General features: G+C 70.7%; 52 protein-coding genes and 1 tRNA gene (2 of these 53 cut by a window edge). 40 read left to right on the top strand and 13 right to left on the bottom strand.

Annotated features, from left to right (window positions below):
• The 3 genes from Dac01nite_RS04080 to Dac01nite_RS04070 all read left to right on the top strand — a co-directional run.
• Positions 1–307, top strand: the 3' end of a protein-coding gene (locus Dac01nite_RS04080; RefSeq protein WP_203653546.1) for an SDR family oxidoreductase. 380 nt of this gene lie to the left of the window's left edge; the window shows 307 of its 687 coding nt (coding positions 381–687); the start codon falls outside the window, past its left edge; it ends in the stop codon at positions 305–307.
• 84 nt (positions 308–391) lie between these two features.
• Positions 392–964 (top strand): RNA polymerase sigma factor, encoded by a 573-nt coding sequence (locus Dac01nite_RS04075; RefSeq protein WP_203653545.1) that lies wholly within the window; start codon positions 392–394, stop codon positions 962–964.
• Positions 961–2,109: a hypothetical protein gene (locus tag Dac01nite_RS04070; RefSeq protein ID WP_203653544.1), complete on the top strand. Its 1,149-nt coding sequence runs from the start codon at positions 961–963 to the stop codon at positions 2,107–2,109. The genes Dac01nite_RS04075 and Dac01nite_RS04070 overlap by 4 nt, the downstream gene beginning before the upstream one ends.
• A gap of 97 nt (positions 2,110–2,206) precedes the next feature.
• Here Dac01nite_RS04070 and Dac01nite_RS04065 read toward each other — a convergent pair whose 3' ends face one another.
• Positions 2,207–3,298 (bottom strand): inositol-3-phosphate synthase, encoded by a 1,092-nt coding sequence (locus Dac01nite_RS04065; RefSeq protein WP_203653542.1) that lies wholly within the window; start codon positions 3,296–3,298, stop codon positions 2,207–2,209.
• 12 nt (positions 3,299–3,310) lie between these two features.
• On the bottom strand, positions 3,311–3,901 hold the full coding sequence (locus Dac01nite_RS04060) for a PadR family transcriptional regulator (RefSeq protein ID WP_239066490.1): 591 nt from the start codon (positions 3,899–3,901) through the stop codon (positions 3,311–3,313).
• Positions 3,902–4,158: 257 nt separating this feature from the next.
• Here Dac01nite_RS04060 and Dac01nite_RS04055 point away from each other — a divergent pair, with 257 nt between their 5' ends.
• Entirely contained in the window at positions 4,159–6,579 is a 2,421-nt protein-coding gene (locus Dac01nite_RS04055; protein ID WP_203653541.1) for a transglycosylase domain-containing protein, read from the top strand.
• A 167-nt stretch (positions 6,580–6,746) separates the two neighbouring features.
• On the opposite strand, the gene Dac01nite_RS04050 is transcribed toward Dac01nite_RS04055, so the two are convergent.
• Positions 6,747–7,781, bottom strand: a complete 1,035-nt coding sequence (locus Dac01nite_RS04050) for a lipid II:glycine glycyltransferase FemX (RefSeq protein ID WP_203653539.1) — start codon at positions 7,779–7,781, stop codon at positions 6,747–6,749.
• 160 nt (positions 7,782–7,941) lie between these two features.
• Here Dac01nite_RS04050 and rpsF point away from each other — a divergent pair, with 160 nt between their 5' ends.
• The 7 genes from rpsF to Dac01nite_RS04015 all read left to right on the top strand — a co-directional run bounded on the left by rpsF (position 7,942) and on the right by Dac01nite_RS04015 (position 12,727).
• Positions 7,942–8,232 (top strand): 30S ribosomal protein S6, encoded by a 291-nt coding sequence (gene rpsF / locus Dac01nite_RS04045; RefSeq protein WP_203653534.1) that lies wholly within the window; start codon positions 7,942–7,944, stop codon positions 8,230–8,232.
• A gap of 53 nt (positions 8,233–8,285) precedes the next feature.
• Positions 8,286–8,762, top strand: coding sequence for a single-stranded DNA-binding protein (locus Dac01nite_RS04040; RefSeq protein WP_203653533.1), 477 nt, complete (start codon positions 8,286–8,288; stop codon positions 8,760–8,762).
• 27 nt (positions 8,763–8,789) lie between these two features.
• Complete coding sequence (gene rpsR, locus Dac01nite_RS04035; RefSeq protein ID WP_084038993.1) at positions 8,790–9,026, top strand: 30S ribosomal protein S18; 237 nt, start codon at positions 8,790–8,792, stop codon at positions 9,024–9,026.
• 13 nt (positions 9,027–9,039) lie between these two features.
• Positions 9,040–9,486: a 50S ribosomal protein L9 gene (gene rplI, locus Dac01nite_RS04030; protein WP_203653532.1), complete on the top strand. Its 447-nt coding sequence runs from the start codon at positions 9,040–9,042 to the stop codon at positions 9,484–9,486.
• Positions 9,487–10,047: 561 nt separating this feature from the next.
• Entirely contained in the window at positions 10,048–11,415 is a 1,368-nt protein-coding gene (dnaB, locus tag Dac01nite_RS04025) for a replicative DNA helicase (RefSeq protein ID WP_203653531.1), read from the top strand.
• Between the two features lie 45 nt (positions 11,416–11,460).
• Entirely contained in the window at positions 11,461–12,093 is a 633-nt protein-coding gene (locus Dac01nite_RS04020) for a redoxin domain-containing protein (protein ID WP_203653530.1), read from the top strand.
• Positions 12,094–12,166: 73 nt separating this feature from the next.
• Positions 12,167–12,727: a redoxin family protein gene (locus tag Dac01nite_RS04015; RefSeq protein WP_203653529.1), complete on the top strand. Its 561-nt coding sequence runs from the start codon at positions 12,167–12,169 to the stop codon at positions 12,725–12,727.
• On the opposite strand, the gene Dac01nite_RS04010 is transcribed toward Dac01nite_RS04015, so the two are convergent.
• The gene (locus tag Dac01nite_RS04010; RefSeq protein WP_203653528.1) at positions 12,724–13,713 is read right to left on the bottom strand and encodes a cytochrome c biogenesis CcdA family protein; all 990 of its coding nucleotides are present in this window, start codon (positions 13,711–13,713) and stop codon (positions 12,724–12,726) included. The genes Dac01nite_RS04015 and Dac01nite_RS04010 overlap by 4 nt on opposite strands.
• Before the next feature lie 210 nt (positions 13,714–13,923).
• Between Dac01nite_RS04010 and Dac01nite_RS04005 the strand changes: the two genes are divergently transcribed.
• The 3 genes from Dac01nite_RS04005 to Dac01nite_RS03995 all read left to right on the top strand — a co-directional run bounded on the left by Dac01nite_RS04005 (position 13,924) and on the right by Dac01nite_RS03995 (position 17,045).
• Entirely contained in the window at positions 13,924–15,240 is a 1,317-nt protein-coding gene (locus Dac01nite_RS04005; RefSeq protein ID WP_203653526.1) for a YncE family protein, read from the top strand.
• Positions 15,241–15,345: 105 nt separating this feature from the next.
• Positions 15,346–16,248 carry an aldose 1-epimerase family protein gene (locus Dac01nite_RS04000; RefSeq protein ID WP_203653524.1) on the top strand — a complete coding sequence of 301 codons (903 nt, stop codon included), beginning with the start codon at positions 15,346–15,348 and terminating at the stop codon, positions 16,246–16,248.
• Positions 16,245–17,045 (top strand): Rossmann-fold NAD(P)-binding domain-containing protein, encoded by an 801-nt coding sequence (locus Dac01nite_RS03995; RefSeq protein WP_239066489.1) that lies wholly within the window; start codon positions 16,245–16,247, stop codon positions 17,043–17,045. The genes Dac01nite_RS04000 and Dac01nite_RS03995 overlap by 4 nt, the downstream gene beginning before the upstream one ends.
• Before the next feature lie 57 nt (positions 17,046–17,102).
• Here the strand turns inward: Dac01nite_RS03995 and Dac01nite_RS03990 are convergent, their stop codons facing one another.
• Together Dac01nite_RS03990 and Dac01nite_RS03985 are read right to left on the bottom strand one after the other, a co-directional pair.
• On the bottom strand, positions 17,103–19,580 hold the full coding sequence (locus Dac01nite_RS03990; protein ID WP_203653521.1) for a lysylphosphatidylglycerol synthase transmembrane domain-containing protein: 2,478 nt from the start codon (positions 19,578–19,580) through the stop codon (positions 17,103–17,105).
• A gap of 74 nt (positions 19,581–19,654) precedes the next feature.
• Positions 19,655–20,476, bottom strand: coding sequence for a CPBP family intramembrane glutamic endopeptidase (locus Dac01nite_RS03985; protein ID WP_203653520.1), 822 nt, complete (start codon positions 20,474–20,476; stop codon positions 19,655–19,657).
• Positions 20,477–20,607: 131 nt separating this feature from the next.
• On the opposite strand from Dac01nite_RS03985, the gene Dac01nite_RS03980 reads away from it, so the two are divergent.
• Genes Dac01nite_RS03980 through Dac01nite_RS03970 form a run of 3 tightly spaced genes read left to right on the top strand, consistent with a single transcriptional unit; the run spans position 20,608 to position 23,633 of the window.
• On the top strand, positions 20,608–21,156 hold the full coding sequence (locus tag Dac01nite_RS03980) for an RNA polymerase sigma factor (protein ID WP_239066488.1): 549 nt from the start codon (positions 20,608–20,610) through the stop codon (positions 21,154–21,156).
• Positions 21,153–22,943: a hypothetical protein gene (locus Dac01nite_RS03975; protein WP_203653518.1), complete on the top strand. Its 1,791-nt coding sequence runs from the start codon at positions 21,153–21,155 to the stop codon at positions 22,941–22,943. Before Dac01nite_RS03980 ends, Dac01nite_RS03975 begins: the two co-directional genes overlap by 4 nt.
• Positions 22,944–22,952: 9 nt before the next feature.
• Positions 22,953–23,633, top strand: coding sequence for an MOSC domain-containing protein (locus Dac01nite_RS03970; protein WP_203653517.1), 681 nt, complete (start codon positions 22,953–22,955; stop codon positions 23,631–23,633).
• A 186-nt stretch (positions 23,634–23,819) separates the two neighbouring features.
• On the opposite strand, the gene purB is transcribed toward Dac01nite_RS03970, so the two are convergent.
• Complete coding sequence (gene purB, locus Dac01nite_RS03965) at positions 23,820–25,253, bottom strand: adenylosuccinate lyase (RefSeq protein ID WP_203653515.1); 1,434 nt, start codon at positions 25,251–25,253, stop codon at positions 23,820–23,822.
• Between the two features lie 92 nt (positions 25,254–25,345).
• Here purB and Dac01nite_RS03960 point away from each other — a divergent pair, with 92 nt between their 5' ends.
• Both Dac01nite_RS03960 and Dac01nite_RS03955 read left to right on the top strand, forming a co-directional pair.
• Positions 25,346–25,609: a hypothetical protein gene (locus Dac01nite_RS03960; RefSeq protein WP_203653514.1), complete on the top strand. Its 264-nt coding sequence runs from the start codon at positions 25,346–25,348 to the stop codon at positions 25,607–25,609.
• Entirely contained in the window at positions 25,606–27,135 is a 1,530-nt protein-coding gene (locus Dac01nite_RS03955) for a PGAP1-like alpha/beta domain-containing protein (RefSeq protein ID WP_203653513.1), read from the top strand. Before Dac01nite_RS03960 ends, Dac01nite_RS03955 begins: the two co-directional genes overlap by 4 nt.
• On the opposite strand, the gene Dac01nite_RS03950 is transcribed toward Dac01nite_RS03955, so the two are convergent.
• On the bottom strand, positions 27,101–27,487 hold the full coding sequence (locus Dac01nite_RS03950; protein WP_203653512.1) for a phage holin family protein: 387 nt from the start codon (positions 27,485–27,487) through the stop codon (positions 27,101–27,103). The genes Dac01nite_RS03955 and Dac01nite_RS03950 overlap by 35 nt on opposite strands.
• A gap of 35 nt (positions 27,488–27,522) precedes the next feature.
• On the opposite strand from Dac01nite_RS03950, the gene Dac01nite_RS03945 reads away from it, so the two are divergent.
• The 8 genes from Dac01nite_RS03945 (at position 27,523) to Dac01nite_RS03910 (ending at position 35,781) form a co-directional block, all read left to right on the top strand.
• On the top strand, positions 27,523–28,593 hold the full coding sequence (locus Dac01nite_RS03945; RefSeq protein WP_203653511.1) for a histidinol-phosphate transaminase: 1,071 nt from the start codon (positions 27,523–27,525) through the stop codon (positions 28,591–28,593).
• A gap of 111 nt (positions 28,594–28,704) precedes the next feature.
• A complete protein-coding gene (locus Dac01nite_RS03940; protein WP_203653510.1) occupies positions 28,705–29,562 on the top strand; it encodes an ABC transporter permease in 858 nt (285 codons plus the stop codon).
• Complete coding sequence (locus Dac01nite_RS03935; protein ID WP_239066486.1) at positions 29,555–30,307, top strand: ABC transporter ATP-binding protein; 753 nt, start codon at positions 29,555–29,557, stop codon at positions 30,305–30,307. Before Dac01nite_RS03940 ends, Dac01nite_RS03935 begins: the two co-directional genes overlap by 8 nt.
• 91 nt (positions 30,308–30,398) lie before the next feature.
• Positions 30,399–31,529 (top strand): thiamine pyrophosphate-dependent dehydrogenase E1 component subunit alpha, encoded by a 1,131-nt coding sequence (locus tag Dac01nite_RS03930; protein WP_203653509.1) that lies wholly within the window; start codon positions 30,399–30,401, stop codon positions 31,527–31,529.
• Positions 31,526–32,542: an alpha-ketoacid dehydrogenase subunit beta gene (locus Dac01nite_RS03925; protein WP_203653508.1), complete on the top strand. Its 1,017-nt coding sequence runs from the start codon at positions 31,526–31,528 to the stop codon at positions 32,540–32,542. The genes Dac01nite_RS03930 and Dac01nite_RS03925 overlap by 4 nt, the downstream gene beginning before the upstream one ends.
• 10 nt (positions 32,543–32,552) lie before the next feature.
• A complete protein-coding gene (locus Dac01nite_RS03920) occupies positions 32,553–33,968 on the top strand; it encodes a dihydrolipoamide acetyltransferase family protein (RefSeq protein ID WP_203653506.1) in 1,416 nt (471 codons plus the stop codon).
• Complete coding sequence (locus Dac01nite_RS03915; RefSeq protein WP_203653504.1) at positions 33,965–35,218, top strand: MFS transporter; 1,254 nt, start codon at positions 33,965–33,967, stop codon at positions 35,216–35,218. Before Dac01nite_RS03920 ends, Dac01nite_RS03915 begins: the two co-directional genes overlap by 4 nt.
• Before the next feature lie 56 nt (positions 35,219–35,274).
• The gene (locus tag Dac01nite_RS03910) at positions 35,275–35,781 is read left to right on the top strand and encodes a DUF4190 domain-containing protein (protein WP_203653503.1); all 507 of its coding nucleotides are present in this window, start codon (positions 35,275–35,277) and stop codon (positions 35,779–35,781) included.
• Here Dac01nite_RS03910 and Dac01nite_RS03905 read toward each other — a convergent pair.
• Entirely contained in the window at positions 35,765–36,883 is a 1,119-nt protein-coding gene (locus tag Dac01nite_RS03905; RefSeq protein WP_203653502.1) for a winged helix DNA-binding domain-containing protein, read from the bottom strand. The genes Dac01nite_RS03910 and Dac01nite_RS03905 overlap by 17 nt on opposite strands.
• Positions 36,884–36,989: 106 nt before the next feature.
• Between Dac01nite_RS03905 and Dac01nite_RS03900 the strand changes: the two genes are divergently transcribed.
• Positions 36,990–38,015: a DUF2332 domain-containing protein gene (locus Dac01nite_RS03900; RefSeq protein WP_203653501.1), complete on the top strand. Its 1,026-nt coding sequence runs from the start codon at positions 36,990–36,992 to the stop codon at positions 38,013–38,015.
• Positions 38,016–38,031: 16 nt separating this feature from the next.
• Here the strand turns inward: Dac01nite_RS03900 and pgm are convergent, their stop codons facing one another.
• Positions 38,032–39,711: a phosphoglucomutase (alpha-D-glucose-1,6-bisphosphate-dependent) gene (pgm, locus tag Dac01nite_RS03895; protein WP_203653500.1), complete on the bottom strand. Its 1,680-nt coding sequence runs from the start codon at positions 39,709–39,711 to the stop codon at positions 38,032–38,034.
• A gap of 118 nt (positions 39,712–39,829) precedes the next feature.
• Between pgm and Dac01nite_RS03890 the strand changes: the two genes are divergently transcribed.
• The 3 genes from Dac01nite_RS03890 to Dac01nite_RS03880 all read left to right on the top strand — a co-directional run bounded on the left by Dac01nite_RS03890 (position 39,830) and on the right by Dac01nite_RS03880 (position 42,871).
• Positions 39,830–40,849: a glycosyltransferase family 2 protein gene (locus Dac01nite_RS03890; RefSeq protein WP_203653499.1), complete on the top strand. Its 1,020-nt coding sequence runs from the start codon at positions 39,830–39,832 to the stop codon at positions 40,847–40,849.
• Positions 40,846–41,796, top strand: a complete 951-nt coding sequence (pheA, locus tag Dac01nite_RS03885; RefSeq protein WP_203653498.1) for a prephenate dehydratase — start codon at positions 40,846–40,848, stop codon at positions 41,794–41,796. The genes Dac01nite_RS03890 and pheA overlap by 4 nt, the downstream gene beginning before the upstream one ends.
• Positions 41,797–41,953: 157 nt before the next feature.
• Entirely contained in the window at positions 41,954–42,871 is a 918-nt protein-coding gene (locus Dac01nite_RS03880) for a DUF559 domain-containing protein (protein ID WP_203653496.1), read from the top strand.
• Positions 42,872–42,980: 109 nt separating this feature from the next.
• Here Dac01nite_RS03880 and Dac01nite_RS03875 read toward each other — a convergent pair whose 3' ends face one another.
• Complete coding sequence (locus Dac01nite_RS03875) at positions 42,981–44,123, bottom strand: diacylglycerol/lipid kinase family protein (RefSeq protein WP_203653495.1); 1,143 nt, start codon at positions 44,121–44,123, stop codon at positions 42,981–42,983.
• Positions 44,124–44,157: 34 nt separating this feature from the next.
• On the opposite strand from Dac01nite_RS03875, the gene serS reads away from it, so the two are divergent.
• The 3 genes from serS (at position 44,158) to Dac01nite_RS03860 (ending at position 47,616) form a co-directional block, all read left to right on the top strand.
• Positions 44,158–45,429 (top strand): serine--tRNA ligase, encoded by a 1,272-nt coding sequence (gene serS, locus Dac01nite_RS03870; RefSeq protein WP_203653494.1) that lies wholly within the window; start codon positions 44,158–44,160, stop codon positions 45,427–45,429.
• Between the two features lie 69 nt (positions 45,430–45,498).
• Complete coding sequence (locus Dac01nite_RS03865; protein WP_239066485.1) at positions 45,499–46,359, top strand: HAD family hydrolase; 861 nt, start codon at positions 45,499–45,501, stop codon at positions 46,357–46,359.
• 24 nt (positions 46,360–46,383) lie between these two features.
• Positions 46,384–47,616, top strand: coding sequence for an AGE family epimerase/isomerase (locus tag Dac01nite_RS03860; protein ID WP_203653493.1), 1,233 nt, complete (start codon positions 46,384–46,386; stop codon positions 47,614–47,616).
• A 68-nt stretch (positions 47,617–47,684) separates the two neighbouring features.
• Here the strand turns inward: Dac01nite_RS03860 and Dac01nite_RS03855 are convergent, their stop codons facing one another.
• Entirely contained in the window at positions 47,685–48,656 is a 972-nt protein-coding gene (locus Dac01nite_RS03855) for an NAD(P)H-quinone oxidoreductase (RefSeq protein ID WP_203653492.1), read from the bottom strand.
• 179 nt (positions 48,657–48,835) lie between these two features.
• Here Dac01nite_RS03855 and Dac01nite_RS03850 point away from each other — a divergent pair, with 179 nt between their 5' ends.
• The 6 genes from Dac01nite_RS03850 to Dac01nite_RS03825 all read left to right on the top strand — a co-directional run bounded on the left by Dac01nite_RS03850 (position 48,836) and on the right by Dac01nite_RS03825 (position 55,936).
• Positions 48,836–53,833 carry a sensor histidine kinase gene (locus Dac01nite_RS03850; RefSeq protein ID WP_203653491.1) on the top strand — a complete coding sequence of 1,666 codons (4,998 nt, stop codon included), beginning with the start codon at positions 48,836–48,838 and terminating at the stop codon, positions 53,831–53,833.
• Positions 53,834–53,906: 73 nt separating this feature from the next.
• Complete coding sequence (locus Dac01nite_RS03845; RefSeq protein WP_203653490.1) at positions 53,907–54,347, top strand: roadblock/LC7 domain-containing protein; 441 nt, start codon at positions 53,907–53,909, stop codon at positions 54,345–54,347.
• Positions 54,348–54,359: 12 nt separating this feature from the next.
• Positions 54,360–54,755 (top strand): DUF742 domain-containing protein, encoded by a 396-nt coding sequence (locus tag Dac01nite_RS03840; protein WP_203653489.1) that lies wholly within the window; start codon positions 54,360–54,362, stop codon positions 54,753–54,755.
• Positions 54,736–55,335, top strand: a complete 600-nt coding sequence (locus Dac01nite_RS03835; RefSeq protein ID WP_203653487.1) for a GTP-binding protein — start codon at positions 54,736–54,738, stop codon at positions 55,333–55,335. Before Dac01nite_RS03840 ends, Dac01nite_RS03835 begins: the two co-directional genes overlap by 20 nt.
• Positions 55,336–55,407: 72 nt before the next feature.
• Positions 55,408–55,836 carry a PIN domain-containing protein gene (locus Dac01nite_RS03830; protein WP_203653485.1) on the top strand — a complete coding sequence of 143 codons (429 nt, stop codon included), beginning with the start codon at positions 55,408–55,410 and terminating at the stop codon, positions 55,834–55,836.
• An 11-nt stretch (positions 55,837–55,847) separates the two neighbouring features.
• Positions 55,848–55,936, top strand: a tRNA-Ser gene (locus tag Dac01nite_RS03825).
• Between the two features lie 62 nt (positions 55,937–55,998).
• Here Dac01nite_RS03825 and Dac01nite_RS03820 read toward each other — a convergent pair.
• Positions 55,999–56,109, bottom strand: the final stretch of a protein-coding gene (locus Dac01nite_RS03820; protein WP_203653484.1) for an ArsR/SmtB family transcription factor. Its footprint extends 261 nt past the window's final position; only the last 111 of its 372 coding nucleotides appear in the window; its start codon lies off the right edge, out of view; its stop codon occupies positions 55,999–56,001.

Genomic DNA, 56,109 nt, shown 5'->3' with positions numbered 1-56,109 from the left:
CAGCGAGCTGCCCGATGACGTCGAGCCCGTGTGGAAGGCGTATGTCGAGGCCAAGCGCGATGCCGATGCGGCGCTGCGAGAGTCGGGCCTGGACTGGACCATCATTCGGCCGGGTGGGCTGACCGACGAGCCCGCGAGCGGGCGGGTGTCCCTGGCTCCGGAGGTCGAGCGCGGCCAGATCTCGCGCGCGGACGTCGCTCACGTGCTGGCGGACTGCCTGGACCGCCCGGACACTGCGGGTGCGCAGTGGGAGGTCGTCGGTGGTGAGACGCCCATCCCGATGGCGCTGGAGGGCGCCTCGCGCTGAGTTCGCTGTGACCTGAAGCGCCGCGCGGCGAGATTCTCGCGCCACCACCCCAACCGATCGGGCCTGTGCGAGGGTTCTACGAGTATGGAAGGCACCACCGGTCGATCCCCTGCGTGGGAGCAGGTCGCCTCGACCCTCGCGAGCGAGCGCTACCCCGCGCTCTTTGCCCGAGCGCGCATGCTGACGCACTCGGATGCGGATGCGGAGGACGTGGTTCAGGACGCGCTCGTGAAGACGTTCTCCCGCCGGCGCCACTTCGAGTCGATGGCCGCGGCCGAGGCGTACGTGCGTCGCGCGATCACGACGGTGTTCTTGGACCGGGCGTCGCGGACCACCCGCGATCGGGTGAAGTGGCGGCGGGAGTCGGCGCTGCGGTCGCCGTCCACCGGCGATCCCGCCGAGGGCGTGGGATCGCAGCTGGACGTCGAGGCCGCGCTGCTGTCGCTGAGTCCCCGGGTGCGGGCCTGCGTGGTGCTGCGCTATGTCGAGGACCTCTCGACGGACGAGACCGCGCACCAGCTCGGCCTCTCCGCGGGTGCGGTGAAACGGTACCTGTCCGACGGGCGCGCACAGCTGCGCGCACTCTTGGGCGACGATGCGCTGGGTGAGGCCGATGACAGCGTCCCGGTCATCTCGAACGAAGGGGGCCGGTCATGAGCCTCGAGCGAAACCTGGTCGCCGCGCGAGAGGCGCGGCTGAGGGACGGCGCGCACGGCCGTGCGCTCGACCCAGAGGTGCTTGACTCCGTGGTGATGCGTGCTCGGCGTGCGCGGCGTGGCCGGGCTGCGGGCCTGTCGGCAGCCGCAGCGGTCGCCCTGGTCCTGGTGGGGGCGGCCGCGTGGGCGGCGCCGGCGTGGCTGGTCGATCCGGACCCGGCGATGCCGATCACGACGCCCTCGGTCGACGAGTCCTCGTCACCGTCGCCGAGCCCGTCGCCGAGCCCCGACGTGACGCCGACCTCGAGCCCGTCGCCGACCGCGATGAGCCCCGCGGAGATCGCCCAGGAGAACGCGCGGATCCTCGAGGCCATGGAACTGTCCGATCTCGTCATCACCACTCCGGAGAACCTCGACTGGGAGGGGTGGTTCCGCACCACGCTCGACATGGACACGTTCGACTCCGCGCGGGAGGGGACGCCGCCGCCCTTCACTCCCGACGGCGAGTACCCGGGTGCGGTCACCACCACCATGCCGGAGGGCCTCCTCATCTCCGAGTACAGCGACCTCGCCCCGCCGTGGTTCGACTCCGTGCGGCCCTTCACGCTGGATCCCGAGGCTCCGGTCAGTGCCGGAACCGCAGGGGTCCAGGCGGACTACACGGCCATCACGGATGCGCCCGTCACCTATCAGGTGGACGGTCTGACCGCGGGCGCGTGGGTGATGGCGGCGGTCGAGACGGACGAGCTCTCGCAGCAGCCGCGCTGGGCGGTGTGCCGCTATCACGTGGCGGTGCAGGACTCCACACCCACCGTGACGGGCGTCTACTGCGATGCCGCGGACAGCGGCCGCGTGGCAGACACGTTCGAGATCCTGGGCTTCGCATGGGGCGTCGAGGGCTCGTCGCTCGTCGAGATGATCGGCCCCCTGAACACGGACAACGTCGCCACGCGCGTGTTCGACGCCGTCGAGGGCGAAGGAGTCCTCGCGTACGCCATCGCGCCGGAGGCGTACCGCCCGGACCCCGAGGTCGCCTCGTGGTCGCTGGCGGACGAGGGCTACCGCTCCCCCTCCGAGGCGGAGATCCGCGAAGCAGACGGATGCGAACGCAACGATGCGGGGCTGTGGGTGTGCCCGGACATCTAGGCGCGGGCTCGAAGGCCGATGCGCCGCTGCCCGGACAGCGCGAAGGCCGGGTCACCGTGTGGTGACCCGGCCCTCGTCGCTCAGCTGAGCGTGGGGATCAGCGCTCGATGTCTCCGGCGATGAACGCCTCGAGCTGCGCGCGGCCCTTGGTGTCCTCCATCTGGACCGGCGGCGACTTCATGAAGTAGGTCGAGGCCGAGAGGATGGGGCCGCCCACGCCGCGGTCCTTGGCGATCTTCGCGGCGCGGATCGCGTCGATGATGATGCCGGCGGAGTTGGGGGAGTCCCACACCTCGAGCTTGTACTCCAGGTTGAGGGGCACCTCGCCGAACGCGCGGCCCTCGAGGCGGACGTACGCCCACTTGCGGTCGTCGAGCCAGGCGACGTAGTCCGACGGGCCGATGTGCACGTCGCGCGAGTCCTTCAGTCCCTTGAGCGAGCCCTCGAGGTTCGAGGTCACGGCCTGGGTCTTCGAGATCTTCTTGGACTCGAGGCGGTCGCGCTCGAGCATGTTCTTGAAGTCCATGTTGCCGCCCACGTTCAGCTGGTACGTGCGGTCCAGCGCGACGCCGCGGTCCTCGAACAGCTTCGCCATCACGCGGTGGGTGATGGTGGCGCCCACCTGCGACTTGATGTCGTCGCCCACGATGGGGATCCCGGCGTCCTCGAACTTCTTGGCCCACACGGGGTCGGAGGCGATGAACACGGGCAGGGCGTTCACGAAGGCGACGCCTGCGTCGATCGCGCACTGCGCGTAGAACTTGGCCGCCTCCTCGGAGCCCACGGGCAGGTAGCACACGAGCACGTCAGCCTCGGAGTCCTTGAGCACCTGGACCACGTCGACGGGCGCGTCGTCGGACTCGGTGATGGTCTCGCGGTAGTACTTGCCCAGGCCGTCGAGGGTGTGGCCGCGCTGCACCTGGATGTCCGTCTTGGGGACGTCGCAGATCTTGATGGTGTTGTTCTCGGAGCACTCGGTGGCCTCCACGAGCTCCTTGCCCACCTTGAGCGAGTCCACGTCGAAGGCGGCCACGAACTCGATGTCCGAGATGTGGTAGTCGCCGAACTGGACGTGCATGAGGCCCGGGACCGTCTCGCCTGCGGCGCGGTCCTTGTAGAACTCCACGCCCTGGATGAGCGACGTGGCGCAGTTGCCGACGCCGACGATGGCGACGCGAAGTGCAGCCATGGTGTGTCTCCTTCAGTTGTTGCCCGCGGGAGCGGTGCTGGGGTTGTCTCCGCGGGTCGCGGATCGTTCGTTCTCGATGAGTCGGTCGAGCCACTCGACCTCGCGCTCGACGCGCTCGAGTCCGTGGCGGTGAAGCTCGGTGGTGTAGGCGTCGTGACGTTCGCGGACGCGCTGGAGTCCTTCGGCGACCTCCTCGAGCCGCTCGGACAGCCGCGAGCGGCGGCCCTCGAGGATGCGCAGGCGGGTCGCGGAGTCCGTCTTGGTGAACAGGGAGAAGCGCACGTCGAAGGTGTCGTCGTCCCAGGACGAGGCGCCGGCGTTGGCCAGCTCCTCGGCGAGGCGGGACTCGCCCTCGGCCGTGAGCCCGTAGGCGATCTTGGAGCGCCTGGAGCCGGCGGTGCGGACGGCCGATGCGTCAGTCTCGTCAGCGGCGATGAGGCCCGAGGCCACCATGCGCTTGAGGCAGGGGTACAGCGAGCCGTAGCTGAGGGCACGGAAGGGGCCCAGCTCGCTGCCGAGGCGCTTGCGGATCTGGTAGCCGTGCAGGGGCTGCTCCGCGAGCATGCCGAGGATCGCCAGCGACAGGACATCGGTCTTGGCCACGGGCTCTCCTCTCTTCTGTGACGGCTGGTGGATCAGACGTCAACACTAGCACCTTGTTGTATCGCGGCGATACATCGAGTACCGTTCGAAGTCGGACTCACCGAGGGTCGCGGGCACGTCTGAAGCCGCTCGAGCGTTGGTGACACAAGCAACGGCGCGGTCCGGCTGCACGCCCCGGGGAGCTCGACGCCCCCGGCCACCTGCGCCGCACCCGCCCCTGAACTCTCTAGGGTGAAGACACTGTGAGCGATACCGGCATGAACACTCCGCGCATCAGCGCGAGCCCCGCCTCCGCGGCGGCTCCCGTGCGCCCCTCCACCGGCATCCAGCGCACGGCGTCCGCACCTGGCGCGGGCACCGTCGCGATGGCCAACGGGATCCCGCCGTGGAGCGCCACCGGCGCACCCGTCACGGGCAAGCAGCCCACGCGCCGGCCCACCGGCGCGCAGCCCACCCGCCGGTCCACCGGCGCCAAGCCTCGCACCTCCACGCGAGCCGCCGGCGCGAAGGCGACCGGCGCATCGGCCGCATCCAAGCCCAGCACCACGGCCAAGGGCGGTGGCAGCGGCAACGGCGGCGGCAAGGGCTCCAAGCGCGACGACTGGCCCACCTGGCGCCGGTGGCTGTGGCGCATCGGCATCTGGGCGCTCATCGCACTGCTGGCCGTCAGCCTGATCGGCGCGATCGCGCTGTTCATCCGCTACACGCAGCTGGACGTCCCCGACCCGGACGACTTCGCGCAGGCGCAGTCCTCGATCTTCTACTTCGCGGACGGCGAGACGGAGATGGGGCGCATCGGCGTCGTGGACCGCGAGGTCGTCGACTACGACGACCTCCCCACGTACGTGGGCGACGCGGTGGTCGCGGCGGAGGACCGCAGCTTCTACACCAACCCCGGCATCAACATCCTCGGCATGAGCCGCGCGATGTTCGAGACCGTGGTGCTCAACCAGCCGCGCGGTGGCTCCTCGATCACCCAGCAGTACGTCGAGCGCTACTACGTGGGCGAGACCACCACCTCGATCCAGGGGAAGATCGACGAGACCCTGCTGGCGCTCAAGATCGACCAGGAGCAGTCCAAGGAGGAGGTGCTCGGGAACTACCTCAACACCATCTACTTCGGGCGCGGCGCGTACGGCATCCAGGCCGCCGCCGAGCAGTACTACGGCAAGGACGCGGCGGACCTCACCCTGTCCGAGTCCGCGATGCTCGCGGGACTCATCCCCGCGCCCAGCGCGTGGGACCCGCGCGTGGACCACGACAAGGCGGAGGAGCGCTGGAACTACGTGCTCGACGGCATGGTCGACGCCGGCTTCCTGACGCAGGCCGAGCGCGACGACATCACCGAGTTCCCGGAGCCCATCGACTATCAGCAGGAGGACGTGTTCGCCGGCACCGAGGGCTACATCCTGCAGGCGGCCATCGATGAGGTGGTGGAGAAGACCGGCGTGACGCGCGAGGAGATCGAGTCGCTCGGCTATCGCATCACGACCACGATCCTCCCCGAGCACCAGGACGCGGCCGAAGAGGCCGTCGCCACCATGCCGGACGACCACGCGGACAACCTGCGCGTCGCCGCCGTGACCGTGGACTCCGCGACGGGCGCGATCACGTCCATGTACGGCGGCCCGGACTACCTCGAGATCCAGCGCAACGCCGTCACCCAGGACATCGCGCAGGCGGGCTCCACGTTCAAGCCGTTCGCGCTCATCGCGGGCCTCGAGCGCGGCATCGGCCTGGGCAGCGAGTACCTCGCCAACAACGAGATGGAGTTCGAGGGCTTCGAGCGCCCCGTGCGCAACTTCGGGGGAGTCGACTACGGGGTCGTGGACCTGGTCAAGGCCACCCAGGACTCCATCAACACCGCCTATGTGGGCCTGAACGAGGACGTCACCCCGCAGGTGACCATGGAGACCGCCATCGCCGCGGGCCTGCCGGAGGACACCCTGGACCTGGACGCGAACCCTGCGAACGTCCTGGGCTCGGCCTCGCCGCACCCGCTCGACATGGCCTCCGCGTACGCGACCATCGCGTCCGGCGGGCTGCGGACGGAGGCGTACCTGGTCGCGTCCGTGACGGACGTCGCGGGAGAGCCGGTGTTCGAGCAGGAGGTCGAGCCCGAGCGCATCTTCGCCGAGGACGTCATGGCTGACACGACGTTCGCGATGCAGCAGGTCGTCAACTTCGGTTCGGGGCAGACCGCCAAGGAGCTGGGTCGACCGCTCGCCGGCAAGACGGGAACGTCCAACGACAACCGCTCGGCGTGGTTCGTGGGCTTCAGCCCGCAGATCGTCGGTGCCGTGGCGCTCTACCAGGTGGGCGAGGACGGCTCCGCCGAGCAGATCACTCCCTTTGGCGGCTTCTCTCAGATCACCGGCTCGACGGTGCCAGCAGCCGTGTGGACCGCGATGATGGGCCCCATCCTCGAGCCCATGGAGATCGTCGACTTCCCCGCACGAGCGAACGTGGGCGAGGACATCCCCATCCGTCAGCCCTCCCCCTCGCCGTCACCCACCCCTGAGGTCACGGAGACCACGGAGGCGCCCGAGCCCGAGCCGGAGCCGGAGCAGACCACCGAGGAGCCCGAGCCGGAGCCCGAGGAGACCACCGAGGAGCCCGACCCCGAGCCCACGCCGCCGCCGTCACCGGCGCCGACGGTCAGTCCCGCGCTGCCCTAGCGGCGCAGCGCGCGGCCCCCGCCCCACGGACAGTTCGAACCAAGTCGCGGTCGAGGCGCCGGCCGCAGGGGCGCGACGCCGCTGCGCGCGCGGCGTGTCGCCGCTGATGTGGTGCGAACTGTCCGCAGCAGCGCGGCGGCGCATGGCCGATGCGCGGGCTGGGGCGTCTACCGGCGCAGCGCGCGCTTGGCCTTCAGCGCTGCGACCAGCGCGCGGTAGCGCAGCGGCTTCACCGGCACGTCCCACGCGCCGTCGACCGCGACGTCGTCCCCGAACTGGTGCTTGAACTCCCCCACGCCCGCCAGCTGGGGTGCCCGGTCCGAGCCCACGCCCATGAGGTCGTAGCGGGTCACGCCCTCCGCCTTCAGGGTCGTGAAGATCCTCCACTTGAGCAGGATCGCGGCGTTCGTGTCGCGCGCTTCGCGGTTGCCACCGGCGTAGAAGTCCACGCCAGCGCCGTCGTGAACCAGCGAGATCACCCAGGAGACCGCGCGGCCCGGCTCGAGGTCCCCCTCCGGCCCGGTGTCGTGGCGGCGGGCCACGAATACCCGCGCGTGCTCGCCCAGCGACGCGAGCATCGTCGTGTACACGTCCATGGGGAAGATGCCGAACCCGTCGCGCTCGGCGGTCTCCCGGTAGATCTCGTACAGCTCGCGGAAGCCCTCCGCGCTCATCCCGGACTCATCCGTGACCGTCATGTCCTCGTCCTTGAGGACCTTGCGGGTCTTGTAGCGGCCGCGCTTGGTGAAGGACGCGAGGATCTCGTCCTCGGAGCGGGTCAGGTCGATCACGACCGTGGTGTCGTACGTGACCGTCTGCAGCAGCTCGTGGAGGTCCGCTGCCTCGTGCCAGGCGTGCAGGCGCACGAAGGCGACCGACGGAGCCTCGGCCCGCACGTAGTCGACCACCGCCGCGCGCACCGCGGCCTCCGCATCGGCCGTGGGACGCGACGGCCACATCGGGCCGTGCTTGGCCCACAGGTAGGTGAAGCCGCGCCCCTCGAACTCCGTGAGCGCGATCAGCGCGACCACGGCATCGGCCGTGTCCAGGATGGCCAGGCGACGCCACGGCGTCCGGCCCTCGACCGCCTCGTCGAACGCGTCCCACGCCGGTGCCTGCTCGATGGGCACAGGCTCGCCGAAGGCGCGCGCGGCGTCCATGAAACGGTCGTTCTCCCAGTGCTCCACCCGCAGTTCGCTCACGCGTACGAGGCTACCTGTGGACAGGGATCGCGGCGGCAGGCCGCGCAAGGTATCCTTGTCGGTGGTCCCGACGCCTCCCGGCACCCGGGACCGCTTGCATCACAACCCTCCTGCCACGGAACGTCCGTGGCCGCATGAGTCCAGAGGAGGTGGGTAATCGATGCGTCAGTACGAAATGATGGTCATCCTCGACCCCGAGGTGGATGAGCGCACGGTCCAGCCGTCGCTCGACAAGTACCTGAACGTGGTCACCAGCGACAAGGGCACCGTCGACAAGGTCGATGTGTGGGGCCGCCGTCGCCTGGCATACCCCATCAAGAAGAAGAACGATGGCGTCTACGCGGTGATCAACTTCACCTCCGAGTCCGCCACGGCCAAGGAGCTCGAGCGTCAGCTCGGCCTCAACGAGTCCATTCTTCGCACCAAGCTGCTGCGTCCCGACGCCAAGTAGCGACTGCTCCCGACTGCAACCAACGACACGACACGACACCTAAGGGGACACACATGGCAGGCGAGACTCAGATCACCGTGATCGGCAACCTCACCGGCGACCCGGAGCTGAGATTCATCCAGTCCGGCGCCGCGGTCGTCAACTTCACGGTGGCGTCCACCCCCCGCACGTTCGACCGCCAGTCGAACGAGTGGAAGGACGGAGAGACCCTGTTCATGCGCTGCTCCCTGTGGCGTGAGGCCGCGGAGAACGTGGCCGAGTCGCTCACCAAGGGCATGCGGGTCATCGTGACCGGCCGCCTCGTGCAGCGCTCGTTCGAGTCGAACGGCGAGAAGCGCACCGTTGTCGAGATGCAGGCCGACGAGGTTGGTCCCTCGCTGCGATACGCCACCGCCAAGGTGAACCGTACGCAGCGTCAGGGCGGCTCCGGCGGCCAGGGCGGCTTCGGCGGCGGCGCCTCCGCGCCGGCAGGCGGATCCTCGAACGACCCGTGGGCCTCGGCCCCCGCGTCGGACGAGCCCCCGTTCTAATACTTTTCCACTTCAGGAGTTCCACACATGGCTAAGCACGACATTCGCAAGCCGCGCAAGAAGGTGAACCCGCTCAAGGCGGCCAAGGTCACCACGGTCGACTACAAGGACACCGCGCTGCTGCGCAAGTTCATCTCGGACCGCGGCAAGATCCGCTCGCGTCGGGTCACCGGCGTCTCGGTCCAGGAGCAGCGCGAGATCGCGCGCGCGATCAAGGTCGCCCGCGAGATGGCCCTTCTCCCCTACGCCGGCTCCGGCCGCTGATCGGGGGTCAGACATGGCAAAGCTCATCCTGACCCACGAGGTCTCCGGCCTCGGCATCGCCGGCGACGTGGTCGACGTCAAGGACGGCTACGCACGCAATTACCTGGTTCCCCGCAAGCTGGCCACCCCGTGGTCCGCTGGTGCGGAGAAGCAGATCGAGACGCTGCGCAAGTCGCGTCGCGACAAGGAGATCGCCAGCGTCGAGGAGGCCCAGGCCGCCCGCGACTCGCTCCAGGCGAACTCGGTGACCGTCGAGGCGAAGGCGGGCGAGTCCGGCCGCCTCTTCGGTGCCGTGACGCCGGCGGACATCGCCGCGGCGATCGGCGACCGCGCCAAGGTCGACAAGCGCCGCATCCACATCGCTCAGCCCATCAAGGCGCTGGGCACCTACACGGTGCAGGTCTCCCTGCACGACGACCTCTCGGCTGCCGTCGAGGTCAACGTGGTGGCTGCGAAGTAGCTCTTCACTGAGCCGTCAGGCCCGGTCCCGCTCAGGCGGGGCCGGGCCTTTCGCGTGCGCGGGGTCCGGCCCTCCCGACAGTTCGAACCATCCTCGGTGAGACACGCGGTGCGATATCCGGGATGTCGAGCTACGAGCCGGCGCGTCCCGTCCGGATTGGTTCGGGCTGTCCGGGAGTGGCAGGCTCTGGACGGCCGATGCGCGGCTCAGGGGAGCAGGAGGCTTCCACCAGGGACGACGCGCGGGTGTGGATAACTGAACACCCGACACGCCGGGAGCCGACACGCCGACGACTTTCTCCCAAGCGTTGTCCACAGCGTTGAAAGCAGTATCAGTCCAGGTAGCAGTAGTGGGCGCGACATTTGCGACACGCAATCCACACACCTGTCCACAGTGCGCCCCCGGGGTTCTGCACAGTTCCTCCACTGTGCACACGGCGTGTATCCACGGGCTGTCCACGGGGGAGCGAGAACTCGACTTGTGCGGGCTCGCCGCAGCCCCTACCTTGGCGTGTCAGTCCCCGGAGAGACACTCGTCTCACCGGGACAGAAAGGGAGTGTCATGTCAGTCGAGGAGCTCGAGGCGTCCTACGGACCTGAGCCGAGCACCTATGACCGTCTGCCCCCTCAGAACCTCGAGGCCGAGCAGTCCGTGCTCGGCTCCATGCTGCTGTCGAAGGACGCGATGGCGGACGTCATCGAGTCCGTCCGCGCGGATGACTTCTACAAGCCCGCGCACGAGATCATCTTCGACGTCGCGGTCAAGCTCTACAACTCCGGCGACCCGGTGGACGCCCTCACTGTCAGCGCCGAGCTCCAGCGCACCAACCAGCTGAGCCGCATCGGCGGCGCCGAGTACCTGCACACGCTCATCGCGATCGTGCCGTCCGCCGCCTCAGCCGGCTACTACGCGCGCCTGGTGCGCGAGCAGTCCATCCTGCGGCGCCTGGTCGAGGCCGGCACGCGCATCGCGTCGATGGGCTACGACTCCGACGGCGCTGAGGTCGACATGGTGGTCGACGGCGCTCAGGCGGAGATCTTCGCCGTCACCGAGCGTCGCAACTCGCAGGACTACCTGTCCATCGGCGACGTGATGGAGCAGACGCTCTCGCAGGTCGAGATGGCGTCCGCTCGCGACGGTCAGATGCTGGGCATCCCCACCGGCTTCACGCAGCTCGACGAGCTCACGGGCGGCCTGCAGGGCGGCCAGATGATCGTGCTCGCAGCGCGTCCGGCCATCGGAAAGTCCACGCTCGGCCTCGACATCGCGCGCGCGGCGTCGATCAAGCACGGCAAGGCCTCCGTGATCTTCTCGCTCGAGATGAGCCGCGAGGAGATCACCAAGCGCATGCTGTCCGCGGAGGCGGGCGTGAAGCTCTCGCGCCTGACCAAGGGACCGATGGGCCCGAACGACTGGGAACGCCTCGCGCAGACCGCCGCGAAGGTCTCGAGCGCGCCGCTCTACATCGACGACTCGCCCAACATGTCGCTCATGGAGATCCGTGCGAAGTGCCGCCGCCTCAAGCAGCAGCACGACCTGCAGCTCGTGGTGGTCGACTACCTCCAGCTGATGAGCTCGGGCCGCAAGGTCGAGTCCCGCCAGCAGGAGGTCTCCGAGTTCTCGCGTGCGCTCAAGCTGCTCGCGAAGGAGATCGAGGTCCCGGTCATCGCGATCTCGCAGCTCAACCGTGGTCCCGAGCAGCGCACGGAGAAGAAGCCCATGCTGTCCGACATGCGCGAGTCCGGCGCGATCGAGCAGGACGCGGACATCGTGATCCTGCTGCATCGCGACGATGCCTACGACCGCGACAACCGTCCGGGCGAGGCTGACTTCATCGTCGCCAAGCACCGCGCCGGCCCCACCGACACCATCGCGGTCGCGTTCAAGAAGGACTACGCGCACTTCGCGGACATGGCCCCGGACCTGTAGGTCAGCGCCACCCATCCGCCCTCGTCAGCACTCCGAATCCTCAGCATGACGACCTTTGCCGCACGCCTTGCCGTCCTCGCGGGAGCGTCCGCTCTCGCCCTCACCGCCTGCGCCACCGCCGCAGAGCCCGAGTCGCCGGGCGCCTCACCCGAGCCCGAGATGTCCGCCACGCACGACGCGATGGACGACGCCATGGAGGAGCCCACCGACGAGGCGGACGCCATGGAGGACGACGCGATGAGCGACGACTCGATGGAGTCCGTCGAGGTCCCCGAGGCCCTGCAGTTCACCACCACCACGCTCGCCGGCGCCGAGTTCGACGGCGCCTCGCTCGTGGGTCAGGACGCGATCGTGTGGGTGTGGGCGTCATGGTGCCCGATCTGCCAGTCGGAGGCACCGGCAGTCGCCGCGGCCAACGAGCAGCTTCCGGACGGGGTCACCATCTATGGCCTGCCTGGCAACGCGGACCTCGCGTCCTCGCAGCAGTTCGTCGAGGAATACGGTCTGGGCGACATCGAGCACATCTTCACCGAGGACGGCTCGCTGTGGTCCAACTTTGGTGTCTCCTACCAGCCCGCACTGGTGCTCATCAACGACGACGGCACGTTCGAGACCATGCCCGGCTCCTCGGGCGAGGCTCAGATCATCGAGGCCGCGGAGCAGCTCGCCGCGTCCTGACCCATCCGGTTTCGCTCTGTCTCCGAATCCCCTCCGAGCGTAGAATGAACGTTCACATGGTCGAGGAGGACCGATGAGACTACGGATGTTGGGTGCGGCGGCGGTGACGAGCCTGGTGCTCGCGGGCTGCACGGCTTCGAGCGAGAGCGCGACCACCGCGACGACGGATGCGACGACGGGATCGGCTGAGCGTCCAGCCGAGTCGTCCCCGCCCGCCCAGCCGGGACCCTTCGACTTCACGGCTGCGACCGCGGCAGGCGGCACGCTCGAGGGCGAGTCCCTCAAGCACCGCGACGTGATCCTGTGGTTCTGGGCGCCGTGGTGCCCTACCTGTCTGGTCGAGGGCCAGGACTACGTCGCCGATGCGATCGCCCAGATGCCCGAGGGCGTCGAGCTGGTGGGCATCGCGGGCCGCATCACCGACGAGAACGAGGTGGGCGAGTTCCTGGACTTCACCGGCACCGGCGACGCGACCCACGTGCTGGACGAGGACGGCACTCTGTGGGCGGACTTCGGCGTCGCGCTGCAGCCAGCCTTCCTGTTCGTCAATGACGACGGCACCTACGAGAAGGGTGGCGCCGGCCTGACCACCGAGGACATCCTGGCGCAGGCCGAGCGGCTGGCGGAGAGCTAGTCCTTCTTGGTGGACGCGCGCAGCGCGTCCAGCGTCGCCTTGTCGGCGACCTGGATGCGGCTGGGAGCGGCCGATGCGACAGGCTCGACCGGCTCTGCTTCCGCTTTCGTGGCTGCTGCTCGCGCATCGGCCCGGCGCCCCAGGAGCAGGATGACCACCGTGGCGATCGCCACCACGGCGACGAACACGATCAGGGCGACCGTGCCCCACGACTCGATCCACTGGGCGACGGCGCCCTGCCAGCGCGCGGTGGTGTGGAGCACCTCATTGAGGGCGTCGATGCCGTAGCGGGGCAGCACCTCCGCGAGGCCGAAGAGCAGGACGTAGATGCCGGCGAGCACCATGAGCCCGCCGCCGATGCGCATGAGGACCGGCGTCTTGGAGCGCAGCGCGGCGGCCGCGGAGGAGCCGGCGACGGCGGCGAGGATCGACACCGCGAGCACCGAGGCGCCCATGCCGGCGCCGTAGATGAGGAACGGTGCGACCGCGCCGACGGGCCCGGGCGCTGCGAGCGCCTGGGCCACGACGGCGAGGAACAAGCCGATGGTGCAGCTCATGGAGGCCAGCGCGAACGTGGCGCCGTAGCCCACCTGCGACCAGAATGCGCGCGTGGGCGCGGAGCCGGTGATGCGCATGCCCGGGCCGCGCAGCTCTCCGCCGCGCAGCAGCACGATGCCCAGCCAGATCAGCACCGCGCCGATCGCGACGGTGACGTAGGACAGGTACGGGAGGATCGAGCCCTGGAGGCCGATGTTGACCGCGCCGAACAGCAGCCCGAACCCGGTGAAGATCACCATGAACCCCACCGTCATCGCGAGCCCGAACCCTACGGCGCGGCGCAGAGCCGCCGCCCGGGTGACGCCGGCATCGGCGCTGCCGGTGACGATCACGGTGATGTAGGCAGGGAGCAGCGCGAAGCCACACGGGTTGAACGCGGCGACAGCGCCCAGCAGCAGGGCGTAGGCGGCGGCGGTGGGATCAAGCAACGGCGCTCCTCTCGAGAGCGAGTCTAGGCCTGGCGTCAGGAGAGATTCGGAGCCGAGCGAGGGACGGACGGGCGAGAGTCTTTATGCAAGTGGTAATCATTCTCACGATGCGCTAGTGTCGCGGTTGAGCGCACGGCAGCGCTCTCGCGGACCGCAGGTCCGCAGTCGATCCCCGCATTGAAAGGTCGGCCCCACGGGCCAGGTTCACTCATGTCCACCCTCTCCACCACCATCCGCGCCACCGCAGCAGCGGGAGCCGCCGCGCTGCTGCTCGCCGCGTGCGCGACCGAGGATCCCGCCGACGCGGACCCCGCAGCCTCGACCACCCACGAGGCGCACGACGACCACGACCATGACGGTCACGGCGACGAGGCCACCGAGGCGAGCGAACAGGCTGCGGCCACCCCGCGCCTGGTCATGACCTACGACGGCGGCATCGTGGTGCTCGACGCGGCCACTCTCGAGACCGTCGCGGACCTGCCGCTGGACGGCTTCAACCGCCTGAGCCCGGCAGGCGACGGCCGTCACGTCGCGGTGTCGACCACCGGCGGCTGGGCGGTGCTGGACGCCGGAACGTGGTCTGAGGCGCACGGCGAGCACGCGCACCACTTCACGAGCGAGCCAGCGCTCACGGACGTGATCATCGAGGCAGAGTCTCCGGGCCACGTGGTGCCCCACGGCGACCTGGCAGCGCTGTGGGATGACGGCACGGGCGAGGTCACCGTCGTCGAGATCAGCGAGTGGGAGGACATGGTCGAGCACGCGCATGTCCACTCGATTCGCGACTACACGGCAGATGCGCCCCATCACGGTGTGGCCGTCGCCACCGAGGGCGGCCTCCTGTACGTGACGCGCGGCGACGAAGAGTCGCGCTCTGGCGCGATGGCGATCGACGCTGACGGTGAGACGGTCGTTAGCAGCGACGAGTGCCCCGGCGTGCACGGGGAGACCGCATTCGCCGGCGCGAGCGGCGACGAGTACGTGGTGTTCGGCTGCGAGGACGGCGTGCTGGTGATGCACGGCGACCACGCTCACAAGCTCCAGGCCGAAGGCGACTACGTGCGGACCGGCAACGTGCACTCTGTAGACGGCAGCGACATCGTGCTGGGCGACTACAAGACCGACCCCGAGGGAGGCCTCGGCCTGTCGCAGGTGCTGCTCGTCGACGTCGCGGCCGAGACTTCGACCGTGGTGGACCCGTTCGTGGGCGACGACGCGACGTACACGTGGCGCGGCATCGCGCGCGGCACGGACGGCGAGGCCCTGGTGCTCGGCACCGACGGTGCGCTGCGCGTGCTCGACGCGGCCACCGGAGAGGTCACCGCGACCATCCCGGTGATCGCGCAGTGGGAGGTGCCAGAGGAGTGGCAGACCGCCCACCCGGCGCTCACCGTGGTCGAGGGCATGGCCTACGTCACCGACCCCGCGACCGGCACCGTGCACGCCGTCGACTACGCCGGCGGCGAGGTCTGGAAGTCCGCGGACGTGGGCGTCGAGATGAACGAGCTCACCGCCGCGACTGGCTGACCTGATCAGTCAGCCTTCTCTCACAGGGCCCGGCTCAGTCGCCTCGCGCGGCAGGGCCGGGCCCTTCCGGTGCTGCCCCGCATGGCGAGGCGGTAGCGTGCCACCATGCGCACGTTCACAGGCCAGCAGACCACCCTGACCCACGGAGACCAGCACGCCACCATCGCCGCCCTGGGGGCAGCGCTGCGCGAGTACACCGTGGGCGGCCGCGATGTGGTGCTCCCCTTCGCGGCGGACGAGCTCCCGGCTGCCTACCACGGCATGGTGCTCGCGCCGTGGCCCAACCGCCTTCGCGACGGTCAGTACTCGTTCGGCGGGCAGGAGCTCCAGGTGCCCGTGTCCGAGCCCGATCGTGGCACCGCGCTGCACGGCCTGGTGTGCTGGCAGGAGTGGACCGTCGAGTCGCACACCGAGTCCGCGGTGACGATGGCCCTCGATCTGGCACCGAGCCCCGGGTATCCGTTCCGCCTCGCGCTCGCGACCACCTACGCGCTGGGTGATGACGGCCTGACCGTCACGACGGTGGCCCGCAACGCGGGCGCAGACGCGTTGCCGTATGGCGTGGGCTTCCACCCATGGTTCTCCCCCGGCGGCTCCGACCTCGACCATTGCACGCTGCAGCTGGGCGCCGCATCGCGGGTCACGGTGGACGAGCGGCTGCTGCCGGTGATGGACGCACCCGTCGACGGTGCTTTCGACCTGCGGTCGCCGCGCCCGCTCGACGGCATCGCCTTCGACGACGCCTGGGTGGACCCGATCGCCGATGCCGAGGGCAAGTCGTGGTGCCGGTTGTGGTGGACGGACGGTTCGACCATCGAGATCTGGGCCGATGCCGCGGCCACGGCGTGGCAGATCTGCACCGGCGACGAGGTCCCCGGGGTGAGGCGTGCAGGCATCGCGATCGAACCCATGAGCTGCATCGCCGATGCGTTCCGCACCGGCGAGCGGCTGGTCACCCTCGAGCCGGGCGAGTCCCACGCGTTGACGTGGGGCATGAGGTTGGTGTGAGCCCCCGCCGGACGTTGCTGGTTGGCTTCGGAAAGCTCGGCGCTGACCTCGCCACCCTGCTCATCGAGGACGGCGGCGAGGTGATCGCGCTGCGCCGCGACGCCGCGGCTGTGCCGGACGCCGTCGCAGCGATCGGCGCGGACCTGCGACAGCCGCTTCCCGAGCCGCTCCCTGACGTGGACGCGCTGGTCGTCACGCTGCCTCCGTCCGTGGATCCCGAGGGCTATCCCGCCGTGCTCGACCGCTTGCGGCACGCGTTGCCGGCCATCCCCGAGCGGACGGTGTTCGTCTCCTCGACGGGGGTGTTCGAGGGGTGGACGGGGCGCCAGCCCATCACCGAGAGCGACATCCCCCTGCCCCAGACCGAGCGAGCGCGAGGAATCCGCGAGGGGGAGCTCGCCGCGATCGACCTGTTCGGGGCGGTGGTGGTCCGTCCTGCAGGCATCTATGGCCCGGGCCGGGACTTCCTGGTGCGGACCGTGCGGGACGGCCGGCCCATCGATGCGACGCGGCGCACCAACCGGATCCACCAGAAGGACCTGGTGCGAGCGATGCATGAGCTCCTGCGCAGCGAACAACCGGCCTCGATGCTGCATGCCGTGGACCAGGAGCCTGCGCGCCTGGGCGACGTCACCGCGTTCATCGCGGGCCTGCTGGGCACGGAGTCGCCCCCGGAGGTGAAGGACCAGGCTCACGGGGGCAACATCTTCGACGGCACGGCTGTGATCGAGCTGCTGGGACATCTCGACTACCCCAGCTACCGCGACGGCTACCGCGAGATGCTCGCCGGCACCTGAGGCTGACCGCGCCGTGGGCGGTCAGGCCCGCGGCGCAGCATCACCACGCGAGACTCGCTACAGCTCGCCCTTGCGCTGCAGGTAGTTCATCGCCACGTACCCCAGCGGGATGCGCAGCCAGTAGGTGATGACGCGGTAGATGATCACCACCGAGGTCGCCAGGCCCAGGGACAGGCCCGCGGACGTGGTGAGGCCGGTGATGAGCGCCGCCTCGACGGCGCCGAGGCCACCGGGCGTGGGCACCACGGCGCCCACCGCGTTGGAGATGAAGTAGAGCACCGCGACGTCGATGATCGCGAGCTCCTGGCCGAACGCCTGAAGGGTGCAGTAGAACGCACCCACGTAGGCGATGGTCTGGATGAAGTTCCCGGTGAGTCCCAGCAGCAGTCGCAGGGGCTGGCCCAGCACCTGCACCAGGCGCGGCCACGTCTGGCGCAGCGGCGGCATCACCTTCGCCAGGACCCAACGGCGAACCTTGGGCACGAGCATGAAGGCGACCACCACCGCGACCATCACGGCCACGCCCAGCAGCACGGTGCTGGAGGGCAGCGCGGCGAGAGTGCCCTCGGAGCCCGTGACCAGGGTGAGGGCCAGCAGCGCGCCCACGGTGACCACGATCGCGCTCACCTGGACCAGCGCCACGGTGGCCACCGCGAGCGGACCCGGCACGCGTCGCTTGGTGAGCATGCGCAGGTTCAAGGCGGCCGGTCCGATGCCGGCAGGCACAGCGAGCGCGATGTAGGCCGCCGCGACCTGCACCAGGAGCACCCGTATCCACGGCAGGCGGATGGGCGAGAACGCGATCATCGCGAGCGCGGCTCCCACGAAGGTGAACATCGCCCACACCAGCGCGCCCAGCAGCCACCAGAGGTTCGCCTGCTGGAGGGCGCTCACCACGTCCTGGGTGTTGAAGAACGCGAGCACGAGTCCCACGGCGACGATGGCGAGCACCAGGGTGGCGACGGTGCGCCACCCGAACCGCACGATGTTCTGCTGCTCGATCTCCGCATCGGGCAGGCGCTGGACGATGCGCTGGCGCATGTCCGGCAGCAGCCTGTCCTTCTTGACGGCCTGGCGCGTGCCGCGCGGCAGCACGATGGTCTGCAGCAGCGGAGCGACCTGCTCGACGGCGTCCTCGCCCAGCGCGCGGAAGGCGGCGGCGACGGCTCGCTCCGCGCCCACGGCCACGGCGGTGGTCGCGAGCATCTGCACGTTGTCGAGCCGGCGGGACAGGGTCGACGAGGCGACCTCGCCCATCTCCCACGTCGTCAGCCACACCACCGGCGAGCCCGAGCCGTCCTCCTCGCCCACCAGGATCGCGTCCGTGCTGATCGAACGGTGAGCGATGCCAGCGTCGTGCGCGCGCACCACCTCTGCCCAGATCGCGTCCAGCAGCGCGTCGTCGATCTCGTCCGCCGGAATGTCGGTCAGCACCTTGGTCGCGAGGGGCCGTTGATACACGGTGATCATGGTGTCGCGTGCCTGGCTCATCCCCAGCACGCGCGCGGTCCGGACTCCTGCTGTTCGGGCGGCGTGCGAAGCGAGCGCGGTCGACTCCGCGGAGTGCCGCAGGCTCACCTCCGCGCGCGCATCGACGCCGCGAAAGCGCAGCGTGTTCCACAGCTTCGCGAGGAACCCCGCCGCGTGACGATCGCCATCGAGCGCGTGGACCACCAGGTGGTGACCCTCGACCGTGGTGACGTCGTAGACGCGGCCCGAGCGGGTGCGACCGATGGCCGCCGAGACCTCGTCGAGCTCCGTGGGCTCGTAGCCGTCGTGCGCATCGGCCCTCACCAGGCGTCGTGGCTGGAAGCCGGCACGGCGGATGCCGTCCACGAGCGACTCGCCGTACGCCCGGTCCGCGCTGGATCCCAGCAGCCAGCGCAGCAGGAGGCCCGTGGCGCGGCCGATCAGCACCACCGTGATCGCTGCGGGCAGCGTGACGATGCCGGAGATCACCGCGACCGCCGCTGCGATCCACAGCAGCGTCCAGGACACGGACAGCACGCGGCGCGTGGTGCGCAGGCCGGCGGCGGTGAGCATCGCGGCGACGGCAGCCAGGTACGCAGGCAGCTGCACCACCATCTCGCCCTCGGCGCCGCGCACCGACAGGCTCTCGACCAGCTCATCCGCGCCCCACTCGAGCGTGGTGAGCGCCGCGACCACGGTGACGATGAACGCCAGCACCGCGGCGCCCAGCACCTCCAGGATGCGTCGGGGCTCACGGCGGATGCCCAGGTCGATGATGACTGCGGCCGGGACCACCAGGGTGACGATGCCGGAGAAGATGTTGACCGGGAACACCAGCAGCCGCTGCAGCAGCGCGGAGATGCCCTCGACGTCCTCGGTGAAGCCCTGCGTGGTGCCGTGGGCGTACGCCCCCAGCAGCAGCGTCAGCACGATCCCCACGAGGGTGCCCGCCGCGGCCAGCAGATCCGTCACGCGATGCACCCGCTGCTCGGGCTCGTCGATGATGGACACGCCGCGCAGAGGATTCTCCGCAGGCGCCTCCTGCAACGAGCTGTCCGCGGCCATGAGGCGAGTCTAGGAGGTCGCGCGGCGGCGCGACGGGAGCACCGGGCCACCCCCGCATCGGCCCGGCGCAGCCACTACTTGATACCCCAGCTCGCGAGCGTCTCCTGGCCCACGATCTCCGGCCCGATGAACGCGACGGCATCCAGCGTCCAGTGCGCGACGATCAGGGGTCCCAGCCGGCCGGTGCGATGGAACCAGGAGGCGAACACCACGCCCATCACCACGTTGCCCACCGCCATGGGCCAGCCCTGATAGAGGTGGTAGGCGCCGCGCAGCAGGGCCGATGCGGCGATGGCTGCGTACGGCGACCACCGCAGGTCCTTGAGGCGGGTCATGAGGTAGCCCACGGCGATGGTCTCCTCCAGCACGCCCGCGACGGCGGCCGACAGCAGCAGGATGGTCGCCGCCCACCACGCCTCGGGCAGTCCAGAGGTGTCGATGCGCACGCTCTGCCCGATGGCCCGCCCCGCCGCATACAGGGCGAGCCCCGGCAGCCCGATCACCGCCGCGAGGCCGAGCCCCACGCCCACGTCCTTCCACCAGTGGTGGTCGTGTCCGGTCAGCCCCAGGCGTCGCAGTGCGCTCCTGCCGCCCTCGCTCAGCAGGTACAGGACCAGGAACACCGGCATCAGCAGGTACAGCTGACGGATCACCTGGAGCGCGAGGTCCACGTAGTCGATGCTCGAGCGCGACGGGTTGATCGTGGTGGACTGGTTGCCGATCGCCGGCTCCGCGAGGTATCGCTCGATGAGGCGCAGCGCCGCGGTGATGGCGTAGTAGCCCAGGGACAGCCCGAGCACGATGACGATCTCCGCGCGCAGGCGACGCCGGCTGGGAACGGCCGATGCGGGGGGTGCGTCGGTCTCCGGGGCGGGGGTCGCGGCGGGCTGGTCCATGGTCACGGTCACTCTAACGAGGCAGCCGCGGCGTGCGTGCCCGGCGTCTTCGCCGCGGCGCCCCAACGGTTTCCAGGCCGGGCCGCGTTGTGTGGGCGAGAATGCGGGAAGCCCAGCGGAGGGAGCAGCACGTGGCGCGATGGGAGCCGGTCCTGGACCAGGTGATGCGCGAGCGTGCCGCCGGACTGCTGGCCTATGCGCGACTGCTCACCGGAGGCGACGACGCCGAGGCGCAGGACGTGCTCCAAGACGCGCTGGTGCGCAGCTTCTCTCGCGGCCGCGCGTTCGACGACGTGAACCGCGCCGAGGCATACGTGCGCCGCGCGATCCCCACGGTCTTCATCGACCGTCTCCGCAAGCGAGCGTCCCGGCAGCGTGCGCACGATCGTGTGGTCGAGGTGCCGCCCCACGAGACGGACCGTGCGGCAGTGCTCGACGTGCGTGACGCGCTCGCCCGGCTCGGCCCGCGCGAGCGAGCGTGCATCGTCCTCAGGTTCTACGAGGACCTCACGGTGCCGGCCATCGCGGCGCGGCTCGGCATCGCCGAGGGAACCGTGAAGCGCTACCTCTCCGACGCATCGGCCCGGCTGGCGGCGGACCTCGACGCCGTCGCCGACTGGCGCGACAGCTCTGACTCGGTGCCCGTGCAGGCGCCCGCTCTGAAAGGAGCACGACCATGACCGATGACCTGCGAGACCTGCTGGCGCGGGCCGGCCGCGACGAGGCGAGCGCGGCTCGACGCGAGGACTTCCACGGCGCGTTCGGGGACGCCGTGCGTGGCCGGGTGCGGCGGCGCAGGGCCGTGCGCGCAGCCGGCGTAGGCTCCGTGGCCGCGGTGTCGGTGGGAGCGATCGCTTTTGGCGCAGTGCGCCTGCCGGGAATGACCGATGCGGGACCCCTGTCCTCCGGCGACTGCCCACCGGGGACGGTCGCGTCGTCCGCGAGCGCCGGTGCGACCGGCGCGCCCGCACTGGAGTGGTCGGTCGCTCCACCCGTGAGCGTGGAGTTCGACGGCAAGACCTACACGGTGTCGTCGACGTCCGGCGCCTCGGCGGAGCTGTTCGTCGAGGACGGACGGCTCAGCGTGAGCGATCTCGGCGGCGAGTCCGAGTTGCGTGAGCAGGACGGCACCTACACGATCGAGCTGTCCGATGGGATGCTGGTGCGCGCGGAGCTCGACACTGACTCCGGCGAGTTGATCGCCTGGGCGGATGGCGAGGACGCTCCCTCCGCGGTGATCGAGGTCGACGCTGCGGCGCCCGACGTGGTCTGCGTGACGCCAGAGCCGAGCCCTCCGTCCGAGGCGGCCGTGAACGCCTGCGTCGACGGACGCTGGCACATCGATGCGGAGGTGCTGCGCCCTGACCTCGTGTACGGCGTCACCAACACCGAGGACCCGGACTCGCAGGCCAGCAGCACGCCGGGAGTGGCGATCCAGCCGATGCTGCTGGACCAGCGCGTCATCACCGTGGTGCTGGATGCGGGGACCGGCGAGCCGCTGGCGATGCTGGAGGCGGCCGAGCCCGAGCAGGAGCTGCTGGTGAGGCTGTCGGAGGGCGACGCGCTCCGCGTGGCGAAGAACGGCGACGGAACCTTCGCCTTCCAGCTCCTCGACGGTCGGTGGATGACGGTGACCGACGACGACGGCCCGTGGAACGGGCAGGACGTCGTGGCGCTGTCCGGGCAGATGCCGCGCGCGGTGTCCGCATCGGCCGCACCTGACGATGGTCTGGCCTGGACGGACCTCGCGCGCGAGCTCGCCGACGACTTCGATCTCGAGTGGCCCGAATCGCCGTGGGTGTGCGACGCGGCTGGAAGCGTCGACGACGGCACCGACGGTGCGACCACCTCTCCCAGCCCGGCGCCCTCGCCGAGCCCGGGCATCGACCCGGCCGCCGCATCGTCCCCCTACCAGTGCGGGTACGTGTTCGAGACGGCTGAGCGACGCACGAGCGAGTGGGCAGTCACCAACGCGCAGTGGCGTGACGGCGACGCGGTGTGGACCATGCTCGAGGATTGGTACGGAGGTTCGCTGCGTTCGTTCCTCGTCGAGCCGTCCGGGCCCGCCGCCACCTTCGACGCGGATGGCACGTTCTTCGATGCGCGTGGAGCGATGCCTGGCAACGGAGGGCTCGGCAGCGACTCCGGTGACGGCATCTTCCACGACGTCTGGCAGTACGACGGGATGGGCTCCCAATCGCTGACCTTCGTGGCGGCGCTCGACGGCCGGGTGATCGCGGTCGCGGATCCGACTCCACAGCCGTCCGGGATGCTCGTCGACAAGAACGAGGCCGATGCTCCTACCTCAGCGGTCCTGTTGGATGCGTCCGCCCTGGTGCCGTGCCCGTCGGTCTCCCCTGATCAGGTTGCTGAGGCCGACATCGTGGCCGTCACCGCCGCGGCAGCGCGAGACGACGAGGGCGCCATCGAGGTTCAGTACGCGTGGGAGACCATGGGTCGGCCGTAACCTGGGGGCATGGCCCACGTCGTGTCCATCCGCCGCTACCCCGTGAAGTCGATGGGGGGCGAGTCCCTCGAGACCGTCGAGGTCGACGCCCGCGGCCTGGTGGGCGACCGGGAGTTCGCCGTACGTGACCTCGACTCGAAGCTCGCCGCAGGCAAGAACGGCAAACGTCATGCGCGCCGCGACGGGGTGTTCGAGTTCCGCGCCCACACCGAGGACCGCGGAGTGGTCGTGACGGGGCCGGGGTTTCGGCATGGACTCGTAGGCGAGCCGGAGCTGGACGCGTGGCTGTCCGATGCGCTGGTCGCGGACGTCGCCATCGCTCCGGAGACGGACGTGAAGCACTTCGACGACAAGCCCGTCTCGCTCATCGGGACCGCGACCCTGGACTGGTGCGCCCGCGAGCTGGGTGTCGACGCGGACGCCCGCCGCCTGCGCGCGAACCTCGTGGTCGAGACCACCGAGCCGTTCGAGGAGGAGCAGTGGGACGGCGAGGTGCGCATCGGCTCCGCGGTGTTCGAGACCGCCGGCCGCGTCGAGCGATGCCGCACGATCGATCTTGCCCAGGACGGCGTCGACAGCGAGACCAGGTGGCTCAAGGCGCTGGGCGAGACGCGCGACCTGCGCGTCGCGATCTACCTGGACGTGATCACGCCGGGCTTCGTGTCAGTGGGAGACGGCGTCAGTCTCTGAACGCGAGAGAGCCGTCAGTGCATCGCGGTGCGTTCCGACCCGAAACGTACCTTCGTGCACTGCTGGAACGTACGGCCGATGCGCGGGTGGCGATGAGCGCCCGGTGGCGGCGCCCACGGTGGAGAGTTCTTCCTCATCACCGGCCTTAGGCGATGAAAATGGTGCCAAATTCTGGGGAGGGGCGTGTCAGGCGAGGTAGCGGTCCACCAAGGCCTCGGCCAGGCCCACGTAGGTGCCCGGCGTCAGGGCGGAGAGCCGCGACTTCACGTCCTCCGGCAGCTCCAGCCCGCCCACGAACTCCTGGATGGCCCCGGCGTCGATGGTCTGCCCTCGCGTGAGGTCCTTGAGCCGCTCGTAAGGGTTCTCCATGCCAGGCACCCCGGCGACGGCCGCCGCGCGCATCGCGGACTGGATGGGCTCCGCGAGCACCTCCCACGACGCGTCCAGGTCCGCGGCCAGCGCCGCCTCGTTCACGGACAGCGCACCCAGGCCGCGGCGGACGTTGTCGATCGCGAGCAGCGAGTGACCGAACGCCACACCGATGTTGCGCTGGGAGGTCGAGTCCGTGAGGTCGCGCTGCAGCCGCGAGGTCACCAGCGTCGAGCCGAGAGTGTCGAACAGCGCCGCGGAGATCTCGAGGTTGGCCTCCGCGTTCTCGAAGCGGATGGGGTTGATCTTGTGCGGCATCGCGCTCGAGCCGATCGCGCCGGCCACGGCCGCCTGCGCGAAGTAGCCGAGCGAGATGTACGTCCACACGTCGGTGGCGAGGTTGTGCAGGATGCGACCGAAGCGGGCCACGTCCGCGTACAGCTCGGCCTGCCAGTCGTGGCTCTCGATCTGCGTCGTGAGCGGGTTCCACGTGAGGCCCAGCCCCTCCACGAAGCTCTGCGACACCGCCACCCAGTCCGTGTCCGGGACCGCGGCGGTGTGGGCACCGAACGTTCCCGTGGCTCCGTTGATCTTGCCCAGGTACTCCTGGCTCTCGACGCGACGCAGCTGGCGGCGCAGGCGGTGCGCCAGCACGGCGAGCTCCTTGCCCAGGGTCGTGGGCGTCGCGGTCTGACCGTGGGTGCGGGAGAGCATCGCGACCCCGGCCGTCGCGTGGGCGAGCTCGGCGATCTGCCCCGCCAGCGCATCGGCCGCCGGCAGCCATACCTGCTCCACGGCGCCCTTCACCATGAGGGCGTAGGACAGGTTGTTGATGTCCTCCGAGGTGCACGCGAAGTGCACCAGCTCCGCCAGCGGCGACAGGCTGGTGCCCTCGATGCGGCGCTTGATGTAGTACTCGATCGCCTTGACGTCGTGGACGGTGACCTTCTCGATCTCCGCGTGCTCCCGAATCCCCTCCGCGCCGAACTCGGCGGGGATGGCGCGCAGCAGTGCGGTCTCGTCCTCGGTGAGCGCGCGGGCGCCCGGCACCGCGGCGCGCTCGCACAGGTGGATGAACCACTCGACCTCGACGTGCAGGCGCGCGCGGTTGAGCGCCGGCTCGGACAGGTGGTCCACGAGCGGCGCGGCTGCGGCGCGGTAGCGGCCGTCCAGCGGGCCCAGCGCGATGGCGGGCTCGAGGGCGGCGAAGGACACGAGGGCGGCGGGGTTCCAGGCGGTCACGGCGACCATTGTTCCACGGCGCCCCGGCCGTCCGTCCGTGAGTTTTCCACAGATCGCGGCGGGCCGATGCGGTGGTGGTCCGGGTTTCCTAGCGTCGAGCCATGACCGACGTGCCCGTCCTGACGCCACCCGTGCTCTACCTGCCGCCACACCCGCTTGCGCAGGCCGCGGACTGCGTCGAGGACGTCCGGCGCCTGCTCGCCCAGGCCGAGCGAGTCGAGTGGACGTCCACGGCCGCACGCGGGTACCGGGCGGAGATCGACGCCCTCGCCGCGTCGGTGGGAGCGCTCGCGGCCGCCGTCGAGCATGCGCGCGACCGCCTGGCCAGTGCGCGCATCGCCGCGCACGGGAGCGGGCAGCTGTGAGCGATCCGGCGCCCCCTCCCATCAGCGTGCACGGTGGCGCAGGCGGCGAGCGTGCGGTCACGGAGGACCTGGAGCGAGCCGCGGCGGTGCTGGCCAGCGCCGCCCAGGAGCTTCGCGAGGCGGCCAAGGCCCTGCGCATCGCGCAGTGGAACGCGGAGGATGCCTACTCGCGGTCGCTGCCGGAGGTCGCTCCCTACGTGTTCGACGCGAGGGACGCCGCCCAGGACGCCTCCCACGGACCGCACGGGGCCCTCGCCCTCGAGCGAGAGCTCGACGACGTGAGCGCACGGCTGAGCCAGGTCGCGCACGGGTTCCTGGCGGCCGAGCAGGCGGCGAACCACCACGTGAGCGTGCTCGAACGGACGAGGCGCGCAGTGCGGGACCTGGCGCTGACGGTCGCGTTCCCCTCACGGGTGGTCGCGGGCGCGGCGTGGAGCGTGACGCCTCTCGGCACGGCGATGCGCATCACCGGCGACGACCCGGTGGGCGAGGCCCTGATGCCGGACGGGCCCCCGCCCACCACCGGCTACCTCAATGGCGACACCGCAGGCGCGGCGATCGCCGCCCACGACATCCCGCGCGGCCCGCTCCCCAGCCAGTACGAGGCGGCCGTGGGGGCCGCGACGGCGGCGGCGGACGCGCTCGAACGGCTGGCCGGCGAGCCAGCGCTGGTGGGAGTGCACGTCCGCCCCGGCAGCGGCGCGGAGCGGGCGAGCCCACTCGGACTCGAGGACCTCGTGGACGGTGTGGCGGCCGTCCCCTACGGCGAGCACGGCGCCGTCGCCATCGACACCCTCACGCACGCGGACGGCACGCGTTCGCACATCGTGTCGATCCCCGGCACGGCGGACCACACGCTGTGGGATGCATCGCCCTTCGACTGGCTCAGCAACGGTCAGGCGGTGGTGGGCAGGACGTCCGACACTGCGCGCCTGGTCGCGCTCGCGCTCGAGCGCCACGGAATCCGCGCGACCGAGCCCGTGATGCTCGTGGGGCACAGCCAGGGCGGGATCGTGGCCGCGACCATCGCGGCGTCCGAGGCCGCGGACAGGCTGGCGATCACCCACGTCGTCACCGCGGGCTCGCCCATCGACCGCAACGCGCCCATCGACGGCGTCGAGTACATCCACCTGTCGAGCCTGCAGGAGACCGTTCATCAGCTGGATGGCGTGCGCACTCCCGACGCCGCCAACGTCATCTCCGTGGTCGCGGACCTCGAGCAGTCAGGCGACCCGGCCGTGGCGGCGGCTGGCGCCAGTGTCCTGGGCGCCCATGCGCTCGGCTCCTACGCCGCGATCGGCCGGGCCGCGGACGCCTCGCTGCGGCCCTCGCTGACGGCGTGGCGCTCCGGCGCATCGGCGTTCCTGGGGTCAGGCGAGATGGCCCGCACCGAGTACGCGCCTGCGGTCACCCCATCGCGGGCGACCGAGCCGTCCCCTGGTCCGAACGCGCCGCCGTCGCCACCGCGCGACCCACGGCCGGTGCCGGGAATCAGTCCCGGCGGGATCCCAGAACTGCGCCCATGATCGCGGAGGCGATCGAGATCACCAGCGCCGCCAGCAGCGTCTGCCAGAACCCGCCCACGGTGAGGTTGACGAAGTCGACCTGCTCCGAGATCCAGGCGGTGAGCCACAGGATGAACCAGTTGATCACCAGGGCGAACAGGCCCAGCGTGAGGATGGTGATGGGCAGTGCGAGCAGACTGACGATGGGCTTGACGATCATGTTCAGCAGCACGATCACGGCGCCGATGGCCAGGAACACCAGCACGCGCTGCCACCACTCGGCCTCGCCTCCCGTGACCGCGAGGTCCAACGGGAGCAGGGTGGCGATCCAGAGGGCCACGGCCATGGCGACGGTGTTGAGGAGGAACTTCATGCCCGGGAGTCTCCCACACCTGCCATCCTTGAGGCATGGATCGACCCCAGCCGCGGCCCGCCATCGCCGCCATGCCCCGCTACGTCCCCGGCGCACGAGGCAGCGCCGAGCGCCTCCCTCCCATCAAGCTGTCCTCGAACGAGAACCCCTACCCGCCGCTGCCCTCGGTCGCGCAGGCGATCGGAGCGCAGGGGCAGCTCGCCCATCTCTATCCCGACATGTTCGCGGTGGAGCTGCACGAGCGCATCGGCGCGTTCCTGGGTCTTCCCGCCGCCTCCGTCGCCGTGGGCGGTGGATCGGTCGCGGCGCTGCAGCACGTGCTCCAGGCGTACGCCGGGCCGGGCGACGAGGTCATCTTCGCGTGGCGCAGCTTCGAGGCATATCCCATCCTCACCCAGATCACAGGGGCGACGCCCGTCCAGGTGCCGCTTGGCCAGGACGGGCGCCACGACCTCGATGCGATGGCCGGTGCGATCACCGACGCCACCCGCGTGATCGTGCTGTGCTCGCCCAACAACCCCACCGGTCCCGCGCTGCGCTCGGCGGAGGTGGAGGCGTTCCTGGCCCGCGTGCCCTCGCGGGTGCTCGTGGGGCTCGACGAGGCGTATGTCGAGTTCGTGCGCGATCCGGACGTGGTCGACGGACGGGCGGCGCTGGACCGCCACCGCAACCTGCTGATCGCCCGGACCTTCTCGAAGGCGTACGGCCTGGCCGGACTGCGCGTCGGCTACGTCGCGGGCGATCCGGAACTCATCGCTCCCGTGCGCTCGTGCGTCACCCCGTTCTCCGTCTCAGCGCCCGCTCAGGCCGCCGCGATCGCGTCCCTCGACGCGCAGGACGAGCTCCTCGAGCGGGTGGAGCTCGTCGTCGCCGAGCGGGAGCGTGTGGTGCCCGCGCTCGCGGAGCTCGGCTGGGACGTACCGGAGCCGCAGGGCAACTTCGTGTGGCTCGCAGCGGGTGAGCGGACGGCGCAGATCGCCGGCGCGCTCGCGGACCTCGAGCCTGCGGTGCTGGTGCGGCCCTTCGCGGGCGAAGGCATGCGCGTGAGCATCGGCACCCCGGAGCAGAACGACGCGCTGCTCGCCGCGCTGGGGAGCATTCGCTGACGCACGAGCGTTGAGAACGCTGCATCCAGACCGCGCCAGCGGCGCTGATAAGTTTGGTCGCGCCGGTGTCCTGTCCGCAGCCTCCGCCGCAGACCTGTCCCGAGGAGAAGAGTGACGCCCACCGATCTTGAGGCGCTCGCGAGCGACAACGGCCTGGAGCGCGTAGGCGCTCGGCCCCCGTTGCGCGCGTACATCGTGCAGACGTGGCGCCGCCGCGACTTCGCGAGCACTCTCGCGCGCTACCGGCTGCAGGCCGCCATGAGCGAGAACCGGCTGGGAATGGGCTGGGTGGTGCTGCGGCCCATCCTCAACGCGATCCTGTTCGGCACGATCTTCGGCGTCATCATGCCCAGCGACACGCGGCCCGACAACTTCGTCGCCTTCCTCGTGGTGGGCGTGTTCATCTTCGAGTACTTCACCAAGACCATGTCCGGCGGCGCGAACTCGATCGTCGGGTCCAAGTCTCTGGTGCGCAGCCTGAGCTTCCCGCGCATCCTGCTGCCCATCGCGATCGTGATCCGGCAGTTCGTCGAGCTCATCCCCATGCTGCTCGTCATGATGGTCATCCTGCTCGTGGTGGGTGAGCCCATCCAGTGGTCATGGCTCATGCTCGTGCCCGTCATGATGCTCATGACGCTGTTCAACCTGGGCATCGCGCTCATCACGGCGCGGCTCACGGTGCACGTGCGTGACCTGTCGCAGATCATCCCGCTGGTGTCGCGCGTGGTGTTCTACACCAGCGGCATCTTCTTCGACCTTGAGCGCGTGCTCGCGGACCGGCAGGAGCTGCTCACGCTCGCGCGACTGAATCCGGTGCACGACTTCATCGCGCTGGTGCGCGGCTACATGGTCACGGGCAACCCGATCGAGCCGTTCATGTGGTGGATCGCCATCGGAGCGGCGGTGGTGACGTCCTCGTTCGGCCTCGTGTTCTTCTGGAAGGGCGAGGAGAGGTACGGCCGTGACTGAGGGCTCCGCGACGCGCACCGGCCATCCGACGGTGGTGGTGGACGATCTCCACATCAAGTACAAGACCTTCGCCTCCGGCAAGGCCGCGAGCGGCACGCGCGCGCTGCTGCAGCGCCAGCGCGGCATCCGGGTGGTGCACGCGGTCAAGGGCATGACCTTCGTCGCCCACGAGGGCGAGAGCATCGGCGTCATCGGCCACAACGGCTCCGGCAAGTCGAGCCTGATGAGGGCGATCGCGGGTCTGCAGAGCCCCGCATCGGGCAGCGTGTTCGCCTCGAGCCAGCCGGCGCTGCTGGGCGTCAACGCTGCGCTGCTGGGCGACCTGTCCGGCTCCAAGAACGTGATCCTGGGCTCGCTCGCGCTGGGCAACTCCCGGGCGCAGGCGGACGCGGTGTACCAGGACATCGTGGACTTCTCCGGTCTCGAGGAGTTCATCGACCTGCCCATGAAGACCTACTCGTCCGGCATGGCGGCACGTCTGCGCTTCTCGATCGCGGTGTCCCGTGACCACCAGATCCTGCTGGTGGACGAGGCGCTCGCCGTGGGCGACAAGGAGTTCCGGGCCAAGAGCGAGGCGCGCATCCGCGAGCTGCGCGAGCAGGCGGGCACGGTCTTCCTGGTGAGCCACTCGATGCGCTCGATCCTCGACACCTGCTCGCGAGTGCTGTGGATCGATCACGGCAACCTCAAGATGGACGGGGACCCGCAGGAGGTCGTCGACGCGTACCAGGCGTCGAAGAACTGATGCGCTTGCAACCTACGGTTGCGTAGCCTACGCTTGCGTAAGTTAGCGAAGGCGGACGCTTGAGCGTCCCCGAGAACATCCTGGAGGCCCCGTGGACGCGACTGGTCCGCTCTCCTCCGACGGCCTGGTCCAACTGCTCGACCACCAGGGGAACGCCGTCGGCGATGACGTCTACAGCCCCTATGCCGCGCACCTGACCCCCGATGACCTGCGGGCGTTCTGGCGCGACATGACCGTGCTGCGCAGCTGGGACCTTGAGGCCACCAGCCTGCAGCGGCAGGGCGAGCTGGGCCTGTGGGTCCAGTCGCTGGGCCAGGAGGCCGCGCAGATCGGGTCCGGCCACGCGCTGCGGGAGCCGGACTTCGTGTTCCCCAGCTACCGCGAGCACGGCGTGGCGATGACTCGCGACGTCGACCTCGTCGAGATCCTGCGCATCTTCCGCGGGCTCCAGCACGGCGCCTGGAACCCTCAGGACCACGGCTTCCACCTGTACTCGCTGGTGATCGGCACCCACGCACTCCACGCGACGGGCTACGCGATGGCGATGGACCGCGACGGGCTGGTCGCCAGCGGTCACCCGGAGCGCGACGGCGCGACCGTCTGCTACTTCGGCGACGGCGCCACCTCGCAGGGAGACGTGAGCGAGGCGATGGTCTTCGCCTCCGTGCACCAGGCGCCCGTGGTCTTCTTCGTGCAGAACAACCAGTTCGCGATCTCCGAGCCGGCGACGCGCCAGTCGCGCGTGCCGATCGCGGACCGCGGCAAGGGCTTCGGCATCCCCAGCGTGCGCGTCGACGGCAATGACGTGATCGCGTGCCACGCCGTCACCCAGTGGGCGTTGCAGCACGCCCGCAGCGGCAACGGGCCGGTCCTGATCGAGGCCTTCACCTACCGGATGGGCGCGCACACCACCTCGGACGACCCCACGCGCTACCGCTCGAAGGCCCAGGAGACGTACTGGGCCGAGCGCGACCCCATCGCCCGCCTCGACGCGCACCTCACCCAGCGCGGCGAGCTCTCCGACGAGTTCCGCGCCCTGGTGACCGCCGAGGCCAAGGCGCTGGGCCAGCGCACGCGTGAGTCCGTGCGCGGGTGGGAGCGCCCGGCCACCACCACGATGTTCGACCACGTCTACGCGCTGCCTCACGCGACCGTGGACGCGGACCGTGCCTGGTTCGAGCGCTACGAGAGGTCGTTCGCGGACGTGGAGGCGGCCGGATGAGCGAGCGGCTGACCATGGCAGGCGCCATCAACGCGGGCCTGCGCGCTGCCATGGAGCGCGACGACAAGGTGCTCCTCATGGGCGAGGACATCGGCGCACTGGGCGGCGTCTTCCGGGTCACCGACGGACTCCACAAGGACTTTGGCGAGGCGCGGGTCATGGACACCCCGCTCGCGGAGTCCGGCATCGTCGGCACGGCCATCGGCATGGCCATGCGCGGCTATCGCTCCGTCATCGAGATCCAGTTCGACGGCTTCATCTTCCCGGCCTACGACCAGATCACCACCCAGCTCGCCAAGATGCACTATCGCTCGCAGGGTCAGATCACGCTGCCCATCGTCATCCGCGTGCCGTTCGCGGGCGGCATCGGCGCGGTCGAGCACCACTCGGAGTCCCCCGAGGCGCTGTTCGCGCACACGGCCGGCCTGCGCATCGTCTCCCCGGCGACGCCGCAGGACGCCTACGACCTGATCCAGCAGTCGATCGCCTGCCCCGACCCGGTGATGTTCTTCGAGCCCAAGGCGCGCTACTGGGTCAAGGGCGACGTCGACACGGAGCGCGTGCGCGCCCAGCTCGACGCCGCGGACGGCGAGGCGGCGGCGACAGCGGAGATGGCATCGGCTCGCGTGGCCCGCGAGGGCTCGGACGTGACCGTGGTCGCCTACGGCCCCACGGTCCGGCTGGCGCTGCAGGCCGCGGAGGTCGCCGCCACGGAGGGCACCGACGTCGAGGTGATCGACCTGCGCTCCCTGTCCCCGATGGACTCCGACACCGTGGTGCGCTCCGCCAAGCGCACCGGCCGGGTGGTCGTGGTGCATGAGGCGCCCACCGCGTTCGGCTCGGGAGCCGAGCTGTCCGCGCGCGTCACGGAGGAGGCCTTCTTCCACCTGCACGCGCCTGTGCTCCGCGTCGGTGGCTTCCACACGCCCTACCCTGGAGCCACGTTCGAGCACGACTATCTGCCGAGCCTCGACCGCGTGCTGGACGCCGTGGACCGAGTCATGAGGCACTGAGGAGCCCGCGATGCCGACCTTCCAGCAGTTTCGGATGCCCGATGCGGGCGAGGGCCTCACCGAGGCGGACATCGTCACCTGGCTCGTGGCACCAGGCGACACGGTCGAGGTGAACCAGCCCATCGTCGAGATCGAGACCGCGAAGTCCCTGGTCGAGCTGCCCTGCCCGTTCGACGGCGTGGTCAAGGAGCTGCTGGCGCGCGAGGGTGACACGGTCGAGGTGGGAGAGCCCATCCTCGAGGTGGACGTGGACCCGGACGGCGAGGCGCCCGCAGAGTCCTCGGCGCCGAGCGGTGCCGACGCCGCCGCTGAGGCCACTGACGCCCCCGTGCAGGCGGCACCGGCGAGCGCCCCGGTGGCGGATGCCGGTCCCCTGTCCGACGCCGGCGGCGACAGCGATGCCGGCGGCGAGTCGGGAGCGGTCCTCGTGGGCTATGGCGTGAAGGCCGGCTCCGCGGAGCGGCGCCCCCGCCGCGAGGAGGCGATCGAGCCCGTGGGCGGCGAGCAGGACCTCGACGAGTACCCGGTGCTCGCGAAGCCCCCCGTCCGCAAGCTCGCCCGCGACCTGGGCGTGGACCTCACCACGGTGACGCCCTCGGGACCCGGCGGCCTCGTCACGCGCGAGGACGTCGAGCAGCACGTCAAGGCGTACTCGGCGCAGACCCTCGCGACCTACCCGAGCGACGATCAGCCCTGGCTCGAGACGGGCACCCCGCAGGGCGATGGGCGCACCACCCGGGTGCCCGTGAAGTCCGTGCGCAAGCGCACCGCAGAGGCGATGGTGCAGTCCGCCTTCACCGCTCCGCACGTCACCGAGTTCCACACCGTGGACGTCACGGAGACCATGAACCTGGTCGCGAAGCTCAAGCAGGACAAGGACTTCGCCGATGTGCGCGTCACCCCGCTGCTGATCGTCGCGAAGGCGCTGCTGCTGGCCGTGCGCCGCCACCCCGAGGTCAATGCGAGCTGGGACGACGCCACGCAGGAGATCGTCTACAAGCACTACGTCAACCTGGGCATCGCCGCCTCGACTCCGCGCGGCCTCGTGGTCCCCAACATCAAGGACGCCCACCGCTTGCCGCTCCACGCGCTCGCGGTCGAGCTCCAGCACCTGACGGCCGAGGCGCGCGCGGGCACCGTCAGCCCCGCGCAGATGAGCGACGGCACCATCACCATCACCAACGTGGGCGCGCTGGGCATCGACACCGGCACGCCGATCCTGAACCCCGGCGAGGCCGCGATCCTCGCGTTCGGCGCGGTACGCCAGATGCCGTGGGTGCACGAGGGCGAGATCCAGCCGCGCTGGGTGACCCAGCTCGCGCTGAGTTTCGACCACCGCCTGGTGGACGGTGAGCTGGGCGCTCGCGTGCTGTACGACGTGGGCCGGGTGATGAACGACCCCGCTCAAGGACTCGTCTGGGCGTGAGCACGCGCGCGCAGGGGCGGGTGAACCGGCCTCGCGTCGCGGTGCTGGCGTCCGCGCAGCTCACTGCCGGCGTGGGCGTCGCGTCTGCGGTGTCGGTGGGAGGACTGCTCGCAGAGCAGGTCAGCGGATCCGCGGCCTACTCGGGGCTGCCCCAGACAGCGAACGTGCTGGGTGCGGCGCTCATCGCGGTCCCCCTGGCCCGGCTCGCCGGTCGCGCAGGCAGGCGCACGGCACTGACCACGGGTCTGGCGCTCGCCGCAGGCGGCGCCGCCGTGGCACTGCTCTCCGCCGCGCTCTCGTCGCTGCCGCTGCTGCTCGCGGGATCGCTGCTGGTGGGCGGCGGCATGGCCGCAGGTCTTCAGGCGCGGTTCGCCGCGACGGACGGCGTGGCCGATGCGCGACGCGGCACCGTGCTGTCGATCGTGGTGTGGGCGTCGTCCATCGGCGCGATCCTAGGCCCCAACCTCATCGAGCCCGGGGCGCGCCTGGGCGCCAGTCTGGGCTTGGTGCCTATCGGCGGGGCGTGGGTGTTCGGACTGATCGCTCTGCTGGTCGCCGCCCTGGTGATCCGCATCGGCCTGCGCGACCCGCGTCCGGCGAGCGCGCCCGCTCGCCGGAGGATCGTCGACACGCTGCGAGCGGTGTGGGCGAATGCGGACGGTCGCCTGGGTCTCATCGCGATGGCGACGGGCCACGCCGTCATGGTGGGCGTGATGGCCATGAGCAGCGTCCACCTCCACGGCCACGGATCCTCGCTGCGCTTCATCGGCATCGTCATCAGTGCGCACGTCGCCGGCATGTACATGCTCGCGCCGGTGTTCGGCTGGCTCGCGGACCGGTGGGGACCCCGCTCGGTGGTCGCTCTGGGCACCACGGTGCTGCTGATCGGCTGCGGCTTCACTGCCGCATCGGGCTGGGCGGATGCGGGTCACGGCTCGCACGCGATCGCTGAGCTGTGGGCCACCGTGGGCCTGGTGCTGATCGGGCTCGGGTGGTCGGCGGTGACCATCGCGGCGGCCACGCTCATCGCGGTGCTGTCGCACCACGGGCGTGCCGCTCCCACCGACGTGCAGGGCGTCGCGGACCTCACCATGGGCCTGGCCGGCGCCAGCGCGGGAGCGCTGTCGGGTCTCGCCCTCGCGGCGCTCGGGTATACGGGCCTGTCGATCGCGGGCGCCGTGCTGCTCGTCCCTCTGGTGGTCGCCCTGCTCGCTCACCGACGACGACTCGCGGCGCCATCGACGCGCTGATCGCCGCTGGTGCGAGCCGCTAGCCTGGCCTGATCAACCGGCGAGGGGAGCCGACCATGACCCAGCCCGACGAGCATCGTCCTGATGAGCAGGGGCCGGACCAGCCGCGCGAGGACGGCGCGATCGTTGCGCCCGACGACTGGTACAGCGGCCCCGCAGGCGCGACCAACCCGGCGTCCACGCCCGTTCCGCTGGACGGTGGGCCGGCGGTGCCGCCACCGCACCCCGGTTCCCGCGGCGAGCAGGCGCTCAGCCTCGAGGGTGTGACGTTCGATCGAGCGACCGAGCACAACCGGCGTGCTGTCGTGGGCATGGTGCTGTCCGGCCTGGCGCTCGCGGGTCTGCTGGCGTGGTTCGTGGGCTTCAGCACGCCGGTGCTGGTGGTGCTCGTGCTCGCGATCAGCGGAATGGTGCTGGGCGTGCGGGGACGCGCGGCCGCGCGCAACGGACTCGCCACGAACAAGCGTCTGGCGCTGGCCGCGATCATCACCGGCGCCGTGGCAGTCGTGGGGATCATCGCGATCTATGGGCTGCTGCTGTACGCGCTCAGCCAGTTCGGGTGACGGCGCCCCAGCGTACGTCGAGGCCGCGTCCCATGAACGTGCCGTAGCGGGCGAACGCCTGCTCGAAGCCGTCGCGCTCGCGAGCGTCCAGCCGCGTGAGCGGGTCGACGTCGATCACACAGGTCGTGGTGCGCATGGTCCGCTTCCAGGTCCCGACCACCCGACCGTCGCGCACGAGCGTCGCCCGGAACACCCCGTTGCCGCCCGGCACCACGGCGTTCATGTGCTGCGGCTCCATCATGAGTGAGCGATCCCCGTAGCCCAGCATGTACTCGTCGAAGCCAGGCGGGATGACGAGGCCGCCCTCGTTCGCGGGCGGAGCGTCGTCAAGGGCCTCCGCCGCCGCGACCATGGGACCGTGATCGGTGTCGACCGCTCTCAAGCGCTGCCCCGCGCCCGCCACGCCCGCGCGGCACTCGCGCACTCCCAGTCCGGTCCAGCGCGCGAGATCCTTCACGGTGACCGGCCCATGACTGCGGACGTAGCGCACGGCGATCTCCGCGAGCGCCTCCTCGCGCTCGAGCGCTACGGGGTCAGGCACCCACTCGTCGAGCAGCACGAACGTCTGCTCCTTGCCGTCCTGCGGACCCATGCACGTCAGCCCCACCTGCGAGGCGTACCAGAGCAGGTGGTAGCCCACCTGGCCAGGCGAGGGCACCCCGGCATCCGCGATCGCCTCGAGGCACTGCGACCTGGTGAGTCGCTTGCCGCCGCGCAGGACACCCTCGAGCGCCGCGTTCGCGGTCGCGACCGTGTCCTCGGTGATCCCCAGGAACTGCCTCCGAGCAGCAGCGCCCGCCAGCGGCTTCCCGGACATCAGGTCGAGCATCCACCGGGCATCGCGCGCAGGAACCAGATGCACCGTGCCTCGCATGGGCCAGGTGCGCAGCGCCTCGCGACGCTCGAGGGCCGCGTCCACGTCCGGCGCCGTGAGGTGCGGCAGGCGGATCCCCAGGGACCACATCCCGCTCGCGAGATCCTGCGCCTGCATGGCGCCCATCCACATGGCGACGTCGCCCACGGAGCGGTGCGCATGGTCGCCGGCCAGCAGCAGTGCCCGCATGCGCAGCGCCTGCACCTCGGAGCCCGGGAGCGCGGTCATGTGCCCACGCTAGCGAGGCGCGGTGACACTCAGCGGAGCCAGGGCGCGCCCCACCGGCCCTGGGCACCGACCACGGCGTCCTGGCACAGTGTGCTCGGGAGGTGCGATGGGCACGATCGACTGGAGCGCGGCCGATCGCGCGGATCTCGACCAGGTCGCCGCAGAGGTGCGTCGCTGGGCGGACGCTGCGAGCGACTCGCCGCTGTACCGCGCGCTCGCGCTCGGCATCGCGCAGGATCCGGAGCTGCTGCGGGTGGTGGCTCGGATCGACAACGTTCCGCCCCTGAACCTGCTGTTCGGCGCCGTGCGCCTCACCACGAGTCCGGCCGATGCGTTGGCCGCGTGGTACCCGCACCTCACCTCACCCGCGCGCGAGGCGGGCGCCGACGCCGTGGCGGCGTTCCGGGACCACGTTCTCGCACGCGAGGACGCGCTGCTCGCGATCGCGCAGTCGCACCGCACTCAGACCAATGAGGTGGGTCGCGCCGCCGTGCTGCTGCCGTGGCTGCCCCGAGACCGCGGAGCCGTGCACGCGATCGACCTGGGCGCATCGGCCGGCCTCAACCTGCTGCTGGACCGCTTCGCCTACCGGTACCGCGGTGCGGAGGGCGACACGCGCATCGGCGGCGGGGTGCTCGAGCTCGAGTGCGACGATCGGGGCGGCTTCGACCTGCCTGCGCGGGTGCCGGAGCTGGCGACGCGGACCGGCATCGACCTGTCGCCGGTGGACGCCACGGACCCGGCCGCAGCAGCGTGGCTCGAGGCCCTGGTGTGGCCCGAGCACCTGGACCGGCTCGCTCGACTGCGTGCCGCCATCGCGCTGCGCCGCTCCACGGAGGTGCGGATGGTCGCGGGCGACGCGGCCACGGCGCTCACGGAGGTGGTCGCGACCCTCCCGCCTGGTCCGGTGGTGGTGTGGCACACCATCGCCCTGTACCAAGCCGATGCCGCGGTGAGGGCGGACATCGACGCGGCGGTGGACGAGGCGACTCGGCACCGGGACGTCACGCGGGTGGGTCTCGAGCCCGTCGCCGAGCACCCGGCCGCCGCCGTGCGCGTGGGACCGTCCTTCGACCGCGGCGAGACGGTCGCGATCGCGCATCCGCACGGACGCTGGATCGACCGGGCCTGACGGACCGTACGGGCGCTCAGCCCTCGAGCGCCTCCGCGACCACGGTCCGAGCGGCGTCCTGCACTTCGCCCAGGTGCGCCTCGGACACGAAGCTCTCCGCGTAGATCTTGTACACGTCCTCGGTGCCGGACGGGCGCGCGGCGAACCAGGCATCGGCCGTGGTGACCTTGAGACCGCCGATGGCCGCCCCGTTGCCGGGCGCCTCCGTGAGCTTCGCCGTGATCTCCTGGCCGGCGAGCTCCGTCGCACTCACCTGAGACGGCGACAGCTGCGCGAGGGTGTCCTTCTGTGCCTTGGTCGCGGCGGCGTCGACGCGGGCGTACCAGCTCTCGCCCAGCTCATCGGTGAGGTCGCGGTGCAGCTGCGAGGGCGTGCGTCCGGTGGCGCCCATGATCTCCGACGCCAGCAGGCACAGCAGGATGCCGTCCTTGTCCGTGGTCCACACCCGGCCGTCGCGTCGCAGGAAGGATGCCCCAGCGGACTCCTCACCGCCAAAGCCCACCTCGCCGCTCAGCAGCCCCGGCACGAACCACTTGAAGCCCACGGGCACCTCCTCGACGCGGCGGCCCAGCTTCGCTCCCACCCGGTCGATGAGGGACGAGGACACGAGGGTCTTGCCGATGCGCGCATCGGGCCGCCAGTCCGGCCGCGCCCCGCCGTACAGGTACGAGATCGCAGTCGCGAGGAAGTGGTTGGGGTTCATCAGCCCGCCATCGCGGGTGACGATGCCGTGCCGATCGGAGTCCGCGTCGTTGCCCGTCGCGATGTCGTACGGCGCGTCCGCGCCCTCCATGAGGCCGCGCAAGCTCGCCATCGCGGAGGGGCTCGAGCAGTCCATGCGGATCTTGCCGTCCCAGTCGAGCGTCATGAAGCGCCACGTGGGGTCCACCTCGGGGTTCACGACGGTCAGGTCCAGGCGGTGCTCCTCGCCGATGGCGCCCCAGTAGTCGACCGCGGCGCCGCCCAGCGGGTCCGCGCCGATGCGCACGCCGCCTGAGCGGATCGCGTCCAGATCGATCACGGTCGGAAGGTGGCGCAGGTAGAGATGGAGGTAGTCGAAGCGCTCGGTGCTGTCCGCCGCGAGGGCGTCCTTCAGCTGCTTGCGCGGCACCTGTCGCCACGCGCCGCCCGTGAGGATCTCGTTGGCGCGGTTCGCGATCCAGCGGGTGGCGTCCGAGTCCGCGGGGCCGCCGTGCGGGGGGTTGTACTTGAAGCCGCCATCGCGGGGAGGATTGTGCGACGGCGTGACCACGATGCCGTCGGCGAGGCCCGATCCGGACGTGCGCAGCCCGGTGGGGTCCACGGCGCCGTTCTCCACGAGGATGGCGAGCGAGACGGCGGGCGTGGGCGTGTAGCCGTCGCGAGCGTCGATGCACACCCGCACCCCTGCGGCGGCCAGCACCTCGAGCGCCGTGTCCTGCGCCGGGCCCGACAGCGCGTGGGTGTCCTTGCCCAGGAAGAGCGGCCCGTCGGTGCCTTGAGCGCGGCGATACTCCACGATCGCCGCGGTGGTGGCGACGATGTGCGCCTCGTTGAAGGCGGTGTCGAACGCGCTGCCCCGGTGTCCGGACGTGCCGAAGACCACCTTCTGCTCCGGATTCGCAGGGTCCGGCACCTGATCGAAGTAGGCCCCCAACAGGGCGTCCACGTCGATGAGGTCCTGGGGTTGGGCGGGTGTTCCGGCGCGCTCATGCATGCGCCCCACTCTTGCACCTTCCCGCCCGCGCCGTCCATCGGTACGGGTCATTCACGGGAACGTCACGCGAGCGTCAAAGTTTGACAAAACCCCCCGGGTCCCCGGCTAGGCTGGGCACGTGGCAGCCAAGCGCCGGACTCCCCCGTCCTCTGCGCCTGCGGATCAGGAGGCACCGCAGGACGGCTCGGCGCGCCCTCGCGGCGCCGGCGCCACGGGCACGCCCGCCAAGAAGCCCGCCGCCGCATCGGCCCGGCGTACCGCTCCCGCGCGCAAGGCTGCCGGAGATGGATCCGCCCCCGCGCGCAGACGGGGCGGCGTCAAGCGGGCCGCGGATCTGCATGCCGCGGCCGCCCTGATCGTGGCGCACAACCAAGCCCGTCGCATCGCCGCGACCGTGCGCGCCGCCCGATCGATCCCGGGCATCGACCTGGTGCTCGTGGTCGACGACGCCTCCGGCGACAACACCCAGGAGCTCGCGCGCAAGGCCGGTGCCGTCGTGGTGCGGCACTCGCACCATCGTGGGCGCACGGCGTCGATCGAGACCGGAAGCTCGGTGATCGCGATGCGCGACGAGCCGGGCCGGACGCCCCGTGCCGTGCTGCTGCTGCCCGGCGGACTGGGGCACCACGCGGTGGGCGCCGCTCCGCTCGTGCCCGCGGTCGTGGAGCATGTCGCGGATCTCGCGATCGCCGTGACGGAAGGTCAGGCCCGCACCCTCAGCACCTCCGGCAAGGCCGCCAGGCGAGCCATCGAGCAGGCCTCGGGCTGGACGCCCACGGACCCGCTGGGCCCCATCCGCTGCCTCACCCGCGAGGCGCTCGAGGCGGCCATGCCGCTCGCCCGCGGCGCCGGGCTCGAGGTGGGCATGACGATCGACGTCCTGCATGCCGGGATGCGCGCCACCGAGGTCGAGTGCGAGATCCGCCACCGTGCGCCCGGCACCTCCCCCCGCGCGGCCGCCGCGCGCGCAGCCCAGTACCGTGACGTCATGATGGCCGTGAGCACCCGACGCGTGAAGAGCGGGATCAGCGGCGCACGCGAGGCCGTGGCGCGCCGCACTCGCCAGGGCCGCGAAGGCGATGCCCTGGACGCCGACGCGACCGTGGCCAAGCAGACCGCCACCGAGGAGGACCAGTGAGCACGAGGCCCCGCTACGCGTTCCTGGGACCTGCTGGCACCTTCACCGAGGCGGCCCTGCGCCGCATGGTGTCCCCCGAGGACGCCGAGTACGTGCCCGTGGTGGACGTGCCGGCGGCCCTGGGCGCGGTGCGTGCCGGCGAGGTCGACTTCGCTGTGGTCGCGATCGAGAACACGGTCGAGGGCGGCGTCACCGCGACCCTGGACACGCTGGCTGAGGGCGCACCGCTGGTGATCCTCGCGGAGACCGTCCTGCCCGTCGAGTTCGAGCTGGTCGCGCGGGAGGGGATCGCGCACGGCGACATCACGCGGGTCACCGCGCACTCGCACGCCTGGGCCCAGGTGCGTCGATGGGCGCACGTGACCATTCCGCAGGCGGTGTTCGTGCCCGCCTCCTCGAACGCCGCGGGCGCGCGAGCGATCGCCGCCGGCGAGGCCGTCGAGGGCATCGACGTCGACGCAGCACTCGCTCCACCAGGCACCGCCGCCGGCCTGGGGCTGCACCTGATCGAGGAGCACGTCGCGGACAACGAGCACGCTGCGACGCGGTTCGTGAAGGTGGGGCGTCCCGCGGCCGTGCCCGAGCCCACGGGCCGCGACAAGACCACGCTCACCGTCCACCTGCCCACGGACCGCTCCGGCGCGCTGCTGGAGATGCTCGAGCAGTTCGCGGCGCGCGGCGTGAATCTGTCACGCATCGAGTCGCGTCCCCGCTGGGACCGGCCAGGCGAGTACTCGTTCTCGATCGACGCCCTGGGGCACGTGGCGGAGCAGCGCATGGCGGAGGCCCTCATGGGCCTGCGTCGCACCTGCCCGCTGGTGGTGTTCCTGGGCTCGTACCCGGCGGCGGCGGATGAGCCCACGCCAGTGGTGCCGGGGACCTCGGACGCGGACTTCGCGGACGCCCGGGCGTGGGTCGAGCAGCTGAGGAACGGCGACCACGCCTGACCCCTCCACCCGACTTCCCGGAATTTGGCACCATTTTCATCGCCCAGACGGAACGATGAGGAAAGAGTCTCCACAGCGGCCGCTCACCCTGAACGATGTCCACAGGTGACGCGCCGGCTCGAGCGCGCTCCTCGTCCCCACTCTTACTGTCCGTGTCATGACTCGACGCCGCAGCGCCCCGTCCGTCGCCTCGATGGCAGCGGCGATGGCCGCATACCCACGCCCGTGGTCTCGCGGCGAGCTCGAGGAGCGCTGGAGCAGGCGAACCTTGTCCGACGCGCAGCGATACGGGCTGGTAGTGCGCATCGCGCCTGGGCAGTGGGCGCACCGCGAGCATCAGACGAGCGTCGCGTGCCAGATCGAGGCTGTCGTGAGGTGGATGGAGCCGCATGGCGCGATCTCGGGCGCGGCAGCGCTGTGGCTGCATGGATGGGCCGCGGCGCGGTTCGACGCAGTCGACGTGGTGCTGCCCACGGCGGTACGACGTTCCGCGCCACGATGCGCGACAGTTCTGCGTACCGATCGACCGTTCGAGATTGCGGTGGTCGACGGAGTGCGGGTGCTGTCGCCCGAGGACGCCGCGATCCTCGTATGGCGCCGAGCGGCCCCCGACCAGCGCATCGGCCGTCTCCTCGACATCATGAGAGACGGACCGGTTGACGCCGAGGCCTTGCGGCGCCGCCTGCCCGAGCACGGGCGGATTCCCGCGCGCGCACAGCTCGCCGAGGTCGTCGATCTGGCTAGGGCCGGAGTGCAGAGCATGCTCGAGCACGTCGCGGCGACGCAGGTGTTCGTGGGTCCGGAGTGGCAGGGCTGGGAGCGCCAGGGGGAGGTGATCGCGGTGGGTGTCGCGCTGCACCCCGACATGCTGCACCGTGACGCGAAGGTCGCGGTCGAGCTCGACTCCCGCCGATATCACTCCGACGACCAGGCGCGGCGCAAGGACCTCGAGCGAGACGCGCTTCTCGTGGCGGCCGGCTACTCCGTGATTCGTCTCACGTGGGAGGACGTGACGCGTCGACCCGAGTGGTGCCGGGCCCGTGCGCGAGAGGCTCTTGCGGTGAGGCAGCGCTGACGTTCGTCGCGCGCCGCTGGAAGGTTCTTCCTCATTGCGCCTATTGGGCGATGAAAATGGTGCCAAATTCTGAGGGAGCGGGAGTGGGGGAGACGGCCGATGCGACGGCTCAGGTGGCCGGCACCCTCACTCGGAGCGATCCGGGCTCGAGCCACGCCTTCACACGCGACGCGCGCCCCAGCTCCTCGCCGTCGACCTGAACGCGCTGCGGCGACGCCATGGCGATCTCCACCGAGCTGCCTCGACCGTGATCGATGCGGGAGGCGCGCCACGCCTGCAGCAGCTCCGACTGCTTGATGCCTGCGCCCTGCGCGATGACCGAGCCGAACAGGTCCGTCCAGCCCACGATCCCGGCGCGTGCGTCGAGCGTGGCGATGTCCAGCAGGCCATCCGAGATCGAGGCGTCGGGGATCAGCTGCAGGCCCCCGGGCAGCCTGCCCGCATTCGCCAGCAGCACGGTGCGCATCTCGTTCGTGACGGGCTCCGCATCGTCGATCCTGACCGTCGCGGTCATGCGCTTGTCGCCCAGGTGCTCGAGAGCGGCGAAGAAGTACGCCATCCATCCCAGGCGCCGCTTCAGCGTCGCGTTGGCACCCGCGACCATCTCCGCATCGATGCCCGCGCCCGCCATGACGAGGAACAGGTGACGGCTGTCCTCCCCGTGGCCGGGGAACGCGCGCTCGATGTCCATGTAGCCCACGTCGACGGGGCGGTCCACGCCCTCGAGGGCCGTGCGCATCAGCGCGGAGGTGTCGTTGATGGGAAGGTCCAGGTTGCGTGCGAACAGGTTGCCGGTGCCCATGGGGAGGATGCCCATGGCGATGTCCGTGCCGGCGAGCGCCTCGGCCACGGCCCGCACGGTGCCGTCGCCCCCGACGGCGATCACCACATCGGCCCCGGCGGCGATGGCCCGGCGCGCCTGTCCCGTGCCCGGATCGTCCACGGTGGTCTCGAACCACATGGGCTGCGGCAGGTAGCGGATCGCGCATGCCCGCATCGCCCGCTCGCGGATCTCGGTCACGCTCTCCTTGCTGGGGTTGGCGACGAAGGCGACCCGCTGCTTGTCCGGAGCATCGATCGTGAAGGCGCCGCTGACGTTGGCCGTCGCCGGCTTGATGCGCAGCACGCGTCGCCAGAACTTGGGGACGGCGAACGGGTCGCGGGCGCCCACACGGCGGGTCACGGAGACCGCCAGCACCAGAGCGATCACCCCGACGATCAAGGCGATCGATCCGAGGATGAGGGGCAGCATGGCTCGAGCCTAACGCCCCGTTAGAATCGCGGGCATGATCGACCTCAAGCTGCTGCGCGCTGACCCCGACCGTGTCAAGGACAGCCAGCGCTCCCGCGGCGACGACCCCGCGGTGGTGGATCAGGTGCTCGCTGCGGACGCGGAGCACCGCGCCGCGCTCGCGGACTTCGAGACCAAGCGCGCGGAGCAGAAGGCGCTGGGCAAGGAGGTCGCGCAGGCACAGGGCGACGCCAAGCAGGAGCTGCTGGCCCGCACCAAGGACCTGGCCGCTCAGGTCAAGGAGCTGAGCGCGACGGCCGATGCGGCAGCCGCCAGGGCGGTCGAGCTCGCCCGGTCGCTCGGCAACATCCCGGAGCCCGAGGTTCCGAGCGGAGGCGAGGAGGACTTCACCGTCCTGCGCCACGAGGGCTCGCCCCGCGACTTCGCAGCGGAGGGCGTCGAGGTCCAGGACCACCTGGCGGTGGCGGAGCGCTTGAAGGCGATCGACATGGAGCGCGGTGCCAAGGTGTCCGGCGCGCGCTTCTACTTCCTCACCGGCATCGGGGCACGCCTCGAGCTCGCGATCCTCAACGCTGCGATGAACCTCGCGTACGAGCGCGGCTTCAGCCCCATGATCACGCCCACGCTGGTGCGGCCCGAGACGATGGCGGGCACCGGCTTCCTGGGCAAGCACGCGGAGGAGATCTACTACCTCGAGCGCGACGACCAGTACCTCGTGGGAACCTCCGAGGTCGCTCTCGCGGGCTACCACGCGGACGAGATCGTGGACCTGAGCGCCGGACCGCTGCGCTACGCCGGCTGGAGCGCCTGCTACCGCCGCGAGGCCGGCTCGGCGGGGCGGGACACGCGAGGCATCATTCGCGTGCACCAGTTCCACAAGGTGGAGATGTTCAGCTACGTGACGGCGGCCGATGCCGCGGCCGAGCACGCGCGCTTCCTCGCCATCCAGGAGGAGATGCTGCAGGCACTGGAGCTTCCGTATCGCCTGATCGACACGGCGGCAGGAGACCTGGGCTCGAGCGCGGCGCGCAAGTTCGACTGCGAGGCGTGGCTGCCCAGCCAGGAGCGCTGGATGGAGGTCACCTCGACCTCGAACTGCACCACCTATCAGGCGCGACGGCTCAACATCCGGGAGCGCGGCGAGCGCGGCACCGAGGCCGTGGCGACCATCAACGGCACCATCGGCACCACCCGGTGGATCGTGGCGCTGCTCGAGAACCACCAGCAGGCGGACGGTTCGGTCCACGTGCCCGAGATCCTGCGCCCCTACCTGGGCGGCGTCGAGCGCCTCGAACCCGTCGCCTGAGCCCGCCCGTGCGGGGGCAGGGGAGTGCCGTTCACGCCCGCGTCACCGGCTCGTCGTAGGCTCATCCCCATGAGCCAGGCCCCCGACCAGATGCAGCCCCCGCTGGACAACGACTCGTGGAGGCTGCTGGGCCTCGACATCGACGGCACGCTCATGCACTGGGGCGGCGACATCTCGGACCGCGTGGTGCGCGCCGTCGAGCAGGTGCGGATGTGCCGCAACCACGTGATCCTCGCGACCGGCCGCAACATCGTCGCGACCATGCCGGTCGCGGAGCGCCTGGGCATTCGCCGCGGATACGCGGTGTGCGCCAACGGCGCGGTGACCATCCGCCTCAACCCTGCGAGCCCAGGCGGCTACGACATCATCGAGGTCGTCACCTTCGACCCCACTGCTGCCCTCGAGCTGATCCGCCAGGAGATGCCGGACGCGTTCTTCGCGGTCGAGGACCTGGGCGTGGGCTTCCGCGTGAGCCGCGAGTTCCCCATGGGCGAGCTGACAGGCCGGCAGATCGTGGTCGACTCGTTCGAGGAGCTCGCTCAGGGCGAGGTCACCCGCGTGGTGATCCGCGCTCCCGGCGTGGACGTCAGCCACTTCGACGACCTGGTCCAGCGCATCGGCCTCAACGACGTCACGTACGCCGTGGGCTACTCGGCGTGGCTGGATCTCACCCCTCCCGGGGTCACCAAGGCCTCCGCGCTGGAGGCGCTGCGTCGCAAGATGGGCGTCTACCCCGCGCACACCGTCGCGGTCGGCGACGGCAACAACGACCTCGCGATGCTGCAGTGGGCGGGCCAGTCCGCAGCGATGGGCAACGCGCCCGCTCATGTGCACGAGGTCGCGGACGAGGTGCTCGGCTCGGTCGAGGACGACGGGATCCTGCCTCTGCTCGAGCGCCTCATCGACCCGGAACGCCTCGCTGTCCTGTGACGGACGTGCCCGTAGGCTCGTGACATGATCTGGCTGACCACCCCTGCCCATCACCGCTGGCTCGAGTCCGAGACCGATCGTCTCCTGAGCTTCGGAGCCGCGAGCCGTGACCCACGCGGGGGGTTCGGCTGGCTCGACGAGAGCGGCGCGCTCGACCAGTCGCACGACGTCGAGCTGTGGATCACCTGCCGCATGACGCACTCGTACGCCCTGGCCGCGATGATGGGGCGCCCGGGGGCGTCCTCGCTGGTCGACCACGGCATCGATGCGCTGAGGGGGCGTCTGCACGACGACCAGCACGGCGGATGGTTCGCCGCGGTGGACCCAGACGGTCCCACGAAGGACGTCAAGGAGGCGTACGGGCACGCGTTCGTGATCCTCGCGGCCTCCTCCGCAGTGGCCGCGGGCCGGCCCGGAGCGAGCGACCTCCTGGAGGAGGCGTTGGAGGTGCACGGCCAGCGGTTCTGGGATGACGAGGCCGGCATGAGCCGCGAGGCGTTCGGCCGGGACTGGTCCGAGATCGAGGACTACCGCGGCATCAACGCGAACATGCACACGGTCGAGGCGTACATGGCGGCCGCGGACGTCACGGGCGACAAGTCGCTGCTGCGGCGCGCGCTGCGCATCACGGAGCGCGCCGTCCACGGCTACGCCCGCGCCAACGACTGGCGTCTGCCGGAGCACTTCGACGCGCAGTGGCAGCCGCTCATGTCCTACAACGAGGACGAGCCTGCACACCCCTTCCGGCCGTTCGGCGCGACCATCGGCCATCTCCTCGAGTGGTCCCGCCTGACGCTTCAGCTGGCCGCATCGGTGCAGCAGTCGGGGCTGGCGCGCCCGGAGTGGATGATGGACGACGCGAAGGAGCTGTACGCGACGGCGGTGCGCGAGGGATGGAACGTCGACGGCGCAGTCGGCTTCGTCTACACCGTGGACTGGGACGGCCGGCCGGTGGTGCGCGAGCGCATGCATTGGGTGACGGCGGAGGCGATCGGTGCAGCGGCCGCGCTGTGGCAGGCGACCAAGCTGCCCACCTATGCCGAGGACTACCGCCGGTGGTGGGAGTTCGCGGGCGAGCACCACCTGGACCATGAGGGCGGCTCGTGGTGGCACGAGCTCGGCACCGACAACGCGGTGTCGCGCACGGTGTGGGAGGGCAAGGCGGACATCTACCACGCACTGCAGGCGACGCTCATCCCCAGGCTGCCGGTCTCTCCCGCGCTCGCGGCATCCCTCGCCGCGGGCAACCTCGCGTAGAGGTCCACGGCTCCTCACGGACGCGCAGAGGCGCTGACCGGGGTGCCGCCTCTTCAGGACGGGACGGCTCAGGCGGGCACGGGCGGGGTGAGCACCACCTTGCCGAAGACCTCGCCCGACTCGAGCAGCCGATGCGCGTCCCCTGCGCGTTCGAGCGGCACCGCCGCGTGGACCACCGGCCGCACCTGACTCGGGATCCACGGCCACACGTCCTCGCGCACGGACCTCACGATCGCGGCCTTCTGGTCGTGCGGGCGCGCTCGCAGGGTGGTGCCGATGACTCGCGCCCGCAGCGACAGCAGCCGGCCCAGGTCGAGCTCGCCTCGTGCGCCTCGCTGCATGCCGATGACCAGCAGCCGGCCGTCGGGCCGCAAGCAGCGCAGGTTGTCCTCGAGAGCGCCAGCGCCCAGCACGTCCAGGATGACGTCCGCTCCGCCGAGTTCCCGCACCGTGGCGGAGACCTCCCCCTCACGGTGGTCGATCCCGACCGCCCCCAGCACCTCGCAGCGGGACACCCGTTCCGGCCCGCCAGCGGTCGCGAGCACGCGCATCCCTGCCGCTACCGCGATCTGGATCGCGAGGTGCCCCACGCCCCCCGAGCCTCCCTGGACCAGCAGCGTCTCGCCGGGACGCGCATCGGCCGCCTGCAGGTTCGACCAGACGGTGCACGCCGCCTCGACGAGCCCCCCCGCCTCCTCCCACGTCAGCCCTGCCGGCACCGGCAGGACGAGGTCCTCGTGCACGGTGACGGCGTCCGCGTACCCGCCGCCTGCCAGGAGCGCGCACACCTCGTCCCCCACGGCCCAGGACGTGACGCCCGATCCCACGGCGGACACCACGCCGGCGACCTCCAGGCCTGGCCACGCTGGCGCTCCCGGCGGCGGCGGATACCGGCCCTCGCGCTGCAGCAGGTCCGCCCGGTTCACGCCGGCCGCGCGTACCCGGATCAGCACCTCGTGCACGCCTGGCTCAGGATCAGGCCTGCTCTGTGTGCGCAGGACGTCCGGACCGCCGAACTCGGACACAGTGGAAAAAATCACACCATCGCCCCAATGTTTCGCGTCATAGCCGTCACGGTATAGCGTCTCACTCCACGTGAAGCCCCATGGGTTTCAGGTTCTTGGCGAAGGTGCCGATAACGCTGGGGTCCAGTTGCATCGAGGCGCGCACGGCAGATGGCGGTGTGTGCACAGCAGGCGGCTTGTGAGGGAGAGAGTAGATGCTCCAGAGGCTTGGAATTCGAGGGAAGATCCTCGCCGTGGTCGCGGTGCCCATTCTGGTGCTCGTGCTCGCGGCAGGCTTCATCACCTACGGTGCCTCCCAGGATCTCAGTGCTGCCCGCAACTCGGAGCAGCTCGTCGACACCCTTGATGCCGCACGCACGCTCGAGGCCAACCTCCAGGATGAGCGCTACGCGGCCATCAACTTCGTCCACATCATCCAGGACACCCGCTCCAAGCTGGTCGTGGGCCAGAACGACACCGAGGACGCGCTCGCAGACACCGTCGCGCGCATCCAGGAGGTCGAGGGCGAGGACGCCGGACCCATCATCGCGGACCTGTATGCCGCGCTCGGGGTGACGTCGCTGGACGACCCGCTGTTCCCGAACGAGCGCTCGCTATCCATCACGCCGCCCACGGAAGAGGGCGGATGGGTCGGATTCCCGTCCCTCGACGAGGTCGCCTCGATGCAGGAGGGCTACACCGCGGCCCGTGAGCGCGTCGCGGCTGTGGCAGCCACCGCCGACGAGAACGCTGGCGGCGCCTTCCAGACCCTCGACTTCCGCATCGGCTTCGAGTCCGAGACCGCGACCACGCTCTTCACCTCGCCCCTGCCGTTCAAGGACGACCTCGAGTCCGTCACCGCCCAGGTCGACGCGAGCATCCAGTCCATGCTGGGCTCCACGGAGCAGCTCGCCGACAACGAGGCGAACGCTGCGGCCGTCGCCGCGCTCGCGTCCGGCCAGCAGGCCGTCGCAAACCTGGGCGCAGTCCGCGCGGGAATCCAGTCTGGAACTGGAAACATCGCGACGTACCTGGGCTTCTACCGAGGCATCCTCGAGACGATCGTGAACTCCGCAGACGACGTCGCGGTCGCCATGACCGATCGCGAGCTCGTGTCCACGCTCCAGGCGTACGGCGACGTCGACGCCCTGATCGAGAACATGAAGTACGAGAAGGTGCAGTTCGAGCGACTCATCCGCACGGGCTCGTTCCTCTCCGGCGAGGCGGACCAGGTCCGCAACCTGCAGACGCGAACCGACCTGAGCCTCGAGGAGGCGCAGCGCTCGACCGCATCGGTCGAGGGCGCGGAGCCGGTCCCGGACTACGGCGCCTCCGTCGGAACCTCGGCGACGGACCAGCAGTCGTTCGAGTCCGTCCGTACCGCGCTGCTGCGCGGCACCGACATCGACCTCACCGGTCAGCGCCAGAACCAGTGGCCCGAGCAGGTCGACGAGGAGCTCACCGCGTACGAGCCGCTCCGCGAGGACCTGTGGACGGATGTCGAGGACAGCGTCGCCGCGAACTCGCAGGCAGCGCTCCTGCAGACGGTGCTGACGGCGATCGTCGCGATCCTGGTGCTCATCGCGTCCGTCGTCGTCGCGCTCCTGATCGCCCGCCGCATCGTCAACCCGCTGCGACGCCTGACCACGACGGCCACCGCCGTGCGCCAGGAGCTGCCTCGACTGGTGGAGCGCGTGGCGATGCCCGGCGAGTCCGTCGACGTGTCCGAGGTGCAGATCAACGTCGAGTCCCGCGACGAGATCGGCACGCTGGCAGAGGCATTCAACGGCGTCAACGCCGCCACCCTGGCGATCGCGGGCGAGCAGGCCGCTCTGCGTGGCTCGATCTCCGAGATGTTCGTCAACGTCGCGCGCCGCGACCAGGTGCTCCTCAACCGCCAGCTGTCCTCGATCGACGAGATGGAGCGCACGGAGGACGACCCGAGCACGCTCACCAAGCTGTTCGCGCTCGACCACCTCGCGACCCGAATGCGTCGAAACTCCGAGTCCCTGCTGGTGCTCGCCGGCATCGACACCGGCCGTCGCCTGCGCCGTCCGATGCCGCTGTCGGACGTGGTCCGGACCGCATCGTCCGAGATCGAGCTGTACGAGCGCGTGCAGCTCGAGCTCGACGCGGACCCGTCGATGCTCGGCCACTCCGCGCTGACCGCCGCACACCTGTTCGCGGAGCTCCTCGAGAACGCGACCGTCTTCTCCGACCCCGGCTCGCCCGTGGTGGTCCGGACCGCGCACGTCGACGGCACCTATGTGGTCGAGATCGAGGACTCCGGTATCGGCATGACCGAGAAGGAGCTGGTCGAGGCCAACAACCGTGTCGCGTCGACCGCGGCGTCCGAGATCCTGGGTGCGCAGCGCCTGGGCCTGTTCGTGGTGGGCCGCATTGCTCGCCGTGTGGGTGCCCGCGTCGAGATCCGCTCCGAGGAGGGCAAGGGCACGGTCGCGACCGTCACCATGCCGTCCTCCCTGTTCGCCTCGGAGGAGAACGTCCCCGAGACCCACGTCTCGACCACCGCGACCGACGCCGCCACGCACGCCCCCGCAGCGCTGGTGTCGCACCGCGCCTCCGACGAGATCTCCGATGTGCCTGCGCGTTCCACCGCGAACGCTGGCGCGGCGTACACCCCCGCGGTGATCGAGGAGGGCGCGAGCCTGCTCGGTGGCCGCGGCGCTCCCGCTCAGCCCGAGCCCGCGCCTGCGTCCGAGCCGGCGGCGGACCCGAACTCGATCGAGGCGCTCATCGCCGCGGATGCCGCCGAGGCACCCGCGGGCGAGGAGGCGAACCTCGAGGAGCTGACGAGCGGGACGACCGGCGCCGGGCTTCCCACGCGACGCCGCCGCGAGGCGCCTGCACCCGCAGACGCCGACCGCGAGCAGCAGTCCATCGTGGGCCTGCCTGCGCGAGCGACGGACGCACAGCTGTCCGCGCTCGAGGCCGAGCAGGCTGGTGGCTTCATGCCTGCCGTCTCTCCCAGCGAGGTCACCCCGCAGTCCGCGGAGGAGCGCGCCTCGATGTTCCGTGGCTTCCGCCCGCGCCGTGCCAACGAGCCCGAGGTACCGATCGACCCCGAGGCCGAGTCCCTGGGCCACGCGGCGCGTCGCGGAGGCCTCGACCCTGCAGCGCTGGCTGCGAGCCAGCAGGCCGCACCGGTCGAGGAGGCACCGCAGATCCCGTCGCTCGAGCCGGATGGCGACGAGCCCACGGCCACGACGTTCTCGTCCGCACCGTCCGCATCTGCACCGTCCGCCGCGTCGAGCGCGGAGCCCGACGGCGCCGGTGCGGGCATCGCAGCGGTCGGTGCAGCCGGCGCCTTTGGCGCGGCCGCGTTCTTCGGCTCGCGTCACGGTGACGAGCCGTCAGCCGCGAGCGCCCCGGCTGCGAACGAGGAGTTCGCGCCGCAGACAGCCGATGCGGCATCCGGCGACGGCTTCGCGCCGGAGGCGGCTGAGGCGCAGCCCGAGGTCGAGCAGGCTCCTGAGGTGCCGACCTTCCGCATGCCCAAGTTCGACGGCGCCGCAGGAGCGTTCGGAGCCGGCGCGGGCGCCCCTGCGGCCGCTGCCCACGTCGCCGACACCGGCGCCAGCGTCCCCTCGGCACCCGATCAGGCGTCCGCGCCCGAGCAGGCCGCCGCCCCTCCCGCGCAGGAGTCGCCCGCCGAGTACGAGCCGGCTCTCGCAGCCGACGAGGCCGCCGGCCCCATGGTGATCCCGATGCTCGAGGGTGACGACGCCGTGGAGAGCGAGCAGTCCGCCGACGATGCGTACCCCGCAGAGTCGAGCGCCCCCTCGGTGCCACAGGCGGAGACGGCCTACGCCGGGGACCACGACTCTGCGCCGTATGGCGGTGTCGAGTCCGTGTCGCTCGACGACCCGTTCGCGGCTGCATCTGCTCCTGAGCTCGCTGACGCTCATCCTTCCGACGCGTCGGCGTGGGAGCTCAGCGCACCGAGCACCCCGGAGGCCTCGTCGTGGATGAGCCCCGAGTCCGCGCCCTCCAGCGCATCGGCCGTCGAGCCGGCTCCGCAGGCCGCCTCGTGGGACGCTGCGGACGAGCAGCCCCCCGCAGCGCCCGCACCCGCGACGGAGGACCCGGCGGTGGGATTCTCCGCAGGCGCCCCCGCCTACCAGCAGCCGGTCCAGCCCGCTCAGCCCGCACAGCCGATGGGCTCTCCCGTCCCTGCAGCGTCTGCCCCCGAGCACGGACCCACGCTCGACGAGCTGATCCAGAGCGCGGTCGATGACGACACCGAGCAGCGCCCAGGGTTCTTCTCGCGCCTGTTCGGGCGTGGTGGCAAGAAGGGCGCTGCCGTTGCCGGAACGACCGCAGGCGCCGTCGCGGCGTCCCAGCCATCGGCATCGGCCTTCGAGCCTGTGACTGCGACCGAGCCCCGTTCCCAGGCCTCCGCTCCAAGCCAGTCGAGCGCTCCCCTCGGAGGCTTCGATCCCGAGCCGGTCCAGCCGCAGGCAACGGCCCCGGCCGCGATGCCGTCGCTGTACGAGTCCGTGCCCTCGGTGTCGAGCGCCCCGGCGCCGGCGCCGTGGGAGGCGCAGCCCGCGCCGAGCGCTCAGCAGAGCGCCCCGGAGCCTCAGGGCTACGCCCCTGCACCGTGGGAGGCGGAGCCGTCGTCACCCGCGCCGGCGGCCGCCTCTGCACCCCAGGCTCCCGCCTACGATCCCGAGCCGTCCCCAGCCTCGTTCGCGCCCCAGGAGTCCGATGCGCCGGCAATCGAGGGCTGGGCGCCGCGCCAGGAGCAGCCGGCGGAGGACGCCGGTCACGGCGTGTACTCGCCGGACCAGCTGGCACGGGCATCGGGCTGGGAGGCGGCCGGCGCGAGTGCGCTGCAGGCTGCCGAGCCCGAGGTCGCGACGTCCTACCAGCCGGTGATCCAGCCGGACTCCGCGGACGGCGGAGACACCGACATGACGTCGGCCGTGTTCTCCGAGCTGAGTTCGCTCGCGGCCGAACGGCCTAAGGTGGAGAAGACCCGCGCGGGCCTCCAGCGCCGTCGCCCCAGCAATGCGGCGCCGGTCGAGGTCAGGCCCATCGAGGACGAGGTGACCATGGCGCCTGGCGACCGCGACGCGGACGCCGTACGCAGCCGCTTCAGCTCCTTCTACTCCGGCACTCAGCGGGCCCGCGACGACGTCGCAGCCTTCGAGCGCCAGACCGAGCCGGCGGAGGCCTCAGACACATGAGCCACCGCACCAGTACGATCCCCACTATCGAGAATTCGCTCCATCGAGGGAGCGGGAATTGCAAGGAGGAGCTGTGACCGAGCTCAGCACTGAGGCCACCAACTTTGGATGGCTTCTCGACAACTTCGTTCAGACGGTGCCCGGCACGCGTCACACCCTTGTGGTGAGCGCTGACGGCCTGCTGATGGCGATGTCGAAGAACCTGGACCGCACGGGCGGCGACACGCTCGCCGCCGTCGTGTCCGGCATGGCCAGCCTCACCCGCGGTGCGGCGCGTCAGCTGCAGGCCGGAGAGGTGCGCCAGTCGATCATCGAGATGGACGAGCTGTTCCTGTTCCTCATGAGCGTGTCGAACGGCTCGGTGCTGGCCGTCGCGGCTGACTCGACGTGCGACGTGGGCCTCGTGGGCTACGAGATGACGCTGCTGGTGTCGCGCACCGAGAACGCCCTCACGCCGCAGCTCATCACGGAGATGCGCCAGAACCTTCCGACCGACGGCGTGACCCGCTCGTAAGGGGGAGCTGCCATGACAGACGCGACGACGCCGGGCGGCGAGGAGGAGACCTACACGGTCCGTCCCTACGCCGTGACCGGCGGCCGCGTGAGCGCCGCGAGCAAGGACCTCCCCATGGAGGCGCTCGTGGAGGCGCGGTCGGACAACCAGGCTTTGAAGGGGCTCACCCCTGAGAAGAAGAAGATCCTGCAGCTTGCTACAGGTGAATATCAATCCGTGGCCGAGCTCTCGGCCCACACCCGGCTCCCGCTGGGTGTGGTCAGGGTGCTGGTCACGGACCTTGCTGAAGACAATCATTTGACGATTCACACCGGCGGAACGGCTGACGACACGTCGACTCACGACGAGTCCGGCGGCCTTTCCCTGAGTCTCCTGGAGAGTGTCCTCGATGGCATCGCAGCCCTCTGACGCGGCGGTCGCGACCTCCGCGCCTACATCAGCCCCCACGGTCGTCAAGATCGTGATCGCGGGTGGATTCGCGGTCGGCAAGACCACGTTCATCGGTTCGATCTCCGACATCGACCCCCTCAACACCGAGGCGGCCATGACGGAGAAGTCGATCGGCATCGACGATGCCGGCGGCGTGACCGACCGCAAGACCACCACCACCGTCGCCATGGACTTCGGCCGCATCGCGCTGCCGGGCTCTCTGTGGCTCTACCTGTTCGGCACGCCCGGCCAGGACCGCTTCCTGTTCATGTGGGACGACCTCGTGCGCGGCGCGATCGGTGCCGTCGTCCTGGTCGACACCGAGCGTCTCGACCAGTGCTTCCCTGCCGTCGACTACTTCGAGGGTCGCGGCGTGCCGTTCGTCGTGTGCGTGAACTGCTTCGACGGCGTGGCACGTCACACTCTCGAGGACGTGCGCGAGGCCCTGGGCATCCCGCCCGAGGTCCCGGTCATGTACACCGACGCTCGCGAGAAGGCCGCGACCAAGCAGGCGTTGATCGCCGTGGTCCAGCTCGCGATGAAGCAGCTCAAGAAGTAGCCCCACCAGACGGCCGATGCGTGCGCAACGGCGCGTGCGCATCGGCTGGCCACCCCCGGCTACGCTGGGACGGTGATCTACATCGACGGCTCCGCGCTGTGCAGGTTCCTGCCCGGCGTGAAGCACTTCGAGGAGTGGAACGCCTGGGTGGTGCCGCGCATCGACCAGGTAGCGATGACCCAGCTGGGCGTGACCGAGCTGCGCCAGGCCGCAGAGCTGATGCCGCGCGAGCAGAAGACGCTCGCGTACGACGTGGTGGATCAGGTGAGGGCCAAGATCGCGATGATCCGCTTCTCGGACGAGAACGTCTCGGTCTCGACGCACGCAGCGGCCGTGCTCAAGCCCTTCGCGGCGCTGCACCTGGGCGCCGCCGTCGCACACCCAGCGATCGACACCGTCGCGACCTACGACGCGGAGCTCGCGCAGGCCGCCGAGCTCTACGAGCTCACCGTGGTGTCGCCCGGCCTTCCCGCCGGCTGGCACAATGGCACCGCCGGCTGAGGCCGGCACCGGGAGAGTTGACCGAGCGGCCGAAGGTGACGGTCTTGAAAACCGTTGAGGCGTTAAAGCGTCTCCGTGGGTTCGAATCCCACACTCTCCGCTCCCGCTGACGACAGGGCGCGTGCGGCCGATGCGAGGGCCGGGCAGGCCGCCAGGCTCAGCTCAGCAGCAGCGCGCGCCGCACGTGACGTCGAGTGCGTGCGCGACGGCCCGCACGCTGTCCAGCCGCAGCCCGTACTGCACTCGCGCGCCGTCACGTCGCGACGCCACCAT

This window comes from Demequina activiva (assembly GCF_016862815.1).
Lineage (GTDB): Bacteria > Actinomycetota > Actinomycetes > Actinomycetales > Demequinaceae > Demequina > Demequina activiva.
Note: the sequence above shows the minus strand (reverse complement) of the source record. Positions and strands in the feature narration are given on the sequence as shown.

What these genes read in the sequence shown, in the direction of transcription:
- Dac01nite_RS04075 (WP_203653545.1), top strand. Translation starts at nt 392, where the DNA reads ATGGAAGGCACCACCGGTCGATCCCCTGCGTGGGAGCAGGTCGCCTCG.
- Dac01nite_RS04070 (WP_203653544.1), top strand. Translation starts at nt 961, where the DNA reads ATGAGCCTCGAGCGAAACCTGGTCGCCGCGCGAGAGGCGCGGCTGAGG.
- Dac01nite_RS04065 (WP_203653542.1), bottom strand. Translation starts at nt 3,298, where the DNA reads ATGGCTGCACTTCGCGTCGCCATCGTCGGCGTCGGCAACTGCGCCACG.
- Dac01nite_RS04055 (WP_203653541.1), top strand. Translation starts at nt 4,159, where the DNA reads ATGAACACTCCGCGCATCAGCGCGAGCCCCGCCTCCGCGGCGGCTCCC.
- rpsF (WP_203653534.1), top strand. Translation starts at nt 7,942, where the DNA reads ATGCGTCAGTACGAAATGATGGTCATCCTCGACCCCGAGGTGGATGAG.
- Dac01nite_RS04040 (WP_203653533.1), top strand. Translation starts at nt 8,286, where the DNA reads ATGGCAGGCGAGACTCAGATCACCGTGATCGGCAACCTCACCGGCGAC.
- rpsR (WP_084038993.1), top strand. Translation starts at nt 8,790, where the DNA reads ATGGCTAAGCACGACATTCGCAAGCCGCGCAAGAAGGTGAACCCGCTC.
- rplI (WP_203653532.1), top strand. Translation starts at nt 9,040, where the DNA reads ATGGCAAAGCTCATCCTGACCCACGAGGTCTCCGGCCTCGGCATCGCC.
- dnaB (WP_203653531.1), top strand. Translation starts at nt 10,048, where the DNA reads ATGTCAGTCGAGGAGCTCGAGGCGTCCTACGGACCTGAGCCGAGCACC.
- Dac01nite_RS04020 (WP_203653530.1), top strand. Translation starts at nt 11,461, where the DNA reads ATGACGACCTTTGCCGCACGCCTTGCCGTCCTCGCGGGAGCGTCCGCT.
- Dac01nite_RS04015 (WP_203653529.1), top strand. Translation starts at nt 12,167, where the DNA reads ATGAGACTACGGATGTTGGGTGCGGCGGCGGTGACGAGCCTGGTGCTC.
- Dac01nite_RS04005 (WP_203653526.1), top strand. Translation starts at nt 13,924, where the DNA reads ATGTCCACCCTCTCCACCACCATCCGCGCCACCGCAGCAGCGGGAGCC.
- Dac01nite_RS04000 (WP_203653524.1), top strand. Translation starts at nt 15,346, where the DNA reads ATGCGCACGTTCACAGGCCAGCAGACCACCCTGACCCACGGAGACCAG.
- Dac01nite_RS03990 (WP_203653521.1), bottom strand. Translation starts at nt 19,580, where the DNA reads ATGGCCGCGGACAGCTCGTTGCAGGAGGCGCCTGCGGAGAATCCTCTG.
- Dac01nite_RS03985 (WP_203653520.1), bottom strand. Translation starts at nt 20,476, where the DNA reads ATGGACCAGCCCGCCGCGACCCCCGCCCCGGAGACCGACGCACCCCCC.
- Dac01nite_RS03975 (WP_203653518.1), top strand. Translation starts at nt 21,153, where the DNA reads ATGACCGATGACCTGCGAGACCTGCTGGCGCGGGCCGGCCGCGACGAG.
- Dac01nite_RS03970 (WP_203653517.1), top strand. Translation starts at nt 22,953, where the DNA reads ATGGCCCACGTCGTGTCCATCCGCCGCTACCCCGTGAAGTCGATGGGG.
- purB (WP_203653515.1), bottom strand. Translation starts at nt 25,253, where the DNA reads ATGGTCGCCGTGACCGCCTGGAACCCCGCCGCCCTCGTGTCCTTCGCC.
- Dac01nite_RS03960 (WP_203653514.1), top strand. Translation starts at nt 25,346, where the DNA reads ATGACCGACGTGCCCGTCCTGACGCCACCCGTGCTCTACCTGCCGCCA.
- Dac01nite_RS03950 (WP_203653512.1), bottom strand. Translation starts at nt 27,487, where the DNA reads ATGAAGTTCCTCCTCAACACCGTCGCCATGGCCGTGGCCCTCTGGATC.
- Dac01nite_RS03945 (WP_203653511.1), top strand. Translation starts at nt 27,523, where the DNA reads ATGGATCGACCCCAGCCGCGGCCCGCCATCGCCGCCATGCCCCGCTAC.
- Dac01nite_RS03925 (WP_203653508.1), top strand. Translation starts at nt 31,526, where the DNA reads ATGAGCGAGCGGCTGACCATGGCAGGCGCCATCAACGCGGGCCTGCGC.
- Dac01nite_RS03920 (WP_203653506.1), top strand. Translation starts at nt 32,553, where the DNA reads ATGCCGACCTTCCAGCAGTTTCGGATGCCCGATGCGGGCGAGGGCCTC.
- Dac01nite_RS03910 (WP_203653503.1), top strand. Translation starts at nt 35,275, where the DNA reads ATGACCCAGCCCGACGAGCATCGTCCTGATGAGCAGGGGCCGGACCAG.
- Dac01nite_RS03905 (WP_203653502.1), bottom strand. Translation starts at nt 36,883, where the DNA reads ATGACCGCGCTCCCGGGCTCCGAGGTGCAGGCGCTGCGCATGCGGGCA.
- Dac01nite_RS03900 (WP_203653501.1), top strand. Translation starts at nt 36,990, where the DNA reads ATGGGCACGATCGACTGGAGCGCGGCCGATCGCGCGGATCTCGACCAG.
- pgm (WP_203653500.1), bottom strand. Translation starts at nt 39,711, where the DNA reads ATGCATGAGCGCGCCGGAACACCCGCCCAACCCCAGGACCTCATCGAC.
- Dac01nite_RS03880 (WP_203653496.1), top strand. Translation starts at nt 41,954, where the DNA reads ATGACTCGACGCCGCAGCGCCCCGTCCGTCGCCTCGATGGCAGCGGCG.
- Dac01nite_RS03875 (WP_203653495.1), bottom strand. Translation starts at nt 44,123, where the DNA reads ATGCTGCCCCTCATCCTCGGATCGATCGCCTTGATCGTCGGGGTGATC.
- serS (WP_203653494.1), top strand. Translation starts at nt 44,158, where the DNA reads ATGATCGACCTCAAGCTGCTGCGCGCTGACCCCGACCGTGTCAAGGAC.
- Dac01nite_RS03865 (WP_239066485.1), top strand. Translation starts at nt 45,499, where the DNA reads ATGAGCCAGGCCCCCGACCAGATGCAGCCCCCGCTGGACAACGACTCG.
- Dac01nite_RS03860 (WP_203653493.1), top strand. Translation starts at nt 46,384, where the DNA reads ATGATCTGGCTGACCACCCCTGCCCATCACCGCTGGCTCGAGTCCGAG.
- Dac01nite_RS03850 (WP_203653491.1), top strand. Translation starts at nt 48,836, where the DNA reads ATGCTCCAGAGGCTTGGAATTCGAGGGAAGATCCTCGCCGTGGTCGCG.
- Dac01nite_RS03840 (WP_203653489.1), top strand. Translation starts at nt 54,360, where the DNA reads ATGACAGACGCGACGACGCCGGGCGGCGAGGAGGAGACCTACACGGTC.
- Dac01nite_RS03835 (WP_203653487.1), top strand. Translation starts at nt 54,736, where the DNA reads ATGGCATCGCAGCCCTCTGACGCGGCGGTCGCGACCTCCGCGCCTACA.